This is a genomic window from Hoylesella pleuritidis (genome assembly GCF_963541955.1).
Classification (GTDB): Bacteria; Bacteroidota; Bacteroidia; order Bacteroidales; family Bacteroidaceae; genus Prevotella; species Prevotella pleuritidis.
The window spans coordinates 1-56,358 of sequence record NZ_CAUTUT010000007.1; the positions used below are offsets into that span (position 1 = coordinate 1).

Here is a 56,358-nt window from a genome sequence, read left to right on the forward strand (position 1 = left end):
AAATGGCTAAAGAAGTTGCTGGATTAATCAAATTACAGATTAAAGGTGGCGCTGCGAATCCTTCACCGCCAGTAGGACCTGCACTGGGTTCTAAGGGTATCAATATTATGGGATTCTGCAAGGAGTTCAACGCCAGAACCCAGGATAAAGCGGGGAAAATTATTCCTGTTGTTATCACTTACTATACAGATAAGTCATTCAGCTTTGTTCTCAAAACTCCTCCCGCGGCTGTTCAGTTGAAGGAGGCGGCAAAAGTAAAGACTGGTTCTGCTCAGCCCAACCGCCAGAAAGTAGCATCTGTTACTTGGGATCAGGTTAGGGCCATTGCGGAGGACAAGATGTCCGATCTCAACTGCTTTACTGTCGAGAGTGCTATGAAACTTGTTGCCGGTACGGCGAGAAGTATGGGTATTACTGTAAAAGGGGACTTCCCGGGTTAATAATGAATGATTAGGGATGACTGATAGTGAATGAGAGTTATCTTCGGTATTCAAGAATCGCTAATCCAATTAAACTTCAATTAAGAAAATGAGTAAACTGACAAAAAATCAAAAATCAGTAGCTGAAAAGGTTGAAGCAGGGAAGACTTACACATTGAAAGAAGCGGCAGCATTGGTGAAGGAGATTACCACCACCAAGTTTGATGCGTCGCTGGATATTGATGTGCGTTTAGGTGTAGACCCGCGAAAAGCAAACCAGATGGTGCGTGGTGTCGTATCGCTTCCGAACGGAACCGGTAAGGTGATGCGTGTTCTCTGTCTTTGCACTCCTGATCAGGAAGCTGCTGCTAAGGAAGCAGGTGCTGATTATGTTGGTCTCGACGAGTATATCGAGAAGATCAAAGGTGGTTGGACGGATATTGATGTCATCATTACGATGCCGTCTTGTATGGGTAAAATCGGTCCTTTGGGCCGTGTGCTCGGTCCTCGCGGCTTGATGCCGAATCCTAAGAGCGGAACTGTGACGATGGATGTTGCGAAAGCTGTAAAAGAAGTGAAGCAAGGTAAGATAGACTTTAAGGTCGATAAGGCGGGTATTATCCATACTTCGATCGGTAAGGTTTCTTTTACCCCCGAACAGATTTATCAGAACGCGAAAGAATTTATCGCTACAGTAATTAAGCTGAAACCTGCTGCTGCGAAAGGTACGTATTTGAAGAGTATCTTTATTTCAAGCACGATGAGTAAGGGTATCAAGATTGATCCTAAATCAGTTGAATAACTCTAAAAGTTTTGTACAATGAAGAAAGAAGTAAAAGATACGATAATCGTTGACCTTGGTGAGAAGCTGAAAGAGTATCCTCACTTTTACTTGGTAGATGTTGCTGGGTTAAATGCGGAGGCTACAAGTGCACTTCGCCGCAAGTGTTTCAAGAGCGAAGTTAAAATGATCGTTGTGAAGAATACACTTCTTCACAAAGCATTTGAGGCTTCGGATGTAGATTTCGAACCTTTATACAGCACGTTGAAGGGTAGTACGGCCGTCTTGCTTTCGCATACTGCTAATCTCCCCGCAAAGCTGTTGAAGGACTATGTCAAGGAAGGTACTCCTACTTTGAAAGCCGCTTACGCTGAGGAAAGCATCTATGTAGGAGCTGACAAGCTGAGCGAACTGGCATCTATTAAGAGCAAGAACGAAGTTATTGCAGAGATTGTTACGTTGTTACAATCGCCTGCGAAGAACGTCGTTTCTGCACTCCAATCGGGCGCGAACACTATCCACGGTGTGCTTAAGACTTTGGGCGAGCGTCCTGAATAAATCCAATCAAAAGTCATTCGTAAAATCAATTAAAACAATTAAAACTTAGAATAAAATGGCAGATGTAAAAGCTATTGCTGAAGAATTAGTAAATTTGACAGTTAAGGAAGTAAATGAGTTGGCAACAGTCTTGAAAGACGAGTATGGTATTGAGCCCGCCGCTGCAGCTGTTGCTGTTGCTGCCGGTCCTGTTGCTGGTGGTGCAGAAGGTGGTGCAGAGGAAAAGTCTGATTTCGATGTTGTTCTTGTTGAGGCAGGTTCAACTAAACTCCAGGTGGTTAAAGCCGTTAAGGAAGCTTGCGGTTTGGGCTTGAAAGAGGCTAAGGACTTGGTAGACGGTGCTCCTTCTACCTTGAAAGAGGGCTTGGCTAAGGCTGAGGCAGAAAACCTGAAGAAGGTGATCGAAGAAGCTGGTGCTAAAGTTGAATTGAAGTAAAGTGGTTAGTGGTAGTCTGCTTTTGATGTGAAAGATATCAGGCAGGCGATTTGCACTCTGATAAAAGAAGGTTAGGATTTGCCCAGTCGGTGAGTCCTAACCTTTTTATGTCTATGGATTTATATTTACAGAATGTGAATTTGACAGAAAGCTGTCTATTATACCTTCTATATAAAGTAAAAAATGACGGTGATTATGCTTCGTACCTTTCGGTTGCGTAGGGATGATTGCAAATCTCAAAGAAAAGAAATAGTCAGTCTAATAAATTATAAACTGAATGGCTTCAAAAATTGTTGATAACAGAGTAAACTTTGCTGACGTCTATAATCCGATGCCGTATCCGGATTTTCTTGATGTGCAGCTCAAATCTTTCAAAGACTTTTTACAGTTAGATACTCCCCCGGAGGATCGCAAGAATGACGGTTTATACAAAGTGTTTGCAGAGAATTTCCCGATTACAGATACACGAAACAACTTTGTTCTTGAATTCTTGGATTACTTTATTGATCCGCCGCGCTATACGATTGATGAATGTCTGGAGCGTGGATTGACTTACAGTGTGCCTTTGAAAGCTAAGATGAAACTGTATTGTACCGATCCCGATCACGAGGATTTCGGAACGTTTATCCAAGATGTCTTTTTAGGAACGATTCCGTATATGACTGAAAACGGTACGTTTATTATTAACGGTGCTGAGCGGGTTGTTGTATCACAGTTGCACCGTTCACCCGGTGTTTTCTTTGGGCAGGGTGTGCACGCCAATGGCACTGTGCTCTATTCTGCCCGTATCATTCCGTTCAAAGGCTCGTGGATAGAGTTTGCCACGGATATTAATAACGTGATGTATGCTTATATTGATCGTAAGAAGAAATTGCCGGTAACAACACTGCTCCGTGCTATGGGATTCGAGGCAGATAAGGATATTCTGCAAATCTTTGATTTGGCTGAGGAAGTTAAGGTCAACAAGAAGAATATGAAAGCTGCTATCGGCAAGAAATTAGCCGCGCGTGTATTGAAGAGTTGGAATGAGGATTTTGTGGACGAAGATACCGGAGAGGTTGTTTCTATCGAGCGCAACGAGGTCATTATGGAACGCGAGACAGAACTCACGACTGACAATATCGAAGAAATCTTAGAGAGTGGTGCTTCTTCCGTGCTTTTGCATAAGGATGAAGAAGCAGCCAATAAATACGGAATTATTTTCAATACGTTAGCCAAAGATCCTAGTAATTCTGAGAAAGAAGCTGTACTCTACATCTATCGCCAATTGCGTAATGCAGATCCGGCTGATGATGCAAGTGCTCGTGAGGTGTTCCAGAATTTGTTCTTCTCGGATAAACGATATGATTTGGGCGAGGTAGGGCGCTACCGTATCAATAAGAAATTAGGCTTGAACACTGATATGGATGTGCGCGTGTTGACACGTGACGATATTATCGAGATTATCAAATACCTCATTCAGCTGATCAATTCGAGTGCTACTGTTGATGATATCGACCATTTGAGCAATCGTCGTGTACGTACTGTGGGTGAGCAGTTGAGTAATCAATTCTCTATCGGATTAGCTCGAATGAGTCGTACGATTCGTGAACGTATGAACGTTCGTGACAATGAAGTGTTCACACCGACTGATTTGATTAATGCGAAGACCATTTCGAGCGTTATTAACTCATTTTTCGGAACGAATCCACTGTCGCAGTTTATGGATCAGACTAATCCTTTGGCAGAGGTCACGCACAAGCGTCGGCTCTCGGCATTGGGTCCCGGTGGTCTGTCGCGTGAGCGTGCGGGCTTTGAGGTTCGCGACGTTCACTATACTCACTATGGGCGTCTCTGTCCGATTGAGAGTCCGGAAGGTCCGAATATCGGATTGATTTCGTCACTCTGTGTTTATGCGACTATCAACGAATTGGGCTTTATCGAGACCCCATATCGTAAGGTTACTGATGGTATTGTTGATTTGAAGAACGAAGATGTAGTTTATCTCACCGCAGAAGAAGAGGAAGATCATATCATCGGTCAGGGTAATGCACCGCTGAATGGGGATGGTACTTTCATTCGTAGTTACGTGAAATGTCGCGAGGATGCCGATTTCCCGGTTGTAGAGCCGGCACAAGTAGACCTGATGGATGTGTCTCCGCAGCAGATTGCTTCGGTGTCGGCTGCACTGATTCCATTCTTGGAGCACGATGACGGTCACCGTGCATTGATGGGATGTAATATGATGCGGCAGGCTGTTCCGTTGCTTCATAACGATGCGCCGATTGTAGGTACTGGTCTGGAGAAACAAGTTTGCGAAGATTCTCGTACAATGATTACAGCCGAAGGCCCAGGAGTTATTGACTATGTCGATGCGACAACCATTCGTATTCTCTATGATCGTACAGAAGATGAGGAGTTTGTCAGCTTCGAACCGGCAATGAAAGAGTATCGCATTCCGAAGTTCCGTCGCACTAATCAAAATATGACCATCGACCTTAGGCCTATTTGTAGCAAGGGACAACGCGTGGAAAAGGGCGATATTCTGACTGAAGGTTATGCTACGGAGAATGGCGAACTTGCACTGGGTCGTAATCTTTTGGTGGCTTATATGCCGTGGAAAGGTTATAACTATGAAGATGCTATCGTGCTTTCTGAGCGTTTGGTGCGCGACGATGTGCTCACGTCCGTTCACGTGGACGAGTATTCTTTGGATGTACGCGAAACCAAACGAGGAGTTGAAGAATTTACCAGCGATATCCCCAATGTGAGCGAAGAGGCCACGAAAGATCTCGACGACAATGGTGTTATTCGTGTCGGTGCCCGTGTAGAACCCGGAGATATTCTCATCGGTAAGATTTCGCCGAAGGGCGAAAGCGATCCTTCACCTGAGGAAAAATTGCTTCGTGCCATCTTCGGTGACAAGGCCGGTGATGTCAAAGACTCGTCATTGAAGGCCAATCCGTCGCTGAGCGGTGTCGTGATTGATAAGAAATTGTTCTCCCGTGCCATCAAAACCCGCGAGTCGAAAAAGCAGGATAAGCTGACGCTTGCTAAGATTGATGAAGAGTATGAAGCAAAGAACAACGACTTGAAAGATATTCTCGTGGACAAACTTCTTACCCTGACGGAAGATAAAGTATCGAATGGTGTGAAGGATTACACCGGTGCTGAGATCGTCACTAAGGGCAGCAAGTTTACTGCTACGATATTGAAGAATCTGGAATATGATGGAATTCAGAGCAACGATTGGACCAAGGATGAACACACCAACCATCTGATCCAGCAGCTCATAATGAATTATATTCGTAAATATAAACTGCTTGATGCCGAGATGAAGCGCCGCAAGTTTGCCATTACGATCGGTGACGAACTTCCCTCGGGCATTCTTCGTATGGCGAAAGTCTACATTGCTAAGAAACGTAAGATCGGTGTTGGAGATAAGTTGGCCGGCCGTCACGGTAACAAAGGTATCGTTTCAAAGGTCGTGCGTATGGAAGATATGCCGTTCCTCGAAGACGGACGCCCTGTCGATCTGGTCTTGAATCCGCTCGGTGTGCCGTCACGTATGAACCTTGGGCAGATTTTTGAGGCTATTCTCGGTGCTGCCGGCAAGAAGCTCGGCGTAAAGTTTGCTACCCCAATCTTTGATGGTGCCAAGCTCGATGACCTCTCGGAATGGACTGATAAGGCCGGTCTTCCGCATCTCTGCTCCACCTATTTATATGATGGAGAGACCGGAGAGAAGTTCGATCAGCCTGCAACTGTTGGCATTACTTATTTCTTGAAGCTTGGACATATGGTCGAAGACAAGATGCACGCGCGCTCCATCGGTCCGTACTCGCTCATCACTCAGCAGCCGCTTGGCGGTAAGGCACAATTCGGTGGGCAGCGTTTCGGAGAAATGGAGGTTTGGGCCCTTGAAGCTTTCGGAGCCAGTCACGTACTTCAAGAGATTCTGACCATCAAGAGCGACGATGTCGTAGGCCGATCTAAGGCCTACGAGGCGATCGTCAAAGGAGAGCCGATGCCTACTCCGGGAATCCCTGAGTCGCTCAATGTCTTGTTACACGAGCTCCGCGGTTTGGGTCTCAGTATCAAAATGGATTAATGTGAATTCCTAATCAGAAAGTAAAATGGCTTTTAAAAAAGATACAAAGGTAAAGAATAATTTTACGAAGATAACCATCGGACTTGCTTCTCCCGAAGAGATCCTGGAAAATTCGTATGGCGAGGTAACGAAACCGGAAACCATTAATTATCGTACATATAAGCCGGAACGCGACGGCCTTTTCTGTGAGCGTATCTTTGGTCCGACCAAGGATTATGAGTGTGCCTGCGGTAAGTATAAGCGTATTCGCTATAAAGGAATCGTCTGCGATCGTTGCGGTGTAGAGGTGACCGAGAAGAAGGTTCGTCGTGAACGTTCGGGCCATATTGAGCTTGTCGTACCCGTGGCGCATATCTGGTATTTCCGTTCTCTGCCCAACAAGATGGGCTATCTGTTAGGTATGCCGACCAAAAAGTTGGATTCCGTGATCTATTATGAGAAATATGTGGTGATCCAACCGGGTGTAATGGAAGGTCGAAAAGATGCAGAAGGCGAAGAGATGAATGGTTCTCATAAATTCGATTTGCTCTCAGAAGATGAATACCTCGATATTATTGACCGCCAGATTGATCAAAACAATGCTTATCTGGATGATGCAGATCCCAACAAGTTTATCGCTAAAATGGGTGCCGAGGCTGTCTATGGCCTCTTGGCCGGACTTGATCTCGATGCTATTTCCTATGAGTTACGTGACCGGGCCAATAGCGATTCAAGTCAGCAGCGTAAGACGGAGGCGCTGAAGCGGCTGCAAGTTGTCGAGGCGTTCCGGTCCAGCAAAGACTTCAACCGGCCCGAATGGATGATTATGAAAATCATCCCTGTCATTCCACCCGAGTTGCGTCCGCTGGTTCCTTTGGATGGAGGTAGATTTGCAACATCCGATTTGAATGACCTCTATCGCCGTGTTATTATCCGTAACAATCGCTTGAAGAGATTAGTTGAAATCAAGGCTCCCGAGGTGATTTTGCGTAACGAGAAACGTATGTTGCAAGAAGCGGTCGATAGTTTATTCGACAATTCGCGCAAGAGTTCGGCCGTGAAGAGTGAGTCCAATCGTCCGTTGAAATCGTTATCTGACTCTTTGAAAGGTAAGGCCGGCCGTTTCCGTCAGAATCTCTTGGGTAAACGTGTCGACTATTCCGCACGTTCCGTCATTGTGGTCGGTCCCGAATTGAAAATGGGCGAGTGCGGTCTGCCGAAATTGATGGCTGCCGAACTCTATAAACCGTTCATCATTCGTAAACTCATCGAGCGTGGAATCGTGAAGACGGTCAAGAGTGCCAAGAAGATTGTTGACCGTCGTGAACCAGTTATTTGGGATATTCTCGAAAACGTGATGAAGGGTCATCCCGTACTCCTCAACCGTGCTCCGACACTTCACCGACTCGGAATCCAGGCTTTCCAACCTAAATTAATCGAGGGTAAAGCTATCCAGTTGCATCCGTTGGCTTGTACGGCGTTTAATGCAGACTTTGATGGTGACCAGATGGCTGTGCATCTTCCGTTGAGCAATGAGGCCATTCTCGAAACGCAGATATTAATGCTTCAGAGTCATAATATTCTGAATCCGGCCAACGGAGCGCCTATTACGGTGCCTTCTCAGGATATGGTGCTTGGTCTATATTATATTACCAAGATTCGTCCCGGTGCCAAGGGAGAGGGGCTTACATTCTATGGACCGGAAGAAGCGATTATCGCTCGCAATGAAGGTAAATGTGATCTGCATGCCCTTGTGAAAGTGGTTGTCAACGATTTGGTCGATGGTAAGATTCAGAAACGAATGGTCGAAACATCTGTCGGACGTGTGATTGTCAATGGAATTATTCCCGAAGAGGTAGGTTATTTCAATGATATTATCTCGAAGAAAACTTTACGTGGCATCATCGCAGATGTAATCAAGAATGTAGGTATGGCTCGTGCGTGTGAGTTCCTCGACGGAATCAAGAACTTGGGTTATCGGATGGCTTATGTGGCAGGTCTTTCTTTCAACCTTGATGACATCATTATTCCCGAAGAGAAAAATGCAATCGTAGAGCGGGGAAATGAAGAGGTACATCAGATTACCGAGAATTATAATATGGGATTCATCACTGATACCGAGCGTTACAATCAGGTTATCGATACGTGGACACACGTTAATAACGACCTTGGTAATGTCTTGATGAAACAGATGACCGAAGCCGATCAAGGATTCAATGCCGTTTATATGATGCTCGACTCCGGAGCCCGCGGTTCTAAGGATCAGATCAAACAGCTTTCGGGTATGCGCGGTCTGATGGCTAAACCTCAGAAAGCCGGTGCCGAAGGTCAGCAGATTATTGAAAACCCGATTCTCTCTAACTTTAAAGAGGGTATGTCAGTGCTCGAATACTTTATTTCTTCACACGGAGCGCGTAAAGGTTTGGCTGACACAGCTATGAAGACGGCTGATGCCGGTTATCTGACACGTCGTTTGGTAGATGTTTCTCACGATGTGATTATTACCGAAGAAGACTGCGGAACACTGCGCGGACTGGTTTGTATGGCCTTGAAGAATGGTGACGAAACCATCTCTACGCTTTACGAACGCATTCTGGGACGTGTCTCCGTGCACGATATTATTCATCCCACAACGGGAGAACTCATCGTGGTAGCAGGTGAGGAGATCACCGAAGATAAGGCGCAGATCATCGAAAACTCACCGATTGAGAGTGTTGAAATTCGTTCCGTACTCACCTGTGAAAGCAAACACGGGGTTTGTATGAAATGTTACGGACGTAATCTCGCTACGAGTCGGATGGTTCAGATGGGTGAGGCTGTCGGTGTCATTGCAGCTCAGGCTATCGGAGAGCCTGGTACCCAGCTTACGCTTCGTACGTTCCACGCTGGTGGTGTGGCCGGAAATGCCGCAGCCAATGCGTCTATCGTAGCTAAAAATGACAGCAGAATCGAGTTTGATGAGCTGCGTACCGTTCCGTTCGTAGAGAGTGATGGCGAAAAAGATATCAATTGCCAGATGGTTGTAAGCCGTCTTGCCGAGATCCGTTTCGTTGATGCCAATACTAATATTGTTCTCTCTACATTGAATGTACCCTATGGTTCTTCTCTGTATTGCAAGCACAACGATACAGTGAAAAAGGGTGATTTGATTGCCAAATGGGACCCGTTCAATGCCGTGATCGTGTCTGAATACGCCGGGCGATTGAAATTCAATGATGTCGTAGAAGGTTCGACGTTCCGTGCCGAGACGGATGAGACCACCGGTTTGACCGAGAAAATCATCACTGATTCGAAAGATCGGTCGCGTGTTCCGACCTGCGATATCATCAATTCAAAGGGTGAAGTCGTCGGAACTTACAACTTCCCCGTAGGCGGTCACGTTGTTGTCGATGACGGAGCAACCGTCAAGACCGGTCAGACTTTGGTCAAGATACCGCGTGCTGTGGGTGGTGCCGGCGATATTACGGGTGGTCTTCCGCGTGTTACTGAGCTTTTCGAGGCTCGCAATCCGTCTAATCCTGCCGTTGTTTCCGAGATCGACGGCGAGGTAACAATGGGTAAGGTGAAACGCGGTAACCGTGAGATTGTGGTCACATCGAAGACAGGTGATCAGAAGAAATACCTTGTCAGCTTGTCCAAACAGATTTTGGTTCAGGAGCACGATGCCGTTCGTGCGGGTACGCCGCTGTCTGATGGCGTCATCACTCCGGGTGATATCCTTGCCATTAAAGGTCCAACGGCTGTGCAGGAATACATTGTCAACGAGGTACAAGACGTCTATCGTTTGCAAGGTGTGAAAATCAATGACAAACACTTTGAGATTATCGTTCGTCAGATGATGCGCAAAGTGCAGATCAACGATCCCGGAGACACTACGTTCTTGGAACAAGAACTCGTAGACAAACTCGACTTCTCGGAAGAGAACGATCGCATTTGGGGTAAGAAAGTTGTTACTGATGCCGGTGACAGCGATGTGATGAAGCCCGGCCAAATCGTGACAGCGCGTAAGCTACGCGATGAAAATTCGTCGTTGAAACGCCGCGACCTTCGTCTGGTTCAGGTGCGTGATGCCGTGCCTGCGACGTCAACTCAGATTCTGCAAGGTATTACTCGTGCCGCATTGCAAACCAAGAGCTTTATGAGTGCCGCATCTTTCCAGGAGACAACCAAGGTGTTGAATGAGGCGGCTATCCGTGGCAAGGTAGATCGTTTGGAGGGAATGAAAGAGAATGTGATATGCGGTCACCTCATTCCCGCAGGTACCGGACTTCGTCAGTGGGATAAACTCATTGTCGGATCGCAAGAAGAATACGATCGGATGCAGGCTAACAAGAAGAATGTTCTCGACTTTGAAGAGAAAGAAGAGACTGTTACCGCAGAGTAAGTTTTTGTATTTGATGATAACAAGAGTGGCTGTACCGGAATTGTTCCGGGAACAGCCACTTTTTTTATTGCCCGAATTTGTACGCGCTTTTACATCAATGCCGGCACCAAAAACTTGGCGATGGCATAGCCTCCGGCGATGAGCCACGTATAGAGAAAGAATGCCAAGAGGAACGGTTTGGCACCCGCCTGCTTGAATTTGTCGATACTTGTCTCTGCACCTAAGGCCGTCATTGCCATTGTAAGGAGAAAAGTATCTGTGGTATTGATACCTGATACGACTTCGGTGGGCAGCCAATCGAGAGAGTTGAAACCGATCACTACAAGGAAAAAGATGGCAAACCACGGGATGGAAATCCGTTTTTTGTCGCTTTGTTCTTCGCCGTTTCGGGCCGCGGCACGGGCCACGCGCCAACTGATGAGCAGCAAAACGGGTACGAGCATCATTACTCTGATCATCTTGACAATGATGGCACTGTCGGGGATTCCGTTACCCATAGCGTTTGCGGCACCTACAACGTGAGCCACTTCGTGCACGGTCGATCCTGTCATTATACCCATCTGTTCAGGTGAAAGATCGAAAATCCCATTGCGATAAAGGATGGGATAGAGGAACATCGACAGTGTTCCGAAGATGACGACAGTAGAAACGGCAACAGCAGTCTTATAAGGTTTCGTCCTGATTGCCGATTCGGCACCCAATACTGCGGCTGCTCCGCAGATGCCACTTCCCACAGATGTGAGTAATGCAATGCCCCGATCCATCTTCAACAGTCTGCCGATCAGAATACCACCGCATATCGTTACGACAACGATTATAGCGTCTACGATAATCGCCGAGAGCCCAACGGCTGTGACATCTTGGAATGTCAGGCGAAAGCCATACAAGATAATGCCGATTCGCAGAATGCGTTTGGAACAGAATTTGATGCCTGGAACCCAAGTTTCAGGTAGGTTGTTGCGCAGGCTGTTGGCGTAAAGCATACCCAGAATGATGCCGACGATCATCGGACTGAACGACAGACTCTTCACCCATTTGAAGTCGCCGATATAGAATGCGGCCAATGAAAACAGCGTAATTAACAATACTCCGTGGAGCATACTGCTCCGTTTTTCGCTTAACATATTTTTCTTTTATAAATTAGATGTGATTAATCTGTATCGGCCTCATTGTGCCGTATACACTGAAAACGGTGCAAAGATAAGAAAAATATGGGCAAATGAAAGGGGAAACGGTGAAAAAGTAAAAAGGTGAAAAGGGGCTGCCAGAAGAATGAAAGAACATAAATCCCACGCGGAAACTGATTGTTTTTTATACAACCTATAAGTTTCTGTAAATCAATCAAATATATACTGTATCTCAATTAGCCGTTCATTGTAGGGCAATGAACGGCTGAATGCACGCCGTTTAACCGTTAGTTGAATCTTGTTTAACCGTTAATGATCGTGCGATTAACCGTTAGTTGTACCACCAACTCTATATGGCTGAATACCAATTATATACAGGACGATATCTCACCTCTCTCCAAAAGGAGAGGGGACGGGGATGAGGCCCTCTCTGTTTTGTTATGTTCAGATGGCCGCAAACCCACTGAAGCTGCCGTCTTTGAGGATATCGCGGATACTCAGTTCCTTGTATCCGTTGACTTTCAGCTGCTCTTTCAGATGGTCTTCAACAGCAGTTTCCTCTTCTGTTTTCTCGTAACCGAAAGTCTTGTATTTACATTCTGCGAGCGCCCAACCGATGAATGAGACGGCCATAAGCGCGATAAGTCCATAGATTGCCATCGTATTCGTTTTGTTTCATTGTGAATTGATGAAGCAAATATACGCAATAATTTTGAAAGGGACGACGGCTTGTGCCGAATTTTTCAGGCAAGCAGGAGCATCCTTTTATAAAATGTATGGTGATTTAGTAACTGTTTTATTTTTTTTATTATCTTTGCACGCAGAGCAATAACTAATTACCTGTTAAATCGTATGAAAAGGCAGATATTTTTCATTTTTGCAGCATTTGCTTTCTGCGCCAATGCGTGGGCTCAATACGACTCGGTGGCTTTTGCAAAGACGCCCGATGGGAAGGAATGGAAAGCGCCTTGCCTTGCATTTAAGAAATCGTGTTACGACTTCTCGGTGTCGCCCGATCGTAATTTGGCTGCGGTGAAGTTCGGAGTCATCACCCGAAACGGTTCGTTTAAAATTGACGGCGAGCTATGTATGGTTGATTTACAGAGTGGGCAGCCGTTGTGGAGTCGTTTTATAAAAATATATTACCGACCGTTATCCTCTAAAGCGCCAGTCATTCGCCTTAACCCCCACCGTCTGTTTCTTTTGCGAGGCAGCCGGACAGAGATGTTGGACAGTCGGACACAGACCTTGTTGTGGAAAGAGAAGTTGTTGCCGTTGTTTCGGAATGATTCGCTCGACATTCTGATGGGTTATCAGTCGGCCACTTCGAGCAAGTTGAAAGGTCTGCAACTGAGTACCGGTAGGCAGCTTTGGGAAGGAAAAGTACCCCATAAAAACAACTGGGGATGGAATCGAATGAGGGTGGTTAACGATACAACCGTGGCCGTCGTGGCCGACGATATTCATTTCATCAATCCCTTGACAGGCCGTATTCGCACGCACAAAGCATACACCGGGTACGAAGATGTGAGTGCTTCCGTCTTGTTGGGATTGGCCGGAGCACTCGGCGGAGTGGTGGGAGGAGCTTTCGTTGGGAGTTCTTTCTATTATGTTCCTTATGTCGGTAGTTCTATCGTTTCAGGCCTATCGTCCGACATCTTGTATCGAGACGGGCGCTATTATGTGTCCGATCGAGACAGTCTTCGCTGTCTCGACGCTGATGCCCGCACTTTATGGGCGCGCGGATTGCCGCCTAAAATGGTTGGTCGTGCAGATCTTTTCGGAACCGAGGGGACGTTGTTGATGGTCAATTATGCTTTCGGATTGCGAGGCGGAGCGAATATGAAGACGGTGGGCAAGCCGTTTATCGCATCGTTTGATGCCGCTACGGGCAAGACCGTTTGTTTCAACTATCTGACTGCGAAGAAAAATCGGATCGTGAAAGCGGCCTGTTCCGCTAATGCCGTTTATCTGATGTTCGACGATGCCTTAGGAAGAATGGGACTACGGGATTCGGTAGTCGACGTTCAGCCTTGGAATTCCAAGGCCGATGGGAAACTCGTAGCGATGCTGTCGGATACGATTTACACCTTTCGGGAAAGCGACCAGACGTTGACTCCATTGTGTGTCAGCGATCATCGATGCGTGGTGATGACGGATCAGGAAAAACTGTTTGTGGTAGACGATCGGTTGAAAATCGTGGAAGATTATGCCGCTGATCATATCTATCGGGTGTTATGCCGATGGGGCGATTGCGCGTTAGTGAATTTCAACGGGCGCAAAGGTGACAATTGGATTATTCGTAAATCAGGTGAGCCGTTGGCACATATCACAGTTCCGTTGGTCTCTCTTCGCCTGATGGACGACACGCTTTATCTGCTTTCAGGCACGCGATTATTTTGTATAAACGTCAAGAATTTATAAGTATGAAACGAATTGTTCTCTTGTATGTGATGCTTTTGGTATCGGTGGTCGGTTTGCGTGCACAAATTACTTTCGGACAGACGAATCTGCCGGAAGAGACTCCCTCAAACGTGCCCGATGAACTGTCGCATACTGTGCGGCCGTTTGTGAAAGTGGGTGTGGTAACTTCCGATTATGTTGGTAAATATATCGGCGGTGTCAAGTCAAGGTGGGGATGGATGGCCGAGGCGGGTCTCGGTATTCCGCTTAAAAATCCCTTGGTGAGTTTCCAACCGTCTTTGCGCCTGATTTCTAAGGGTGCCAAGGTGCCGTGGAACGAAAAAGATAAGGCAAATTCCACCGTGGAGCAGGTGTGTGTGGAGGTTCCGCTCAATTTCTTTTACACCTTTCCGCTGCCCCATCACAGTCAGGTCAGCTTTGGAACGGGACTGTTTGTCTCGGTGGGTGTTGCCGGCGACGTGACATATCAAGGTCAGACAGCCGGCACATACGGTTCGGGTGGCTTGGGACTGCGCCGTGCCGATGTGGGGGTAGATATTGAAATGTCGTTCAAGTATCACAAGTTGATCGTATCTATGGGTGCCGAAACAGGTTTCATTCCCATTCATTCGGACACCCGCGAGATATCTCCTTTCCCGCGTAACCGCTCTTTTTATTTGTCGGCGGGCGTCGCACTGTGGTAAGCATTACCTGCAACGAACCCCGTGGTCCAGGCTGCTTGTAAGTTAAAACCGCCCGTAACGGCATCGATGTCGAGTACTTCGCCGGCGAAAAAGAGATTGGGGCATATTTTGCTTTCGAGTGTTTGGAGATGAATGCAGTCGAGACCGACTCCCCCGCAGGTGACGAACTCGTCGCGAAAAACACCTTTCCCCGTGATGAGATAAATGTCATTGGTAAGTGTTTCGACGAGTTTATGGAGTCCTTTTCGCCCCAATTCAGCCCACGGTTTTCCGCTGTCGAGCGATGCTTTCTGCAAAAGATACTGCCAAACTCGGGCTGAGAGGTTGTCGGGACGGATACTGTTGAGTTGTTTCTTCGGGTGAGTTGCAGCAAGGGTCAACAATCGTTCCCGAACCGTTTCGGCATTGGTCTCGTTGAGCCAGTTGACGGCTACATTGAAGCAATAATGTTGCTCGTTGATGTAACGGGCTGCATATGAAGAGAGTTTCAATGTAGCAGGTCCGCTCATTCCCCAATGCGTGATAAGTAAAGCGCCTGTACTGCGATGTTTGGTAGTAGGTATCGACAGGGTGACCGGATCGGTAACAGTGCCCATTAAAGCGCGAAACAAGGGCTCGCGTACTTCGAATGTGAATAGTGAAGGTACTGGTGCAACGATAGTATGCCCCAAATCGGCCAGATAACTAAGCTTCTCTGCACGCGGCGAACCACCTGTTGTAATGATTACTTTGTTGAAAACGGCTATTGTCCCGTTTCTGAAAGTGGCCTTGATTCGGCTGTCGGGTAGGGGAGTAAGCCGTTCTAAGGTGTAGCCGGTACGTATTTTGACACCGGATTGCAATGCTTTTCGTATGAGACAATCGGCTATGCTCGTCGCACGCTGTGATTTCGGAAATATACACTCATCGTCTTGCGTGACGAGCGGAACACCTTGTTCTTCAAACCATCGATATGTATCGTGATGGTCGAAGACTTTAAACAGGCGTTTGATGAGCTTGTCTCCACGTGGATAAACGTGTTTCAAGTCTTTTACTTGGGCGAAAGAGTTGGTCAGATTGCAGCGTCCTCCTCCTGAAATCAATACTTTGGCGAGTACCCTATTCGACTTTTCAAAAATCGTGACAGTGGTTTGCGGATATGTAATCTTGGCATTGACGGCGGCGAAAAAGCCTGCCGCTCCTCCGCCGATAATGGCTATGTTGGGCATATTCTGTTTCGATATGATTTGCAATTGCGAAGATAAACAATTTTTTGTAATAATGAAGTAGAATTTCAAAGGATTTTAGCTACCTTTGCAAACAGGCAGAGGAGGACTGATAAAGACTATTCAGAGCATTTTGCTCATCGGTCTGCCTGATGCATAGTATGATGTATTTCACGTAAAATAGATAGATTATGGCCAATGACAATCTGCAAGAAGAAATGCAGTTTCAACTCGAATTGAGACCGGAAATCGCTTCGGGTGTGTACTCGAATCTTGCACTCATTTCGCATTCGCACAGCGATTTCGTCGTGGATTTTGCCCGAATTCTTCCCGGAATGCCTAAACCGGAGGTGTGCAGTAGGGTGATTCTTGCTCCCGAACACGCCAAACGCTTACTTCAAGCGTTGCAGGACAACTTATATAAATATGAAAAAGAATTTGGGAAAATAGAACTTCCTGATCAGGATTCGCGCACGATAGCACCTTTTGGAACTGGTAATGGAGAAGCAAATTAAGAGTTGGAAATATGAGATTCGGTGTGTTTCGTTCTTAGAATTACGTCGTGTAACTTATTGAAAAATAATATATGGATTGTTATATTATATTAAAATTTTGAGTGTCGACCCCATTGGAGGCATTATATGGTAGGTGGTTCCGATAATTGTTTGTACCTTTGCACGCCGAAATGTTTCATCGAAGCATTTCTTAAAGGTTGATATTAAACAAAATAAATATATAAATTAAAAATTGACATTATGCCTACTATTCAACAATTGGTAAGAAAAGGCAGAACGGTTGTTGCTGATAAGAGCAAGTCACCGGCGTTGGACAACTGTCCACAGCGTCGCGGTGTTTGTGTTCGTGTTTATACAACGACCCCTAAAAAGCCTAATTCGGCAATGCGTAAGGTTGCCCGTGTCCGTCTGACGAATCAAAAAGAGGTGAACTCCTACATTCCGGGAGAGGGACACAACCTGCAAGAGCATAGCATCGTTTTGGTGCGTGGCGGTCGTGTGAAAGATCTCCCTGGTGTGCGTTATCACATCGTTCGTGGTACACTCGATACGGCTGGTGTTGCCAATCGCACACAGCGCCGCTCGAAATATGGTGCTAAACGTCCTAAGGCAGCTAAGAAATAACACTGCCATTAAGTTTTTAAGTTGATGAGTTTGTAAGTTGGTAAGATTGCAGGTGATGTAAAACTTCGGAACTTTTATGCTGGTTTGTCAAGGCGGCGAAGACTCGGAAACTTAGAAACTTAAACTTAAAAAAATGTGAACGTGAGCTTTCGGATTAAGAAACTCACAGACTCACAATCTTAAATAACCCGTTTTGCTGGAGATTTGTTAACGACAGGTTGAGTAAATGCCCGAGAGAGAGCGTTGAAGAACAGTATAGACAGCCCCACGCAGAATTTATTTATTTTCAAAAACAAAATGAGAAAAGCAAAACCCAAGAAGCGTGTGATCCTGCCGGATCCCGTGTTCGGTGACCAGAAGGTCTCCAAATTCGTCAATCATCTGATGTATGATGGTAAGAAAAATACATCTTATGAGATTTTCTACAAAGCTCTTGATACAGTAAAAGAGAAGATGGCGAAAGAAGAAAAGTCGCCTCTTGAAATCTGGAAACAGGCTCTCGACAACATTACTCCGCAAGTGGAAGTGAAGAGTCGGCGTATCGGTGGTGCGACATTTCAGGTTCCTACCGAGATACGTCCGGAACGTAAGGAAAGCGTTTCGATGAAAAACTTAATCGCTTTTGCCCGCAAACGTGGCGGAAAGAGTATGGCTGAGAAGCTCGCAGCAGAGATAATGGATGCCTATAACAACCAAGGCGGTGCCTTTAAACGTAAAGAGGATATGCACCGTATGGCTGAGGCTAACCGTGCATTTGCTCATTTCAGATTCTAATTCAATAGGAAAGGTAAAAAGAAAATGGCAAATCGCGATTTACATTTGACGCGTAACATAGGTATTATGGCGCATATCGATGCCGGTAAAACAACCACATCGGAGCGCATTTTGTTCTATACAGGTAAGACGCACAAGATCGGTGAAGTGCACGACGGTGCTGCAACGATGGACTGGATGGCACAGGAGCAGGAGCGTGGTATTACGATTACGTCTGCTGCAACGACTTGCAATTGGAACTATAAGGGTGCTTCTTATAAGATAAACTTGATTGATACTCCGGGACACGTTGACTTCACGGCAGAGGTTGAGCGCTCATTGCGCGTACTCGACGGTGCCGTTGCGACGTATTCGGCAGCTGACGGCGTTCAGCCGCAGTCTGAAACGGTGTGGCGTCAGGCTGACAAGTATAATGTTCCGCGTATCGGTTACGTAAACAAGATGGACCGTTCGGGCGCTGATTTCTTTGAGACTGTTCAGCAGATGAAAGACATCTTGGGTGCTAATCCGTGTCCCATTCAGATTCCTATCGGTGCAGAGGAAAACTTCAAAGGTCTTGTTGATCTGATTAAAATGAAGGCAATCCTGTGGCACGATGAGACAATGGGTGCTGAATATGATGTCGAAGATATTCCTGCTGATCTCGTTGACGAGGCCAATGAATGGCGGGAGAAGATGATTGAGAGTGCTGCCAACTTCGACGATGCACTGATGGAGAAGTATCTCGAAGGTCAGGAAATCGGCGAAGAAGAACTGATTGCAGCTATCCGTAAAGGTACAATCTCAATGGATTTGACCCCGATGTTATTGGGATCTTCCTATAAGAATAAGGGTGTTCAACCTCTGTTGGATTATGTTTGTGCATTCTTGCCTTCACCGCTTGATACCGAGAATATTGTAGGTGTGAATCCTAATACAGATGAAGAGGAAGATCGTAAACCGTCGGAAACGGAACCTACGGCAGCACTTGCATTCAAAATTGCTACCGATCCGTTTATGGGTCGCTTGGTGTTCTTCCGTGTTTACTCGGGTAAAGTGACTGCCGGCTCTTATGTTTACAATCCGCGTTCGGGCAAAAAAGAGCGTATCAGTCGTCTGTTCCAGATGAACTCGAACAAGGAAATCCCGATGGAGAGCATTGATGCGGGTGATATTGGTGCCGGAGTAGGTTTCAAGGATATCCGTACCGGTGATACGCTTTGTGATGAGGGACATCCGATCGTATTGGAGTCGATGACTTTCCCAGACACGGTGATCTCTATTGCCGTTGAGCCGAAGAGCCAAGCCGATATTACGAAATTGGACAACGGGCTTGCCAAACTTGCCGAAGAGGATCCTACTTTCACCGTACGAACGGACGAGCAGAGTGGTCAGACGATTATTTCGGGTATGGGTGAGTTGCATCTCGACATTATCATCGATCGTCTGAAACGTGAATTCAAGGTTGAATGTAATCAAGGTAAACCGCAAGTTAACTATAAAGAGGCTATCACAAAGCCTGTCACACTGCGCGAAGTTTACAAGAAGCAGAGTGGTGGTCGCGGTAAGTTTGCTGATATTATTGTTACTGTCGGCCCGAAAGACGAGGATTATACCGAGGGAGATTTGCAGTTTATCAATGAAGTTAAGGGGGGTAATGTGCCTAAGGAGTTTATCCCCTCAGTACAGAAAGGATTCCAAGACTCATTGAAGAGCGGTGTACTTGGTGGCTTCCCGATGACTGGTATGAAGGTTACTTTGACTGATGGTAGTTTCCATCCGGTTGACTCGGATCAGCTTTCATTTGAATTGGCTGCCCATAACGCATTCAGAAATGCTTGTCCTAAGGCCGGTCCGGTCTTGATGGAGCCTATTATGAAGGTTGAAGTCGTGACTCCCGAGGAGAATATGGGTGATGTGATCGGCGACTTGAACAAGCGTCGTGGCCAAGTAGAAGGTATGGATGAGGCCCGTAGCGGTGCTCGTATCGTCAAAGCAATGGTTCCGCTGGCAGAGATGTTTGGTTATGTAACTGCTCTGCGTACCATCACTTCGGGGCGTGCAACGAGCTCGATGGAGTATGATCACCACGCTCCGCTTTCAAGTTCGATTGCCAAGACTGTACTCGAAGAAGTGAAAGGCCGTACAGATTTAGTATAAAACAGTGAGATTCGAGGCACCGGATAGCGAATGACTCTTATCCGGTGTACCTCTTTCTTCTAATTTAAAATAACAATAAAACAACTTAATTGACTATGAGTCAGAAAATTAGAATTAAGCTGAAATCTTATGATCACAAGTTGGTTGATAAGTCAGCAGAGAAAATTGTGAAAGCAGTGAAGGCTACGGGTGCCATTGTAAGTGGTCCAATTCCTCTGCCGACGCATAAGCGTATTTATACTGTAAACCGTAGTACGTTCGTTAATAAGAAAGCGCGTGAGCAGTTCCAGCTCTCAGACTTCAAGCGTCTGATAGATATTTACAGCTCGACGGCAAAGACGGTTGATGCGCTGATGAAACTCGAATTGCCCAGCGGTGTTGAGGTAGAAATCAAAGTGTAGAGAGAAGAATCAAATTAACAGTTAATGAGTTGATGAGGTCGTGAGTTTTCTTTGACATTCAAAATCTAATGATTTCGTTTTTAGAAACTGACGAACTCAGAAATTTACAAACTAACATTTAATATTTAATTGAAATGCCAGGATTAATTGGAAGAAAAATCGGAATGACATCCGTTTTCAGTGCCGACGGTAAAAATATACCGTGCACTGTTATCGAAGCTGGTCCTTGTGTTGTTACCCAAGTAAAGACTGTTGAAAAAGACGGTTATAAAGCGGTTCAATTAGGTTTCGCAGAGGCTAAGGAAAAAAGAACGACAAAGCCAATGCTGGGAATCTTTAAGAAAGCAGGTACGACACCGAAGAAGCACTTGGCCGAGTTCAAATTTGATGAAGAGTATAGCCTTGGTGATACGATCACGGTTGAATTATTCAGCGATGCAGAGTTTGTCGATATTATCGGGACTTCTAAGGGTAAAGGTTTCCAAGGGGTAGTAAAACGCCACGGTTTCGGCGGTGTAGGTCAGAGTACGCACGGTCAGGATGACCGCGCTCGCAAACCGGGATCTATCGGTGCTTGTTCTTATCCTGCCAAAGTGTTCAAGGGGATGCGTATGGCTGGACAGATGGGTGGTGACAGGGTGACGACTCAGAACCTTAAAGTGTTAAAAGTGATTCCGGAACAGAATGTCTTGATCGTCAAGGGTTCATTTGCCGGATATAATGGTTCAACTGTATTAATTGAGAAATAATGGAAGTTAGCGTTTTAAATATCAATGGTCAGGAGACCGGAAGAACGGTTACGTTAAACGAATCGATCTTCGGAATTGAGCCTAACGATCATGTTATCTATCTTGATGTGAAGCAGTATCTTGCTAACCAGCGTCAGGGTACGGCCAAGACAAAGGAGAGAAGCGAAGTAAGCGGTTCTACTCGAAAATTGGGACGCCAGAAAGGTGGTGGTGGTGCTCGTCGCGGAGATATCAATTCGCCGGTACTTGTTGGTGGTGGTCGTGTATTCGGTCCTAAACCTCGCGATTACGGTTTCAAGTTGAACAAGAAAGTGAAGAGTTTGGCTCGTCGTTCGGCTTTATCGTATAAGGCGCAAGAGAATGCTATCGTGGTTGTCGAAGATTTTACGATGGATGTACCAAAGACGAAAGATTTTGTAAGTATTGTTAAAAACCTAAAAGTTGATGGTAAGAAAACGCTTCTCATTTTGCCGGAAGTAAATAAAAATGTATATTTGTCAGCTCGTAACTTACAACGTTCTGAGGTTATGACTGCATCTTCACTCAATACTTACAAAGTTTTGAATGCGGATGTTCTTGTTGTGACTGAAAATTCGTTGAAGACAATTGACGGAATCTTAGCAAAATAATTAAGGAGACAGTAGAAATATGGCATTTATCATTAAACCATTGGTCACTGAGAAGATGACCAAGATTACAGACAAGTCTTCTGAAAGCAAAAAGCTGAAAGCTGCAAATGAGAAAGCTGCAAAGGTCAAAAATGCAGTAGAGGAAAAGGTCAGCTATGTTGTCAAAAAGAAAGGAAAGGCTGACGTAATGAAAGAAAAGACCGTTTATACTTATGTCAAACCCGCTTTGCCTAAGTATGGTTTTATTGTTAAGCCGGAGGCTAATAAGCTTGAAATCAAAGCAGAAATTGAAAGCCTGTATAATGTTACGGTTTTGGATGTGAATACGATGCGTTATGCAGGAAAGCGGTCAAGCCGTTATACGAAAGCTGGACTTGTAAAAGGTCAGAAGAGTGCTTTCAAGAAAGCTATCGTTACGTTGAAGGCTGGTGATCAAATAGATTTTTACAGCAATATTTAAATAGAAAATGGCAGTACGTAAATTGAAACCGGTTACACCGGGACAAAGACACAAAGTTATTGGTACGTTCGAGGATATTACTGCATCCGTACCAGAGAAGTCTCTCGTTTTCGGAAAACATTCTACCGGCGGTCGAAACAATACCGGTAAGATGACAGTTCGCTATATAGGTGGAGGTCATAAGAGAAAGTTTCGTCTGATCGACTTTAAACGAGAGAAAGATGGTGTCCCAGCAGTGGTAAAGACAATTGAATACGACCCGAATCGTTCGGCTCGTATTGCTTTGTTGTATTATGCTGATGGTGAAAAACGCTACATTATTGCTCCTAATGGACTGCAAGTAGGCACGAAATTGATGTCGGGGGCAGAGGCTGCACCGGAAATTGGTAATGCTCTTCCCTTGGCAAACATTCCTGTGGGTACGGTGATTCATAATATTGAATTACGTCCGGGACAAGGTGCCCTACTCGTTCGTTCGGCCGGTAACTTTGCTCAGTTGACTTCCCGTGAGGGTAGTTATTGTGTGATTAAGCTTCCTTCCGGTGAGACTCGTAAGATTCTCTCTGCTTGTAAGGCTACAGTTGGTAGTGTGGGTAATTCTGACCATGCATTGGAACAGTCCGGTAAAGCCGGTCGGTCGCGTTGGTTGGGACGTCGTCCTCATAACCGAGGTGTTGTTATGAACCCTGTTGATCACCCGATGGGTGGTGGTGAAGGCCGTCAGAGCGGTGGTCATCCACGTTCACGCAAGGGCTTATATGCTAAGGGGCTCAAAACCCGTGCACCGAAAAAACTTTCAAGCAAGTATATTATTGAAAGGGCAAGTAAATAACATTAAGAAGAGAAAATTATGAGTCGTTCATTAAAAAAAGGTCCATATATCAACGTTTCACTCGAGAAGAAGATTCTCGCGATGAATGAGAGCGGCAAGAAGAGTGTCGTTAAGACTTGGGCCAGAGCATCAATGATTTCCCCGGATTTTGTGGGACATACCGTTGCTGTTCATAACGGAAACAAATTTATCCCTGTTTACATTACGGAGAATATGGTCGGTCACAAATTGGGGGAATTCTCCCTGACGCGTAGATTCGGCGGACACTCCGGTAATAAGAAATAATCGGGAGTAACCATTTAAATGTAAAGATAATAATGGGAGCAAGAAAACATATATCAGCTGAAAAGAGAAAAGAGGCATTGAAGAGTTTGTACTTTGCGAAACTCAACGGTGTTCCTTCTTCTCCACGCAAGATGCGCTACGTTGTAGATATGATTCGTGGCTTGGAAGTAAATCGTGCTTTGGGCGTTTTGCGATTCTCTAAGAAGCAAGCTGCCGCAGATGTTGAGAAACTGTTGCGTTCGGCAATTGCTAACTGGGAGCAGAAAAATGATCGAAAGGCTGAAGACGGAGAACTTTATATAAGTAAAGTTTTTGTTGACGAGGGTGTTACGATGAAACGTATGAGACCGGCACCACAGGGTCGTGGTTATAGAATTCGTAAGCGTAGTAACCACGTTACATTATTTGTAGATGCCAAAACTAATGACGAAAAATAATAAATAGAATGGGACAGAAAGTTAATCCAATAAGCAACCGTCTTGGTATTATCCGTGGTTGGGATTCAAATTGGTTTGGTGGCAAGAGCTTCGGAGAGAATCTCGTTGAGGATCGGAAAATCCGTAAGTACTTAAACGAGCGTTTGGCAAAGGCCAGCGTTGCGCGCATTGTCATTGAACGTACTTTGAAACTCGTCACCATTACTATTTGTACAGCTCGCCCGGGAATCGTCATTGGTAAAGGTGGACAGGACGTTGACCGATTGAAAGAGGAACTGAAACGGCTTTACAAAAAAGATATTCAAATCAATATCTTTGAGATTAAGAAACCGGAACTTGATGCAACTATCGTTGCGAATAACATCGCTCGCCAAGTCGAGGGTAAGATTGCTTATCGTCGCGCTATTAAGATGGCTATTCAGAATACGATGCGTGCAGGTGCGGAAGGCATCAAAGTACAGATTTCTGGGCGCCTGAACGGTGCGGAAATGGCCCGTAAGGAAATGCTGAAAGAGGGACGTACACCCTTGCATACATTCCGTTCCGATATTGATTATTGTCGGGCAGAAGCTCTAACAAAGGTTGGATTGTTGGGTATTAAGGTGTGGATTTGCCGTGGTGAAGTATATGGACAGCGTGATCTCGCACCGAATTTTACTCAGGACAAGCAAAATGCCGGACGTCCCGGTTCTCGTTCAGGCCGTGGCGGTAATCGCAGGAGAAACAATAACCGTTAAAAGAAAAAGTAAGTAATGTTACAGCCAAAAAGAGTTAAATATAGAAGACCTCAAGATGGGCGTGGCAATAAAGGCAATGCTCATAGAGGCACACAGCTGGCTTTCGGTACGTTTGGCATCAAAACACTTGAAGCAAAATGGATAGACAGTCGTCAGATTGAGGCTGCCCGTGTTGCTGTTAATCGTTATATGCAGCGTGAAGGACAGGTTTGGATCCGCATATTCCCAGATAAGCCGATTACGCGTAAGCCCGCCGATGTCCGAATGGGTAAAGGTAAAGGAGATCCCGCAGGTTGGGTTGCCCCAGTAACTCCGGGTCGTATCCTCTTTGAAGTAGAAGGAGTAAGTTTCGATATAGCCAAAGAGGCGCTTCGTCTTGCGGCACAGAAACTACCGGTAAAGACTAAGTTCGTTGTTAGACGTGATTTCGACAAAAACGCTTAAACTATTATGAAGAGTAAAGAAGTAAAAGAACTCGAGACCAAAGATTTGGCCGAGAAGTTAGAGAGTGCAGTGGAGGCTTTGCATAAGATGAAGCTTAATCACGCAACGACTCCTCTTGAAAATCCATCACAGATTAAAGCGACCCGTCGTGATATTGCACGTATGAAAACGGAACTTCGTCAGAGAGAACTTAACAAATAACAATGGTTCAAGATGGAAACGAGAAATTTAAGAAAAACAAGACAGGGGGTAGTCATCAGTAACAAAATGGATAAAACCATTGTTATCGCTGCTAAGTTCAAAGAGATGCACCCTATATATGGTAAGTTTGTACAAAAGACAAAGAAATACCACGTACACGATGAGAAGAATGAGGCGAATATTGGTGATACCGTACTCATTATGGAGACTCGTCCTTTGAGTAAAACAAAGCGATGGAGATTAGTTCAAATAATTGAAAAAGCTAAGTAATTATGATACAAGCAGAATCAAGACTTACAGTATGTGATAACAGCGGTGCGCGCGAGGCACTTTGTATCCGCGTTTTGGGAGGTACCCGCCGCCGTTATGCAAGTGTTGGAGACGTGATTGTCGTTGCAGTCAAGAATGTCATTCCATCAAGTGATTTGAAGAAAGGTGCAGTATCAAAGGCTTTGATTGTTCGTACAAAGAAAGAAATCCGTCGTGCGGATGGTTCTTATATTCGCTTCGATGACAATGCTTGTGTGCTTTTGAACAATGCAGGTGAGCTTCGTGGCAGTCGTATTTTTGGTCCTGTGGCTCGTGAACTCCGTGCTGTGAATATGAAAGTTGTTTCTTTGGCGCCTGAGGTTCTTTAATTATTAAAAAGGAAAAGTATGAGCAAGTTACATATAAAAAAAGGTGATACCGTAATGGTGCTTACCGGTGACAGTCGGGATCGCGGGAAAACCGGTAAGGTTCTTAAAGTCTTAGTTGATGAGAATCGGGCAATTGTTGAGGGGTGTAGGATTATCTCTAAGCACACGAAGCCTTCTGCCAAGAACCCTCAGGGAGGTATTGTCAAGCAGGAAGCTCCGATTCATATCTCTAATTTGAGTCTGATTGATCCGAAAAGCGGTAAACCTACGCGTGTGGGTATTAAGCGAACGGAAGATGGAAATAAGATTCGTATCGCTAAAAAGTCAGGGGAGGAAATCAAGTAATGAATACAGCACAGTTGAAGAAAGAATATGTAGAGCGTATTGCTCCGGCATTGAGAGAACAGTTCAATTACTCTTCTGTAATGCAAATTCCTACACTGAAAAAGATCGTTATTAATCAGGGATTGGGTGATGCAACGCAAGATAAGAAGATTATTGAGGTTGCAGTTAATGAAATTTCTGCTATAACGGGTCAGAAAGCGGTTGCAACTTATTCGAAGAAGGATATTGCAAATTTTAAGTTGCGTAAGAAGATGCCGATTGGTGTAATGGTAACTTTGCGGCGTGAGCGTATGTATGAGTTTCTTGAGAAACTCGTTCGTGTAGCACTTCCGCGTATCCGTGACTTTAAGGGGATTGAAAGTAAATTTGACGGTCGTGGTAATTACACGTTGGGTATCACGGAACAGATCATCTTCCCGGAGATTAATCTCGATTCAATCGACCGTATTCAAGGTATGAATATAACCTTTGTTACATCTGCACAGACAGATGAAGAGGGATATGCTTTGCTGAAAGCATTCGGTCTTCCATTTAAGAACGCTAAAAATGATTAAGCAATATGGCAAAAGAATCAATGAAAGCCCGCGAGGTGAAACGTGCTAAATTGGTAGCCCGTTATGCGGAGAAACGTGCGGCTCTAAAAAAGATTATCGCAACTTCCGGCGACATTACAGAAGCATATGAGGCAGCCCGTAAATTACAAGCTATTCCTAAGAATGCGAATCCGATTCGTTTACATAATCGTTGTAAGATTACAGGTCGTCCCAAAGGATATATTCGTCAGTTCGGCCTTTCCAGAATTCAGTTTCGTGAGATGGCTTCAGCAGGTTTGATTCCGGGTGTGAAGAAAGCGAGCTGGTAACAATTTGGATGGTGTAGCTATATATAATTAAGGTGATGATTAGATATCAATGGATGTTGTATATATTATTAAACCTTTTTAAAAGAAGTTACCGGCTTTCCATAGACAATTATTTTAATATTGTCGGGGTGGTCCCGATTAATTAAACATTTATATTTTATGACAGATCCAATAGCAGATTATCTGACAAGACTCAGAAACGCAATCATGGCTCATCACCGTGTTGTTGAGGTTCCTGCGTCTAACTTGAAGAAGTCTATTACTAAGATTCTCTTCGAGAAGGGTTACATCTTGAACTATAAGTTCATTGAAGATGGTCCCCAAGGTTCAATCAAGGTCGCACTTAAGTACGATCCTGTAACAAAGCAGAGCGCTATCAAGAAGTTGAAGCGTGTTTCTACCCCAGGTCTTCGCCAGTATACTGGTTACAAAGACATGCCGAGAGTAATTAACGGACTTGGAATTGCTATCCTTTCCACGTCTAAAGGTGTAATGACAGACAAGGAAGCTGCTGCAGAGAAAATCGGTGGTGAGGTTCTTTGCTATGTTTATTAATTGGAGGATTGAATATGTCAAGAATAGGAAAATTGCCAATTAGTATTCCCGCAGGAGTTACAGTCGCTCAGAAAGACGATGTTGTTACGGTGAAAGGTCCGAAGGGAGAACTTTCCCAAAACATTGATCCGTCTATCAAAATGAATATTGAGGGAAGTAAGATTACTTTCGAAATCGATGAAAACAGTCTTGTAAGTACAAAACAGAAGCAGGCTTTCCACGGCTTATACCGCTCTTTGGTCAACAATATGATTGTTGGTGTAAGTGAAGGTTACAAAAAGACGATGGAACTTGTCGGTGTCGGTTATCGTGTATCGAATCAAGGAAATTTAGTCGAGTTTTCACTCGGTTACACGCACCCGATATTCATTCAGCTTCCCAATGAGGTGAAAGTTGAGACGAAATCTGAAAGAAATCAGAATCCGATCATAACCATTGAGTCTTGTGACAAGCAGTTATTGGGACTCATCTGTGCTAAAATTCGTTCTTTCCGTATGCCGGAGCCTTATAAAGGAAAGGGAATCCTATTCAAAGGTGAGGTTATTCGCAGAAAGTCTGGTAAGACAGCTGCAGCTAAGTAATGCTAAGTAACTTCAAATTTATTTAGAAATTATGACAACAAAGAAAGTAGAAAGACGAATCAAAATAAAGTTCAGAATTCGTAAAAGCGTAAATGGTACTGCCGAACGTCCTCGTTTGAGTGTTTTCCGCAGTAATAAGCAAATTTATGCACAGGTAATTAATGATGAGACAGGGACGACACTTGCGTCTGCGTCTTCTCTCGGATTGGAGGCTATGCCGAAGATTCAGCAGGCAGAAAAAGTCGGCGAATTGGTTGCAAAAAATGCTCAGGCAGCAGGTGTTACAGCAGTTGTCTTCGATCGTAATGGTTATCTTTATCACGGTCGTGTGAAAGGCTTGGCTGATGCTGCACGTAAGGGAGGTCTTAAATTTTAAACGATTATGGCAATGAATAAAGTAAGAATAAATAGTGACTCAGAATTGAAAGATCGACTGGTTGCTATCAACCGTGTAACAAAGGTTACCAAAGGAGGTCGTACATTCACATTCGCTGCTATTGTCGTTGTCGGTGACGGTAATGGTGTTGTTGGCTATGGTTTGGGAAAAGCAGGTGAAGTTACGGCTGCTATCGCCAAAGGTGTTGAGGCTGCTAAGAAGAATTTGGTCAAGGTCCCAGTTCTTAAAGGTACCATTCCTCACGAAATTGAAGCAACGTTCAGCGGTGCTCACGTGTTGTTGAAGCCTGCTGCTGCCGGTACTGGATTGAAAGCCGGTGGTGCTATGCGAGCTGTTTTGGAAACTGTTGGCGTAAATGATGTGATTGCGAAATCTAAGGGATCATCCAATCCTCATAACTTGGTAAAAGCTACGATTGAGGCTTTGGATCAGTTACGAGACGCCTATACGATAGCAGGTGTTCGTGGTATCAGTATGGAAAAAGTATTCAACGGTTAATGGGAAAAGATACAATGGCAACAATTAAGATTAAACAGATTAAGAGTAGAATTGGTGCTCCGATTGATCAGAAGCGTACGCTCTTGGCTTTGGGACTTCGTAAGATTTCTCAGGTTGTTGAGGTTGAAGATTCTCCCAGCATCCGCGGTATGGTACGAAAGGTTCACCATTTGGTAAATGTAATTGAATAATTAATCTTTTAAACAGGCAATGATGAAATTAAATAATTTGAAACCGGCTACGGGCTCAACACATTCACGCCGTCGTGTTGGTCGTGGTACTGGCTCAGGACTCGGTGGAACTTCTACCCGTGGACACAAAGGAGCCAAGGCTCGGTCCGGTTATAAGAGAAAAATAGGCTTCGAAGGTGGTCAGATGCCTCTCCAGCGTCGTGTTCCGAAAGCTGGATTTAAGAATATCAACCATAAAGAATATTTCGCCGTAAACTTGTCTACCCTTCAAAATTTGGCTGAGAAGAAGAATCTTACGAAGATTGGAATTGCTGAATTGAAAGAGGCCGGACTTACCAATGGCAAAGAACTCGTTAAGATTTTGGGCAATGGTGAGTTGAAAGCAAAGCTTGAGGTTGAAGCAAATGCATTCTCTAAGACTGCCGAAGAAGCAATTAAGGCAGTAGGTGGTAACACAACAATAATCTAAGTAATGAGAAAATTTATCGAGACACTGAAGAACTGTTGGAAGATAGAGGACCTGCGTCAGCGGCTCCTCATCACTCTTCTGTTCACGGCAATATACCGATTTGGTTCATTTGTCGTGCTTCCCGGAATCAACCCGAGTATGTTGGAGAAATTGCAGTCGCAAACCTCCGGCGGTCTTATGTCGCTTCTGGATATGTTCTCCGGTGGTGCATTTTCTAATGCATCTATCTTTGCATTAGGAATTATGCCTTACATCTCGGCTTCCATCGTTATGCAACTCCTTGCAATGGCTGTACCTTACTTTCAAAAGATGCAGCGTGAAGGAGAGAGCGGACGCAAGAAGATTAATTGGTATACACGTATTCTGACAGTATTCATTTTACTGTTTCAGGCTCCGTCTTATCTCTTGAATCTTAAAATGCAGGCTGGTCAGGCTTTGGCCTCTGGCATTTCTTGGTCGGTTTTTATTGTTCCTGCAACGATTATTCTTGCGGCAGGCAGTATGTTCATCTTGTGGTTAGGTGAACGCATAACGGATAAAGGAATCGGAAATGGAATCTCTTTAATCATTATGATTGGTATCATCGCTCGACTTCCCCAAGCATTCGTGCAAGAAATGGGATCGAGATTCACAGCCATTTCGGGTGGTGGACTCGTGATGTTTATCGTTGAGATTCTCATTCTTTATGCCGTTGTATGTGCATCGATTCTTTTGGTACAAGGAACGCGTAAGGTGCCTGTACAGTATGCTAAACGTTTGGTTGGAAACAAGCAATATGGTGGTGCCCGTCAGTATATTCCGCTGAAGCTCTTCGCAGCCAATGTGATGCCGATCATCTTTGCTCAGGCATTGATGTTCATTCCGTTAGCAGTTGTTCGCTATCAGTCGGAGAATGCCAGTTGGGTTGTGCAGTCTTTGATGGATAACAGAAGTTTGCTTTACAATATCGTATATGTAACTCTGGTTATTGCTTTTACATATTTCTATACGGCTATCACATTGAATCCAACACAGATGGCAGAAGATATGAAACGCAACAACGGTTTTATTCCCGGTGTCAAACCAGGAAAGGACACTGCCGAGTATATCGATACTGTGATGTCTCGTATAACTTTCCCAGGTTCTTTGTTCATCGCATTTATTGCAATAATGCCAGCTTTGGCAGGACTGTTGAATGTGCAGCAGGCTTTCTCTCAATTCTTTGGAGGTACATCTCTGTTGATTCTTGTCGGCGTAGTGATTGATACCCTCCAGCAGATTGAGAGTCATTTGCTGATGCGTCATTACGACGGATTGCTTAATTCCGGTCATACGCGCGGAGGAGCGGTTTCTGCTTATTAAGCTAATTTGTTGGATGGAGATATTTCTGAAAACAGAAGATGAAATTGAACTAATGTTTAAGGCTAATCAGCTGGTGGGTAAGACACTGGCTGAGTTAGCTAAGAACATAAAACCTGGTGTTACGACACTGCAATTGGATCGGATTGCCGAGGAATTTATCCGTGATCACGGTGCGACTCCTACATTTAAGAACTTTCCGAATCCTTTTGGTCCTCCGTTTCCTGCCAGCATTTGTACATCAGTAAATGATGTCGTTGTCCACGGAATCCCCGATGATAAGACTGTTTTAAGGGATGGAGATATCGTTTCAATTGATTGTGGAACGTTTCTTGATGGGTATAACGGAGACAGTTGTTACACATTTTGTGTCGGTGAAGTTGCCCCTGCTATAAAGCAGTTGTTGAAGACGACTAAGGAATCACTATATATCGGTATCCGAAATGCCATTAGCGGGCGTTCGATTAACGGTATAGGACAGGCCATTCAACGGCATTGTGAAAAGCAAGGCTACGGTGTAGTTCGCGAGCTTACTGGTCACGGAATTGGAAAAGAGATGCACGAGGCACCGCAGATTCCGAATTATGATACGAATGACAGTAGGGTAGTGCTGAAAGCTGGGATGTGTGTTGCAATAGAACCGATGATTACATTGGGCGATCGGCACATTGTGTTGATGCCTGACCGTTGGACGATTCGGACACGTGACGGCAAACCGGCAGCACATTTTGAGCATACCATTGCTATCCGTAAGGGTACAGCAGAGATTTTATCAACGTTTGAAGAAATAGAACAGTTAGAAGGAACACTATATTAAATTATGGCAAAGCAATCCGCGATAGAGCAGGACGGAACCATCGTCGAATCACTTTCAAATGCGATGTTTCGTGTAGAACTTGAAAATGGAGTTCAGATCATAGCGCACATCTCAGGCAAGATGAGAATGCACTATATTAAGATCTTGCCCGGAGACAAGGTGAAAGTAGAGATGAGTCCGTATGATTTGACTAAGGGAAGAATCGTTTTCCGATATAAATAATCAAGTAAAGATATGAAGACAAGAGCATCATTAAAAAAACGAACCCCCGACTGCAAGATCGTTCGTCGCAAAGGTCGGTTGTTCGTGATTAACAAGAAGAACCCTAAGTATAAATTGCGCCAGGGCTAAGTGATGGAATGTCAGACTTGTGGTCTGACGCACCCATCGGACAAAAGGAATTTAATCGATTTAATTAATTTATTTTATTAACAATGGCAATAAGAATTGTTGGAGTAGATTTGCCCCAAAATAAGCGTGGCGAAATCGCATTGACTTATATCTATGGTATAGGTCGAAGTAGTTCAGCAAAGATATTGGATAAGGCCGGCGTAAGCCGCGACTTGAAGGTCAGTGAGTGGACTGACGATCAGGCAGCCAAAATCCGTGAAATTATCGGCGCTGGATTCAAAGTGGAAGGTGATCTCCGTTCAGAGGTCCAAATGAATATCAAGCGACTGATGGATATTGGATGCTATCGTGGAATCCGCCATCGTAACGGTCTTCCCGTTCGCGGTCAGAGTACAAAGAATAATGCTCGCACCCGTAAAGGTAAGAAGAAGACTGTTGCTAATAAGAAGAAAGCTACTAAGTAAAATTTAGTTGAGAGTTGAAAGTTGAGAGTTACGGAGCATTGGCTCCATTACTTAAAACTTGCAGACTTAAAACTTTTAAACTAAAAAGTTATGGCAAAGAAACAAGCAACATCTAAGAAAAGAGTAGTAAAAGTTGACGCTATCGGACAGCTTCACGTTCATAGTTCATTCAACAATATTATCGTATCTCTGACAAATGCAGAGGGGCAGGTTATTTCTTGGTCTTCGGCAGGTAAGATGGGATTCCGTGGCTCAAAGAAGAATACGCCTTATGCAGCTCAGACAGCAGCAGAGGATTGTGCAAAGGTAGCTTTCGACCTCGGTCTTCGCAAGGTAAAGGCTTATGTAAAAGGTCCGGGTAACGGTCGTGAGAGCGCTATTCGTGCCGTACACGGTGCAGGTATTGAGGTGACTGAAATCGTTGACGTAACTCCATTACCCCACAACGGTTGTCGTCCTCCTAAGCGTCGTCGTGTATAATTATCAATATCAATCAATAAGCACATTTAAATATTATGGCAAGATATATAGGTCCGAAATCTAAAATTGCACGTCGTTTTGGTGAACCCATCTTCGGCGCTGACAAAGTTTTGTCCAAGAGAAACTTCCCTCCTGGACAGCATGGCAATAACCGTCGCAGAAAGCAGTCTGAGTACGGAGTTATGTTGGCAGAGAAGCAGAAAGCCAAGTACACGTATGGTGTGCTTGAGCGTCAATTCCGTAATATGTTTATCAAGGCTGCCAAGGCTGATGGCATTACAGGTGAGATCCTTCTTCAAAATCTGGAATGCCGTCTTGACAACGTTGTCTTCCGTCTCGGAATTGCACCTACGCGTGCTGCTGCACGTCAGTTAGTGGGGCATAAGCACATTATTGTCGACGGTCGGGTAGTCAACATTCCTTCTTATGCTGTTAAACCCGGTCAAATCGTTGGTGTGCGTGAGAAGGCTAAGTCACTTGAAGTTATCGAAGCTGCATTAGCCGGCTTTAACCACAGCAAATATCCTTGGATAGAATGGGATGAGAATACAAAGAGCGGCAAATTCCTGCACAAGCCCGAGCGTGCCGATATTCCCGAGAATATTAAGGAGCAGTTAATCGTTGAGTTGTACTCTAAATAAATCATTGAATTAATGGCGATATTAGCATTTCAAAAACCTGATAAAGTTGTAATGTTGGAGGCCAATGACCGGTTTGGTAAGTTCGAATTCCGTCCTCTTGAGCCGGGCTTCGGCGTTACTATCGGTAACTCTTTGCGCCGCATTCTTCTTTCATCGCTCGAAGGTTATGCCATCAATACAATTCGTATTGTAGGTGTTGAGCATGAGTTCTCCTCTGTACCGGGCGTCAAGGAAGATGTTACCAACATTATCTTGAATTTGAAACAAGTAAGATTCAAGCAAGTAGTAGAAGAATTCGAGAATGAGAAAGTTAGTATCATCGTGGAAGGACTTACAGAGTTCAAAGCCGGTGATATTGCTAAGTATCTGACTGGATTTGAAGTGTTAAACCCTGATTTGGTGATTTGCCATTTAGATGCCAAATCCTCAATGCAGATCGATCTCACTATCAATAAAGGTCGTGGATATGTTCCTGCTGACGAAAATCGTGAGTTCTGCACTGACGTCAACGTCATTCCAATTGATTCTATCTACACTCCGATCCGTAATGTCAAGTATTCTGTGGAACCGTACCGTGTCGAGCAAAAGACCGACTACGATAAGCTGATTCTTGAAGTATCTACGGATGGTTCCATCAGCCCGAAAGATGCATTGAAAGAGGCTGCCAAGATTCTCATCTATCACTTTATGTTGTTCTCTGACGAAAAGATTGCAATGGAAAATCCTGACCAAGAGAGTAACCAAGAGTTTGATGAGGAGGTTTTGCATATGCGCCAGTTGCTTAAGACCAAACTCGTGGATATGAACCTTAGTGTTCGTGCCCTCAATTGCCTCAAAGCAGCTGATGTCGAGACACTCGGCGACTTGGTGCAATATAACAAGACCGACCTCTTGAAGTTCCGTAACTTCGGTAAGAAATCGCTCTCAGAGCTTGATGATTTGCTCGAGGGTCTGAATCTGTCTTTTGGAACCGATATTTCAAAGTATAAACTGGACAAAGAATAGTTGACGAGTTTACAAGTAAATGAGTTGACAAGTTTGTCCATAATTAAGTTAAAGACAAAATGAGACATAATAAGAAATTCAACCATTTGGGTCGTACTGCATCTCATCGTGACGCTATGTTGGCAAATATGGCAATCTCGTTGATTATGCACAAAAGAATCACTACGACCCTTGCTAAGGCAAAGGCCTTGAAGAAGTATGTGGAGCCCCTGATTACGCGCTCTAAGGAAGATACAACCAATTCACGCCGTGTTGTTTTCCGTTATTTGCAGAATAAATATGCAGTGACGGAGTTGTTCAAGGAAGTTGCTGCCAAAGTGGCTGACCGCCCTGGAGGTTACACTCGTGTTATTAAGCTCGGTACTCGTCAGGGTGACGCAGCTCAGATTGCTTTTATTGAGCTGGTAGACTTCGATGAGAATATGGCTAAGGCTCCTAAGGCTGAGGCAAAGAAGACTCGTCGTAGCCGTCGTTCAGCTGTCAAGACTGCTGCTCCTGTTGCAGACGAAGCTCCCAAGGCAGAACAGACTGCTGAGGAGGCTCCCAAAGTAGAAGAAACGGCTAAGACAGCAGAAACTCCTAAGGCGACAGAATCGGCAGAAGAGTCTAAGGCTGAATAAACCGTTGAAATATACTATTTCTAATATTGCCCCCGGAGGAGTATCATCTTCTTCGGGGGTAATTTATCTTATTAGGCCTTAATGTGAGTGGTTTCTCAATACTGATTTAGTGTGAGTTTGGATGGAATTTCTCTTCTGAATAACTGTCAAAATCGCAACGGAGTTGCGACAGATGTAGTAACGGAGTTACGATGATTTATTGTAACGGGGTTACGACATAAGACGCTACGACGCAGCGATAACGGCTGCTGCCCTGATACTGCGAACATTGATATTTTTGACATTTGGAGAACGATGCCGATGCCACTGATCAATTCATCGAACTTACATTGATTTAGGCGCATATCTTCGCAGGAATTTTCGGACATTGTCTATTAATTGCCTGTTCACTACGGTATCTTCTAAATAGTTGGATTTGTTGATGAATTTCCGGTAATAGAACAACACTTGATCGGCGTTTTTGAGTCCATTGTACATTTGAGCGATGTTATAGTAAGTAAGTGTGTGATTGGGGCGGTATTGCGCACATTTCTCAAAGGCTGATAATGCTCGGTCGTATTGTTTGAGATAGAAATGAGCTTCGCCCAGCTCATTATAGATGAAGAATATTCTATCGCTGTCGGGGAGCAATACCCGGGCAGCTTTTTCCAAAGCCTCGATGGCTTCATTTCTCAGAAAGAGCTTGTTAGCAACTCGTCCTAATTGAAACAGACTGGGGTAGTCGCTGAGTTGTTTCAATTCGGCTGCTTTTTGTAAGGCGTGATAAGCTTTGTCCAGTCGAGCTTTCTCCTGATAACTGATACCGAGAACGAAATTGGATTCGTAATTATCAAGGCCTTGTTGCCGGAGGTTGTTATAAATAGTTATCGTTTCGTCATAATTGCCGGCGAGATAGCAGGCATGGCTATATTGTCGTTTGACGAATACATTGATGGAGTCGTGTTGCAGATAAGATCGAGTCAGGCGCATAGCCCGCTCTGCACGGTTGGTGGAGTTGAGATGCGAAGCGTAAGAGGCGATAATTTCCCCGTCCGAAGGATATTCCTCGATGATTTTATCAGCCCAGACTCTGAGAGAATCTTCTTTGTCTAAGTTAAGATAGGCGTAATAGAGGATGCGCATATCGGATTGATTTAATTGGTCGGAAGCAATGCCGTTAAAAACGGATACACAGGCAGCATAGTCACCCACTTTTCTGTAACACGCTGCAAGTTTTCTACTGATGTCAATGTCTGTTTGATGGCATAGGTATCCCCGATAACAGCCTTAATGAATATAACTTCTGAATCTGAGAGGCAACTCTCACGATGATTTTATGTTTGTTATGTGATGAAATAATATATTTATTCATCATTTGATTAAAAAACTTGTTGAAGTTATCGAGCATACAGAATATTTCAGGACTCCCTTTGAACGAAGTGAGAAACATTGTCCTTGGTAAACATAGCAGAATTTATTGGTTTTAATTGATGGTTTTGCAACTATAAATTCACAACGTTTTCTGCTAATCTGCAAAGAGTCGGACAATTAGAATTCTTCAGACTCACGTTATATTAAGTAGTTATTTTTTTTATTAATATTATGGTGTTATTTCAACTAATTGTGTATATTTTCGGCGAACTAATGATACTGACATCGTTGCTGGAATACTGAATACAAAATGAAATATTACAGTTTGCAGTTTATAGCAGGTGCTTTGATGACATTGTTCTGCGGGAGGGTATGCACTTTCTCCCATACTAGTGAAGAGTTGATAACCTTAGGTCAGGTGATTGATACTTTATCGTTATGCTCTAATGCTGTTAAGACAGAAGAGCTGAAGTTTCGAAATGAGTTACTGGAATATGAAAATTACCGGAAAGGTTTCTTTCCTGCTATTTCGCTGAATGTCAGTCCAATGAATTTTAATCGGTCCTTACGGCTGTTGCAACAAGCAGCAGATGGTAGCACTCTTATGTTGAAGACTATTCTAATAGTAGTGGTTTAGGGGGTATTATACGTCAGAAAATCGGTTTTACGGGCGGTGAGCTCAATGTCGGAAGCAACTTGAATGATCTGCACGAGTATTCTCGACATAGAAAGAGTTTTGGGACAGCTCCTTTTACCATAGGTTATTCGCAGCAGTTGTGGGGTGGGAGAAGGCTTAATTGGTTAGAGTATAGAATTGTATATGAGAAGAGACTGTCTGCAGTTAAACAATACTGTACGAGTGTTACAGGAATACAGCATGTATATGGTGGCGTTGTCAGACAGAATGTCTCAACACCCAACTAAGTTATGAAGATGCGGCGAAGAATTATGAAGTATCACTTCGTCGCCTATCTACTTATTTAGGAATATCCCGTCGTTTTGATATCTCAGTACCATCTTTTAATCTTTAGATATCGATTTTGTAGCATACTATGTCAAGAAGAATAACCCTTTTTATAAAAAACAGGAGATTCATAAATTAGAAGCAGAAAAGACACTCTTCTCAACAAAGTTGAATAATCGTTTTAATGCAAACGTCAGTTTTAACTATGGTGTTAATCAATATGCTGAGACATTGGCTAATGCTTATCAGCATTTGAATGTACGACAATCTATCAGTGTAGGATTACAAATCCCAGTTTTTCAATGGGGTATCAATAAGAATAAAATTCGTATTGCCCAAAACACTTATCAGGTAGCTTGTCTCGATATAGATAAGAAGGTACTGGAATTTGAAAATGAATTAACAGAAAAAATCAATCTCTATAACTTTTCCGTCAAGCAATGGTTCACGGCGGAAAGAGTTTACTATCTTTCAAAGGTACAGTATCGAATGGCCATCCAAAAGTTTATCTTAGGAAAAGTCTCTGCTTACGAACTCAATACTGCCTTGAGTAATCAGAATATGGCAATGAATAAATATTATACAGCAATCAAAAATGTTTATATCAATTATTATGTTTTAAGGAGTTTAGCTTTGTACGGTTTCAAGAGAATGTTGAACTTAGAGAAAGTACTTATTTCGAAATCATCTTGACTTTCCCCTTTTTCTTATCTTTTTCAGAAGAATTAGAATAAATGCGATATAGTTTCATCCCTCCCAACTGGCCAGTGTGGTGTCGAACCTGTTCAGTACGTTTCTGTACGAATCCATCCACGCATTGGTCCTTTCAATGCTATATCTTTCCTTATAAAGTAGCTCGTCAAGGAACTCTTCCTCCCTTTGCGCTTCTCTGCGCTTATTGAAGGCGACGTTTGGAAAGCCCCATGTCCTTGATACACACGCCTGAACTGTTCTACGTCAAAACCAGCATCTGCGTTGAGAAAGAGTCCCGATACGGAAAGGCCTGAAGCCTTAAGCCCCTAGAACAGTCCCCGAAGTACCTCGGAGATGTTGTAGAGGTCGTTGTGCGAACCCGAAACGGGGGTGGACATGGCAAGCGATATTCCCTGTCGGTCCGTGACATATATGGCATTGGTAGTATTTCTTTTCTTGCGGCCTTGATAGCCACAGCACTCCTCACCACGAAGGGTAGTGGTGTGGCTGTCGTCCAAATCCACACTGGATATGTCCAAGGAATACTTGTGGCGTTCCAGGATTATGCCCCACACCTTTTTCTACTCGCCGTTCACGCATCACTTGCGAAAGTGCCCATACACGGTCTTGTAGTGCAACACCGTCCCAGTGAAGACGGATGATATGGGAAGCATATGCCATTGGCAGCCCGTCTTTAGTTTGTAGAGGATGGACAGAATGACTTCCAACAAGTCACTTTTCGAGACGTAACCGCGTTTTGCCACCGACAAATGGGGAAGGATTTCAAATTTTATTGTATCTTTGTCCAGTACTTCGTATATGAGAGGAGTGTTTATCTTGGTTTTGCATCACGAAGATAATAAACTCCTCTCTTTATAGAAATATTAAAAGTCAAGACGACTTCGTTAAAATGTATAAGGTATCCAAAATCTTGAAACAAAAATCCCTGCAATCCCGAAAGATTACAGGGATACACCCCTAAGTGGGCGTTGAGGGATTCGAACCCCCGACCCTCTGCTTGTAAGGCAGATGCTCTAAACCAACTGAGCTAAACGCCCTTACTTGTTGTAAGCAGTTGCAAAGGTATGCTATTTCAATTAATTGACCAAATTTTTCACGACTTTTTTCTACGGGTTATTAGAAAAATTCGTTGCTTTGAGAGATTACAATATTATAATTAAGGTGTTTGTCCCATAGGGCAAACACCTTAATTGATATTTATCTGTGATAATTATTCAGTTACCTGAACAGTTGCACGACGGTTGAAAGAGATCGGAGACAGATCATCTACACCACCCTTACCGACAGTTTTGATATTATCACGGCTTATACCCATTTTAACCAGCTCATCAGCAAGTGTGTTAGCACGACGCTCTGACAGACCTTGGTTGTGTTTCGGTGTACCCGTAGCACTGTCTGCGTAACCTGTAACAAGAAGATTAGAGTTGTTCTCCTTGGCATACTGGGCTAATGCACGAACATTCACAAGGTCTTTCTGAGAAGCGATGACAGACTTATCTAAATTGAAGAAGACTGAGATAGGCGTTGTTACAAATTCTTTTACGGTCCTGTCTTCTGCGGGCTTCTGGTTAGCCAGCATCTCTTTCAGACGTGCATTCTCTGCATTAGCATCATTAAGCTGTGCATTGAGAGCGTCAATTTGAGACTGAGATAGAGCCTTAATTGCATCTACATCAGGAGTCTTCTCCCAAGTAGCCTTACCGAGATTGAATGTCAAACCAACTTCTGCATAAAGATTATTATCGTGAGAATCCCAACCTCTATGAGCATTAGTTTTTTCAATACCATCAATGTCACTTTCAAGACGATTCCATCCTAATTCAAAATTGATAGCAACTTTTTTGCAGACACGGAATTCATTCAAAATACCTGCACTCAGATCCGTAGCGTAGAGATTGTGAGTCATCGTACGACCAATACCACCACCGATGAACGGAATGAAATTCCAAACACGGTTTGGGTTATAGCCACAAAGCATATTGCTTACATTGAACAGAACGTGTTCATTCAAAACCCAATAAGAGTTGTGATTACCATAATTGTTAGCATCGGTTACTGTCTTGCCCCAAATACCTTGTAACTTTGTGCGAAGACCGATTCCCGGTGTGAACCATTTACCAAGTGCTACTGAAACACCAGGATTAGAACGGAATTTTTTGAATGGACTTCTGTTCAGATTAAGGCCGTGCTCCTCACTTGAATACCAAGCATTCCAATCTGCACCGACCTGAATAAACCAGTTACTCCAAAAAGAATTGGTAGCAACACTGTACTTTTGTACAGGGTCTGCATCCTGAGCCATTGTCGACATTGAGATGCCAGCGAATGCTAATACAATCAATAATTTTCTCATAAACGATGTATTTAATTAATTAAAATGAATTCTTATAACTCACAGTTACGTCTAAGACGCGTTGCAAAAGTAGTAATAAAATTTAGATCTGCTCACATTGAGAGCAAAAAATGTATTTTTTTTCGCTTAAAAGATGGTCTTTTCTGTATTTTTAACATAAGTTCAATGTTTTATCCCAGCAAATGCTCTATCTCTTGTTGCTTCAAAATGCATAGGATATTTTTACCGTCAGGAGTGTAATTAACATTTGCGCACGCGAACAGTCCATTGACTAAATTCTCCATTTCGTCATTGCTCAAAACCTGTCCTTGTGGAATTGCAGCATTACGAGCCATACTCAGGGATAGCGAGCTGTAAATGTCATCTACGGCATTGGTATTTTTTTCAGTTGTCGATGTGATCATATCGTGTATTAACACAACAGCATCAATGCCATCAAGATCGGCCGGAATAGCATTGATAGCATAACTGTTATTGCCCAAGTCGGTCAACTCGAACCCCATATCAGTCATTTCTGGCAATACTTTATGAAATATAACGGTCTCCGAGACAGATATTTGGATTACTTGAGGAAATAGCATTTTCTGTGCAGAACTGCGCTGTTCTTTTACCTGTTGCATATAACGCTCATAAAGAATACGTACGTGCGCGCGATGCTGATCAATGATCATTAATCCCGATTTCACCGCAGTCATTATGTATTTGCCTTTATATTGATAATGTGAGGGTGACTTTTCTGCAAGTATATGATGGGGAGTCTCTTGCTGTTGGTTATCATCTCCGAGCACATCGAAGATATATGTTTCATTGTCTTGTTCTTTTTTCAATCCGTCATAAAGTTCTTCCCATTTTGCAGAAAGCTGTTTTTTCGGGGGCTTGTCAGTGTTTTCAAAAGGATTATACTGTGGATTGTAATTCACTTTCGGCATTTGGACATCATTCGGATGTGAGCTGAATACGGGGATATCGGGTTTACCTTGCGTGTCGAAATCAATGGTTGGAACATCATTAAACATACCAATCGTTTCGCGAACACTTGCCAAAAGAATTTGCCAAATGGCCTGTTCGTTTTCAAATTTGATTTCAGTCTTTGTAGGGTGAATATTGACATCGATATCTTCCGGATTTACTTCGAAATAAATGAAATAAGGAACCTGTTCGCCGACAGGCACTAATCGGTCGTAAGCCATTGTTACCGCCTTGTTGAAATAGGGGTGTTTCATATACCGATTGTTTACAAAGAAGAATTGCTGTACACCTCGTTTGTGTGCAGATTCAGGTTTTCCGACAAAGCCGTTGATCTTACACATTGTCGTGTCTACCTGGATCGGCAAGAGATCTTGATTGAGTCGCTTGCCGAAAATGTCTAAAATACGTTGTCGTAGTCCGCCTGCTTTTAGATGAAAAAGTTCGCTCCCATTGCTGTGTAGTGTAAAAGTGATGTGAGGATTTACCAAAGCAATGCGGTCAAAAGCGGTCAGGATATTAGAGAGTTCGGTTGAATTAGATTTTAAGAACTTCCTACGTGCAGGGACATTAAAGAACAGATTCTCAATCAGGAAGTTGCTCCCGATCGGGCAAGAACAGGGTTCCTGATGTTGGAATTTAGAACCGGTGATGCACAAATGTGTTCCTAATTCTTCTGTTTGCATACGTGTGTGCAAATCAACTTGTGCTACCGCAGCGATAGAAGCTAATGCCTCACCGCGGAATCCCATCGTATGGAGATTGAACAAGTCGTCAGCTTGCCGAATTTTTGAGGTGGCGTGTCGTTCGAAAGACAGTCTGGCATCGGTTTCCGACATTCCTTTTCCATCGTCGATCACTTGTATCGATGTACGACCGGCGTCTACGACTAAAATGTTAATCGTCTTTGCATCGGCATCAATGGCGTTTTCTACAAGTTCCTTGATGACACTTGCAGGACGCTGAATCACCTCTCCGGCTGCAATCTGATTTGCCACTGAGTCAGGTAAAAGCTGTATAATATCACTCATTGTTACAATTCCGCTAAATAAAACCAAATAAACAGCAGTACGATAAGTAACAAAAACAAAGCCTTAGTACTCATTCTCATTTTTCCACCGGCCTCTTTTTGTTTGCGTTTGCGCAGGTGTTGCGTTGCTGCAATAAATGTCCCGCCCAATCGTTCTCGCCCGTCGCGCTCTCCATCTGTCATTCCCATTTCTCGTCGTGCGCGCTGTTCGATTTTCTGCAAATGCTCTTTCCGCTCATCTATATAGATATAGGTATGGCGGAATTTACGCGGTTTACGTATGCCGAAAAGGTTCATCGCTGTGTCCCTTTGGGCTTTTGAGGTAGTTTGGGTACTACAATCTTACCCGCGGGTATATCGACAACGGTTTTTCTTTCAATTGTTTGAAGCGGTGCTTGTTGTCGTTTTACGGTCTGCAAATTAGCTCCGAGCCCTTTCCCACGCCAAACGAAGATGTCTTCTTTATTTTTTGGGCGTATATTATTAAACCAAGCAAAGCTGGTCAATTTGGTCTTATCTGGCGGAATCTGTGTCATCGGATAGAGTGTGGCCTCGAATTTGCACGTCCAAATCTTTTCTAATTTCCGTGTTTCATTGAGGAACATTCGCATCGTATCCGTTTCTAAGTAGTTGAGTCCGATCAAAGAACTGTCTTTGTCATCAACAGTATAGTAGATGCTTTGCACATTTCCGATGGCGTCATTGCGTCGCAGAGCCCCTGCTTTGAAATAAGCAAACATATCACGAGAGGCTATCTGGTTGTAATGGATACTATCCGGCATTTGTTCGATTGACAAAGCCTGCCCCAAAACGTGTGCTTCGCGGATCGTAGAGTCGGCCATATAGGCTTTGATGACTTCACCGAGCAACTGTCGACCGGCATTCCATACGATCGGATCTTTATACATTGTCATACACGAATCTTGTGAGTTGAACACCATCGAGTCGCAAACGGCTTGTACATCTGTGCGATAAGCGCGCACGTGAGGATAGTAGTGTACTTTCCGGTAGACCGAATCTGTGTTGATATGAAAGGTGAAGAGCTTCATCGTATCAGCGTGGGCGTAAAGCGTGTCACCACGAGAATACTCTTTACTAACAGCTCTTTTCGTCGCGAGACCGTACCCTGTCTTCTCGTTATAATACAACTTGCCGCACGTCAGTGACGTCTTGTTTTTCTGATCGACGAAGACCACGTTTCCGAAACCGCGACTGATACCAGTCTTGTCGTCGTAATAGAGACTGTCGCCGGTAATCGTTTTCTCTTTGTCTACAACTGTCGAGCGCCCGAAAAGCTGCGCTTTGTCACTTTGGGTATCGAAATATCCCTGTTCGGTATGGATTACACTCGTGCCCGAAGTGATCTTAGAAGGCCCTACGATATGAGCCAACGACTTGCGGGTATCATAATAGAGCGTGTCGGTTGTGATGAGACGCTTGCCGCTGCGCAGCTTTACATTATAATAAAAGGTAGCTTCACGTGTTTTCGTATTATATTCGCCCCAGTCTGAGACCAACTTATCCTTACCGTCGATCAGTGTTCCACCCTCGCGGAAATAGGCATACTCGTACAGCCGGTCATAGTCGAGACTATCGGTGTAGAGCGTCTGTCGCTGGTGTTTCAGCACCACATTGCGCCGCGCTTCCATCAATTGCTGCTGACCGTCATAGAATCCGTAGTCACAGGTTAACGATAAAGTATCGCCCTGACGGAATCGAACGTGTCCGAAAGCTTTGAATGAATTGGATTCTTGATAATAATAAGCACTGTCGCAAAATAGTTGAGCGCCGGCGTGATTGAAATGTACTCGCCCTTTCACGATCTGTGCTTCGGGGTTGGGTCCATATATATCGTAACTTAACTGGTCTGAATGCACCAGATGGACTCGGTCGTCTTGTACTTTGCGCGACCGCTTTCGGGCCGTCTGGTGAGACGCTGCCACACCAAGCCCAAAAAGGCATAGCATCGCGATCATCGCGATTCTATGCCCATTTATATATTGACTTATCTTTTGTTTCAGCGTCATTTAATCCATCCTTCATATTCAAACTGGCAGCTTTTATAGCGATCGTTCATCCACACATACGTGTGTTTGATCTTGTTTACCACCCAATCGTGCAAACATTTCTCACGTTCTTTGATCAGTACGACATTCTTCATCACTTGGAAGTCTTCTGTAATCGTAGCCTTATGACCATCTATACGGCTTTTCAATTTTACGATAGCGCAAGCTGTTTTTCCTTTATCCGTAATCATCTGGAATGGGGCCGAAATCTCACCCACTTTTAACGTTTCTACGATTCGGGCTATATCAGTGGGTAAGTCTTTCATTTTGAATTTGGAAGTGCGGGTTCCCGTCTCTCTGTCTGTATTTGCCATCAGTCCGTGGTTGTTCTTCGTTTCTTTGTCATCTGAGATATAAGCCGTTGCGTCTTCAAAAGTAAACTTGCCTGAACGAATGTCATTCGCAATGGAGTCGAGTCTCAATTTGGTCTTCTCAATGGCTTCCGAACCAACACGAGGCTTGCGAAGGATGTGGCGGACATTGACTTTGTCGCCGCGTTTATCAACTAATTGGATGATGTGATAGCCAAATTCGGTCTCGACAATCTTTGAAATCTTCTTCGGATCAGTTAAGTTGAAAGCCACAGCAGCGAATGCCGGGTCGAGCATTCCACGTCCGGTATAGCCCAATTCACCGCCTTGCCGGGCCGAATTGGTGTCTTCCGAGTAGAGACGAGCGATTGTTGCAAAGGTTGTTTCACCCTTGTTAACACGGTTGGTATATTCACGCAGCTCATCTTTTACGCGGTTAATCTCTTCTTGTGATATGCGGGGATGGTTCATCAGGATTTCTACCTCTACCTCAGTAGGTACAAATGGTATACTGTCTGAGGGTAGATCTTTGAAATAATTGCGCACATCAGCAGGTGAAACCGTGATGTTTTCCACAATCTTTTTCTTCATTTCCTGAATCAGCATACGATTTTTGTAGTCGTCGTGCATATCTTGACGAATCTGAGTAAGCGATTTTTTATAGTATTCTTCTAATTTTTCGCGTGACCCGATACCTGAAATCAGATAGTTAATCTGGTCGTCTATGCCTTGTGCAATCTGCGATTCAGACACCGTTATACTGTCGATTGCGGCTTGATGGAGATAGAGTTTTTGCACGGCCAACTGTTCGGGAATAGCGCAGTCGGGGTCGCCATTCCACTTAAATCCTTCTCCTTCGCCTTGCAATCGCATCACTTCGACATCTGATTTCAAAATGGGTTCGTCGCCGATAACCCATATAACCTCATCCACTACACTCGTTTCAGGAATCTTCGGGTCATCTTTTGACACACGTGTTGTGTCTTTTTCTGTCTTGGGAGTTGCCTTATGGGCATTGGCACTTGTTCCTGCCACGAGCAGAAAAGCTATAAATCCTACCAGTATTTTGTTTCTTGTCTTCATCTGTTTGTTATTTTGCGTACGCGAATACGTTTCGTTTTTATTTTAGTAAGTCTTATTCGTCACTGTAACAGCGGTTTGATCGTAGCGAGAACAGTCTTGTCAATTTCCACAGAATAGCGTTTTCGAAGTGCCGAAAGCCACTCGTTTTCAAGCGATTCACGATAATCGGCCACCACTTGCAGACGTACATCGCTCCACGTTTTCGGTCTTTTCAACTTCTTTCCATAGGCTTCTGTGATGGGAAATTCTGTTACCGGTACAACGGCGGAGAGCTTTTTGAAGACCTTTCTGTCTACCAATGCGTTATCGCCGACTTTGAAATAGCCCACAGCGAATGGTCTTTGGTTTTCCGATTGTCGGTTAGATGCCGTTCGAATAAGTATTTCCCACTCGCCGAAAGGTCGCTTTTTGAGCAGTGCCTTGATTCGCTTGGCATCAGCTTTATCTTTTGCATAGAAAACAATCCCTTGAAAACGGGGTTGTTCCCAGCGATATTTCTTCTTGTGTTTCTTGAAATAAGCTGCGATAGCCTGGTCGTTTTCGACTACAGACCGACTGCTGATACGGTTGGAAATAGCGCATACCAGTAGACCCTCTTCATATTCGCGGAGCTGATTACGTCGGTACGAATCTGCTCTTTCAGCCCATTTCTGTTTCTCCGCCAATGCTTGTTCGTGGGCCGGAATCTGTGCTTTGACTTTGTCGGTAAGGCTCCGCCCATCTATCGATAACTGCTTTCGCAAATTCTGTTGGTCGACAAACCGAAGAAGGTTGGTTCTCAACGAGTCATAAGCAAGCGTAGGTTGCTTGTCGTCAAGCCGCAGAATGTGCCAGCCGAGCGGTGAGATGAAAGGTCGACTGATGTCTCCTGGTTGCATCGAAAAGGCCTGATCTTCAAACTCTTTCAATGTTTCGCCCCGGCGAATCCAGGTCATTCGTCCGCCATTTGGTGCTGATTCGCGATCGTCCGAATATTGACGGGCCAGTGTATAGAAGTCTTCGCCACGTTGCAGTGCACTGTAAATGGTTTCGATACGTCGCTGAGCATCAGTCTCCTGAGCCTTGGTAGCCCGCTGACTGAGCCTGATCAAGATCTGGGCAGGTCTGATCCATCCGCCCGATTGCGCTGTCTTGCGCTGTATCTTGGCATAGATCCTGCGCGCTTCGGCTTCCATCTGGGTGTCGCCGACGTTTGTCGGCACGCTCATCAGCCGTTGATCGGCGCTGTGTATGTGCTTCACAGTGGCCAAAGTATCTAAATGTGCTTCGCGGGCAGCCATCACCTTCAACTTATAATCGATGAACTTACGGAGAAAATCATCGAGACTTGTCTTCTGAATGACGCCCGGAGCGTTGTTTTTATTGTACAAATACACGAACTCCGAACGGCTTACGGGATGTCCGCTGATGGTCATCAGCGTCGGATCCGACTGTGCGAAGCCGCTGATTCCACACAACATGCAGACTGCCAACAGCACTTTGATGCGCATACTGGTTTATTCCGGGCGTGAGTAATTGGGTGCTTCGCTCGTGATGGTGATGTCGTGCGGATGGCTTTCCATTACGCCTGCGTTGGTGATTCGCACAAAACGGGCCTCGTGCAAACGGTCAATCGTTTCGGCGCCACAATATCCCATTCCTGAGCGTAGCCCTCCGATGAGTTGGTAAATCACCTCTTGCACTGTGCCTTTATACGGAACCCGACCGGCGATTCCCTCCGGAACGAGCTTCTTTACATCGCTTGTTTCGCCCTGGAAATAGCGGTCTTTCGAGCCGTTCTTTTGTTCCATTGCTTCTAACGAACCCATACCGCGATAGCTCTTAAACTTTCGCCCGTTGAAGATAATCGTTTCGCCGGGACTTTCTTCAGTACCAGCCACGAGCGAACCAATCATTACACTGCTGCCACCGGCGGCCAATGCTTTGACGATATCACCCGAGTAACGCAGTCCGCCATCTGCAATCAGAGGCACATCGGTGCCTTTCAGCGCACAATAAACATCGTATACGGCGCTCAACTGAGGTACGCCAACACCCGCAACAACACGTGTCGTGCAGATAGAACCGGGTCCGATACCCACTTTCACGGCATCGGCGCCATTGTCGACGAGCATTTTTGCGGCCGCACCTGTGGCCACATTGCCCACTACAATGTCTACTTTCGGGAACGATAGTTTGGCTTCTCTTAATTTTTCTATCACTGATTTGGAGTGTCCGTGAGCCGTATCGATGACCACGGCATCGGCTCCTGCCTCTACTAAAGCCTGCATTCGGGCCAGCGTGTCAGCTGTAACGCCTACACCGGCAGCCACGCGCAGTCGGCCTTTCTCATCTTTGCAGGCCATTGGTTTGTCCTTGGCTTTGGTAATATCTTTATAAGTAATGAGGCCCACCAAGTGATTTTGGGCGTCCACCACAGGGAGTTTCTCTATCTTATATTCCTGCAAGATCTGTGCAGCTGCGGCCAAATCGGTCTGCTGATGTGTCGTAATCAGATTCTCGCTTGTCATCACTTCGTCGATGCTTTTATCCAAACGACGCTCGAAACGCAGGTCTCTGTTGGTGACAATGCCCACCAAATGGTTCTCGTCATCAATCACCGGAATGCCTCCGATGTGGTAATCCTGCATAATCGCAAGGGCATCTTGCACCGTGCATCCGCGTCGGATGGTCACCGGGTCATAGATCATCCCATTCTCGGCACGTTTTACTGTGGCTACGTTATGCGCTTGTTCATCGATGCTCATATTCTTATGGATGACGCCGATACCGCCTTCGCGGGCGATGGCAATAGCCATCGACGATTCGGTGACGGTGTCCATTGCGGCTGTTACAAACGGAACTTTCAACGAAATACTGCGAGAGAATTTCGTTTCTAATGTTACCGACTTCGGCAAAACCTCTGAATAAGCAGGAATTAACAGGACGTCGTCGAACGTCAGGCCGTCCATCTCAATTTTATCTGCAACAAATGATGACATAGGGCATTAAAATTTATTGCGTGCAAATTTACTAATAAAATTCCGAATGTGCATTACTCGCCGCCTAAAAAACTGCGAATTAATGCTATTTAACGGCCTTCTGAGTTTCCAACCGGTCCATAGACACCAGGCAATAGCGAGTCCGATGAGGAAGATGTAGAGTATACCCGCACGACCGAAGAAAGTATATATTCGTCCTGTATGTATCTCCAAGCATACATTACGCAATGACATCGGCAATGTTTTCATTGTCGGTGGCATCGGCAGAATCGGTGTTCCTTGTCTATAATTTACGACGCACGCCCCGCCGCAAAGTTCATTGCTGAAACCCGAAACGGGATGATTGCTGATCGGCGGACCGTATTGGGATATGCTGCTGTCTTCTCCGAACCAATCGTTTACTTGTCCTGTATTTCGATTCCAACGGTAAAGTCCGCTGAAAGAACCGATCAGCCACGTGCCGTCTGCCTGTTGTTGCTGCACGTTCAGTCCCATCACGCTCACGGGAGGAGTGCCGGTAAGCTTGCGGGGGGTGGCTGTGAGTGTTGTCATCCGATAGAATCCGTCTGACGAATAGAGCAGCCAATCACCTGATTGGGTATCGAATCGCAGCGAGCGCAACTTGTCGTACCACGCGTTCGGGCTGTCCATCACGCTGAAAGGAACGGCAGGTACGCGTCCGGTGATAATTGCCAGCATTGCCGGTGGGCGCAATAGCCACCCTGTAAAACAAAGAAATAGGGTGAGGACAATGGTCAGGCGTCCCACTTTGTTGTGCCAAACGAATAGCCATTTCATCAAGGCAGCGTATCTGTGGCGCGTCATTCGTGGCACGATCCAATACATTATGCCCGTCAAACTTAAAAAGATCAGCACCAAAGCGATGCCATCCACGATGAGTTTACCGGTCAATCCGAAAAGCTCTCCACTGTGAAGCCACCATACGGTGCGGAAAAGTGAAACGTGTCCGTCGTTGTCTGGCGAAGCGGGTAAGGTAAGGCGGTGAAATGTACGATAAGGAGGCAAGGAATAAAATATATGCGAACGGCCAGTGATTAATAATGTGTCTCTTTGATTCGCAATGTCGCTTAGTCGCTCATCGATATCAATTGGCAAAGGGATTACAGTCCATCCTTGGTGCGGTCGATAACGGAATAGGTCGTAACTGCCGGCTGCAAAGAGTGTGCCTTGTGGCATAACGACTATTCTGCGGATACTACGACGGTCGACACCGATGGGCATTCCTTGGTTAAAGTCGCTGATTTTGTGCCCCGAACTGTCTGTTTTCCATACACCGTTATAACCATACAACAGCACCTTTTGATGCCACGCCACCGTGCCTCGCAGCAATCCGCCGTTCCATTGGCGATATTCGTAATTGCGTGGTAGTGCCTTACGACTCACGTCCAAAGATGAAAAGAGTTTCGGATGATTTAGAACAATCCCCGAAACACAGAACATCAGGAGAAAGAAGCACAATACCAACCCGAATATTTTATGATGTTTGATCCACGTCTTTCGTTTCATTTCACACGTTTTGATTGCAAAGATAATATTTTCAAGCCATACCTGCAATACTCATTTCTTAGGAACTAAGATGTGCGCCATAATGCATTGAGAATCAATTAGTTTGTAATGGTATTCCGAAAGGCCATTAATTGCATTGTGGAAGGCTGTTAAATGCACGGCGATTAACGGCTTTTCGCAATGCGTTTAACAGCTAATTGCAATGCGTTTAATCGTTAATTAGAATATGCTTGTAATATGTTGATTATGAAAGTATTATGTCTTGTGCTGACAAAGGATTTCATAGAAGTGGATGTAAAGTTGTTATAGCTTTGAATCGGACCATCTTTGTTTTCTCGGTTTTATTTTATTAATAATTATTCGAGGGTTTATTATCAATCGAATAGTTGTTTATATCGTCGTAAATCATTAATTTTGTTGCGTCACTTTTATGTCTTAAACCGTTGATGTCAAATAATTACGTTTGTGAATACGTATCCCCCATAGGTCTTCTTCATCTTGTGAGCGATGGAGAAGCATTGACCGAGTTGTGGATCGAGGGACAAAGATATGCTGAGAAATCAGGTATTAAAGGGGAGAAGAGGGATAATTTATCCATTTTTAATACTACGCGACAATGGTTGGATGTGTATTTCAGCGGTCGAAATCCGGGTAATTCACCGGCTGTTAACCTAATAGGTTCTCCTTTTCAACTGTCAGTTTGGTGTATTTTACAACAAATTCCTTATGGTGAAACTATTACTTATGCAGACATTGCCCGTCAGATTGCGATACAACGAGGCGTTCTTACAATGTCAGCGCAAGCAGTCGGAGGTGCTGTCGGGCACAATCCTGTGGGTATCATTGTGCCTTGTCACCGTGTGATCGGCACAAACGGCAGTCTTACAGGTTATGCCGGCGGTATCGATAAGAAACTTGCACTCTTGCGATTGGAGCACGCAGCAGTGGCAAATACGTTTCTTCCTTATACCGAGGAAGAACTTTTTAAGGGTGAAAAAGGGAAAAGGTGAAAGGGTGAGAAGGACTTTTAACGTGCAGAAAAGTCGGAAAATGCGGTATAAGTGTTCTATAACAAGCACTTTATCGTTCGTTAACGATGAGTTCGAGGCCCTGACTTCGATAGAACGGGAAACGCGTATCGCTAGATATTAAAGGCAATCCCTCGGTGATAGCGTGTGCTATAATCACGTGATCCGATGGGTCTTTATGCCCTTGTGCATCGTTAAGCGTCATTCGGGCATAAGTCATTATGTGTTCTTTTCGCACTGGAAGGATCGTGATATAATACTCATTTTCGATGGCATTCACCATCTCTTCAGCCGTCTTCCATCTTTTGGAAAAGAGGCCTTTATTATTAAAGCCCACGACAAGTTCTTTTACCGACTCTGTACTTATATATAATTGAGAGTCGTAGTCTTCAAGTAATGCGAGTACATCTCGACTTAGTGAATCAGGATCCAAAGATAAAAAGACGAATATATTCGTGTCAATCAAATACCGCATTATTATAACAGAAATGTTGGGTCATTGACAATCAAGCTTCCTTTTAATCTCCTGGCAGCTTCCAAAGTTTTGCCTATCTTTTTCTTCTCGACCTTTTTCTCGGTCTTTTTTGTTTTTTCTTCCATCGTTATATGTATCTAATGATACTGCAAAGATAGGATAAATATCGCTGGCTTCCAAACTTTTAGGAGGAGAATTTAGTGTTTGAGTGGTAGTATTTTTGTACTTTTCGGAGGATAGAAGGGGGTAAAAGCGTATCAACAGGGGTGCCGGTGCGGATACGACGGCGTATTTCCGTGCTGCTGATATTGTAAAGAGGTGTGTCGACAAGGCGTACGTTGGGAGGGAGTGTTGCGGTATCGATGGGTGCACCTTGCCGCGGATAAATGACAATGGGGTAGTGAGCAATGATGTCGTCGGCGTGATACCAATGAGAGAAACGCATCCAATTATCAGCCCCGATGAGTAAGGTGAAAGTGCGATTGGGATAGTCATAACTCATCGCTTGCAGCGTATGCCACATATAAGAGGGCTTGGGCAGGTGGAACTCGTAGTCGTTCGCAACGAGATGAGGTTCATCAACGAGAGCCAAACGGGTCAGTTCGAGTCGAAAATGGTCGGCTAACAGGTCGGAATCGGTACTTTTAAAGGGATTCTGCGGTGACACGACAAACCATATTTCATCAAGACCTGCAAGCGAAAGAATGTGCTTCGCCAGGGCGATATGCCCGTTGTGGACGGGGTTGAAAGAACCTCCGAAGATCCCCGTCTTAATCATTGAGAAAAGATTTGACGGCAAGATATACATCCTGTTCGGCCCGTTCGAGATTGTCGTTGATGATGGTTCGATCGAACTTAGAAGCAAAAGTCAGTTCATAAGTTGCTCTCGCGATACGATCTTCGATCACTTCGGGAGCGTCGGTAGCCCGCTTGTTGAGTCGGTTTCGCAATTCGTCGACCGATGGCGGTTGGATAAACAGACTCAGGGCACGGTCTCCATAGAACTTCTTGATATTGCATCCGCCTTTCACATCAACGTCGAATACAACGTTCTGGCCAGCTTCCAACTGACGATCTACTTGTGATTTCAGTGTCCCATAAAAGCGATCGGCATATACTTCTTCATATTCCAAGAACTCGTTTTGTGCTATTCTGCGTCGGAATTCATCAGGAGTAAGAAAGAAATATTCCACTCCGTGTCGCTCTGTTCCACGCGGAGCACGACTGGTACAGGATATAGAGAATGCGAGATTAAGTTCGGGATGCTCCGTTATCAACCAATTGATAATCGTGCTTTTACCTGAACCAGAGGGAGCAGAGAAGATGAGTAATCTCCCCAATGACTGTCCTCCCCTGTCTCTTTTGAGAGGGGAGAGACTCTGATTAGACATATTTACCGATACATTTTCCATATAACGAGATTGCTGATCCATTGCTTCTTTAATTTAATGAATGATATTTCCAGGGTTCGTTGTGATTTCTTCATTGATGAAACGAATAACTCTATAATCCTTTGTTGCTAAATATCGTGTTTGTTCTTCATCTAAAATAAATTGTTTCTCGGTAAAATGGTAATTACCATCGACTTCGACAACTCATTTCAGAGGAAGACAGATGAAATCCGGGATATAACCGAACAAAATGTGTTGATGCTTGAATCGCTTGCCCAATTGCTTGCAGTAAAGATATTCTTACAAGATAGATTCAGCTTCAGTGGCCATTATGTTGGTATTCTTTGTAATACCATCTGGAGTAGAGGATAGGCCGTTACAGCGCATTCAACACCTGTTCTTTGATCTGTTCCAGTTCATCTTTCATCTTCACCACGATGTTTTGCATCTCAGCTTGATTGCTTTTCGACCCCGTGGTATTGATTTCCCGACCCATTTCCTGGGCTATAAAGCCGAGCTTCTTGCCCTGTCCGTAGCCCTCGTTCATCGTTTCCCGGAAGTACTTTAAATGGTTGGCAAGACGCTGTTTCTCCTCACTGATGTCGAGTTTCTCGATATAGTAAATCAGTTCTTGCTCCAAACGATTCTGGTCATAGTCGATTTCGGGAATTGTGTTGAGCCCTTCGATGATACGCGCACGAATCTTTTCGACACGTGACTTCTCATAAGGCTCGATGCTGGTGAGTAGCGCCGAGATGTTGTCTATCTTCTCGATGAATTTCTTCTGCAATGCAATGCCTTCCTGTTTGCGAAACTCTACGAGTGCGTTCAGCGCCTGTTCAATTGCTTGGCGAGCCGTTTCCCACTCTTCATCGGTTAATATTTCTACCTCGTTGGTAGTTGTTACGTCAGGCATTCGTAGTAAAGTCTGGAACCAATCTTGCGGTTCGGGAATGCCGACGCGGTTTTGTATCTCTCGGAGTTGATGATAGTAGTTCTCTACCAAAGCTGCATTGATAGGCGTGGCATCTGCTATTTCGTCTTTCTCTATCCATATAGCGAAGTCTACTTTGCCCCGAATTAGTGCAGCAGCAATCATCTGTCGCATCTCCATTTCCTTCTCCCGATAGAGCGGGGCGATACGAGCGGATAGATCAAGAGCCTTGCTATTGAGTGATTTAATTTCTACATTAATTTTCTTTTCATTGTAGGTAACGATCGATTTGCCGTAACCTGTCATTGATAATATCATTGTTTGATGCGCGTTAAATTTCTGCAAAAGTACTAATTTTGATGGGAAAAAGCGTAAATTTGCATCTTATTTAAGAATATATTAGAGTTATGTCGTGCATCTTAAACATCGAAACGAGTACTGATGTGTGTTCCGTCGCCGTGAGTAATGCGGGTGAATGCATCTTCAATAAAGAAGATCACGATGGTCCGAATCACGCAGTGAGCTTGGGAGTCTTTGTCGATGAGGCGCTTTCTTTTATCGATAGTCACGCCATCCCGCTTGATGCCGTGGCCGTAAGTTGTGGTCCTGGCTCTTACACCGGGTTGCGAATAGGCGTCTCTATGGCAAAAGGCGTTTGCTACGGACGCGCTGTTAAGCTCGTTGCTGTGCCCACTTTGGAGTTGCTTTGTGTGCCGGTGCTGTTGCAAGAGTTGGTGAAAGAGACTGGCGATTTGCTCTGTCCGATGCTTGATGCACGCCGAATGGAGGTTTATGCAAAGGTTGTCGATCGTTCGTTGAACGAAATTCGGCCTATCCAAGCAGATGTAGTCGACGGCGAAACTTATCGGGAATATCTTGCGAAAGGTCCTGTTTATTTCTTCGGAAATGGTGCAGAGAAGTGTATGGAAACGATTAACAACACTAATGCTCGCTTGATTTCGGGCATCGAACCGCTTGCAAAGAATATGTTCCCATTGGCTGAAAAGCGGTTGGCTAACGGCCAATCGGAAGATGTTGCCTACTTTGTCCCGTTCTATTTGAAGGATTTTGTGGCTAAGAAAGCCAAAGAGTTATTACACTAACACCCCGCTTCCTTCATCCAAATGAGTGAGGACGAGACTGCGATTGCAAATGGTTGACAACCTGACAGATATAGAAACGAATTAGAAAATGAATCAAAAGTGTTTGGATTTAACCTCTCCACAATTCGCCAAGCACACCCCTCTTTTGGAGGGAAAAGGGAGGATACTATATAAATGAACATCAATGGATTAGACTATAATACGCAACGAGAGCATTTAGTGTTGCCAGAGTATGGCCGGGAAATACAGAATATGGTTGATTTTGCTGTGTCTTTGCCCGACAAAGCAGAGCGACAACACTGTGCTGAAGCCATTATCGGGATTATGGATAGGATGTTTCCGCAAAACCGAAGCAGTGAAGATTATGAGCAAAAGTTATGGGATCACCTCGCATTGATGAGTGGTTTCAAGCTCGATATCGATTATCCGTTTGATGTTTCGCAGGCTAAACAGATGGCGCGTAAGCCCGAGCCGTTGGCTTATCCGATGTCGCCCATCCCCGTAAGACATTACGGCA

General features: G+C 44.6%; 63 protein-coding genes, 1 tRNA gene and 2 pseudogenes (1 of these 66 only partly in view). 46 read left to right on the plus strand and 20 right to left on the minus strand.

The genetic code is table 11. The features are described from left to right. Positions 1-2: 2 nt before the first annotated feature. The 6 genes from rplK to rpoC all read left to right on the plus strand — a co-directional run bounded on the left by rplK (position 3) and on the right by rpoC (position 10,647). Positions 3-440 carry a 50S ribosomal protein L11 gene (gene rplK, locus RWY97_RS04040; RefSeq protein ID WP_021582873.1) on the plus strand — a complete coding sequence of 146 codons (438 nt, stop codon included), beginning with the start codon at positions 3-5 and terminating at the stop codon, positions 438-440. A gap of 88 nt (positions 441-528) precedes the next feature. After that, on the plus strand, positions 529-1,221 hold the full coding sequence (rplA, locus tag RWY97_RS04045) for a 50S ribosomal protein L1 (protein WP_314740424.1): 693 nt from the start codon (positions 529-531) through the stop codon (positions 1,219-1,221). 18 nt (positions 1,222-1,239) lie between these two features. Then, positions 1,240-1,758 (plus strand): 50S ribosomal protein L10, encoded by a 519-nt coding sequence (rplJ, locus tag RWY97_RS04050; RefSeq protein WP_021582833.1) that lies wholly within the window; start codon positions 1,240-1,242, stop codon positions 1,756-1,758. 55 nt (positions 1,759-1,813) lie between these two features. Continuing rightward, complete coding sequence (rplL, locus tag RWY97_RS04055) at positions 1,814-2,194, plus strand: 50S ribosomal protein L7/L12 (protein WP_021582842.1); 381 nt, start codon at positions 1,814-1,816, stop codon at positions 2,192-2,194. Between the two features lie 277 nt (positions 2,195-2,471). Next, positions 2,472-6,284 carry a DNA-directed RNA polymerase subunit beta gene (gene rpoB, locus RWY97_RS04060; protein ID WP_315565675.1) on the plus strand — a complete coding sequence of 1,271 codons (3,813 nt, stop codon included), beginning with the start codon at positions 2,472-2,474 and terminating at the stop codon, positions 6,282-6,284. A 25-nt stretch (positions 6,285-6,309) separates the two neighbouring features. Then, complete coding sequence (gene rpoC / locus RWY97_RS04065; RefSeq protein WP_314079142.1) at positions 6,310-10,647, plus strand: DNA-directed RNA polymerase subunit beta'; 4,338 nt, start codon at positions 6,310-6,312, stop codon at positions 10,645-10,647. An 89-nt stretch (positions 10,648-10,736) separates the two neighbouring features. On the opposite strand, the gene RWY97_RS04070 is transcribed toward rpoC, so the two are convergent. Then, positions 10,737-11,771, minus strand: coding sequence for a YeiH family protein (locus RWY97_RS04070; protein ID WP_315565678.1), 1,035 nt, complete (start codon positions 11,769-11,771; stop codon positions 10,737-10,739). 447 nt (positions 11,772-12,218) lie between these two features. After that, entirely contained in the window at positions 12,219-12,434 is a 216-nt protein-coding gene (locus RWY97_RS04075) for a hypothetical protein (RefSeq protein WP_021582844.1), read from the minus strand. A gap of 192 nt (positions 12,435-12,626) precedes the next feature. Here RWY97_RS04075 and RWY97_RS04080 point away from each other — a divergent pair, with 192 nt between their 5' ends. Continuing rightward, a complete protein-coding gene (locus RWY97_RS04080) occupies positions 12,627-14,198 on the plus strand; it encodes a hypothetical protein (RefSeq protein WP_315565680.1) in 1,572 nt (523 codons plus the stop codon). 2 nt (positions 14,199-14,200) lie between these two features. After that, a complete protein-coding gene (locus tag RWY97_RS04085; protein ID WP_315565682.1) occupies positions 14,201-14,881 on the plus strand; it encodes an outer membrane beta-barrel protein in 681 nt (226 codons plus the stop codon). Here the strand turns inward: RWY97_RS04085 and RWY97_RS04090 are convergent. Beyond that, positions 14,851-16,089, minus strand: a complete 1,239-nt coding sequence (locus tag RWY97_RS04090) for a BaiN/RdsA family NAD(P)/FAD-dependent oxidoreductase (RefSeq protein ID WP_315565683.1) — start codon at positions 16,087-16,089, stop codon at positions 14,851-14,853. The genes RWY97_RS04085 and RWY97_RS04090 overlap by 31 nt on opposite strands. 188 nt (positions 16,090-16,277) lie before the next feature. Here RWY97_RS04090 and RWY97_RS04095 point away from each other — a divergent pair, with 188 nt between their 5' ends. From RWY97_RS04095 to rplQ, 34 genes are all read left to right on the plus strand, one after another. Then, positions 16,278-16,601 carry a DUF3467 domain-containing protein gene (locus RWY97_RS04095; RefSeq protein WP_021582845.1) on the plus strand — a complete coding sequence of 108 codons (324 nt, stop codon included), beginning with the start codon at positions 16,278-16,280 and terminating at the stop codon, positions 16,599-16,601. A gap of 240 nt (positions 16,602-16,841) precedes the next feature. Continuing rightward, complete coding sequence (gene rpsL, locus RWY97_RS04100; protein WP_021582876.1) at positions 16,842-17,225, plus strand: 30S ribosomal protein S12; 384 nt, start codon at positions 16,842-16,844, stop codon at positions 17,223-17,225. A gap of 297 nt (positions 17,226-17,522) precedes the next feature. Further along, positions 17,523-17,999, plus strand: coding sequence for a 30S ribosomal protein S7 (gene rpsG / locus RWY97_RS04105; protein ID WP_021582896.1), 477 nt, complete (start codon positions 17,523-17,525; stop codon positions 17,997-17,999). Between the two features lie 24 nt (positions 18,000-18,023). Further along, on the plus strand, positions 18,024-20,138 hold the full coding sequence (gene fusA / locus RWY97_RS04110) for an elongation factor G (RefSeq protein WP_021582846.1): 2,115 nt from the start codon (positions 18,024-18,026) through the stop codon (positions 20,136-20,138). A 95-nt stretch (positions 20,139-20,233) separates the two neighbouring features. Next, complete coding sequence (gene rpsJ / locus RWY97_RS04115) at positions 20,234-20,539, plus strand: 30S ribosomal protein S10 (protein ID WP_021582852.1); 306 nt, start codon at positions 20,234-20,236, stop codon at positions 20,537-20,539. 134 nt (positions 20,540-20,673) lie between these two features. Then, positions 20,674-21,288 carry a 50S ribosomal protein L3 gene (rplC, locus tag RWY97_RS04120; RefSeq protein ID WP_314740414.1) on the plus strand — a complete coding sequence of 205 codons (615 nt, stop codon included), beginning with the start codon at positions 20,674-20,676 and terminating at the stop codon, positions 21,286-21,288. Then, positions 21,288-21,917 (plus strand): 50S ribosomal protein L4, encoded by a 630-nt coding sequence (gene rplD, locus RWY97_RS04125; protein ID WP_315565686.1) that lies wholly within the window; start codon positions 21,288-21,290, stop codon positions 21,915-21,917. The genes rplC and rplD overlap by 1 nt, the downstream gene beginning before the upstream one ends. 19 nt (positions 21,918-21,936) lie before the next feature. Beyond that, positions 21,937-22,377 (plus strand): 50S ribosomal protein L23, encoded by a 441-nt coding sequence (gene rplW, locus RWY97_RS04130; RefSeq protein WP_021582884.1) that lies wholly within the window; start codon positions 21,937-21,939, stop codon positions 22,375-22,377. A gap of 7 nt (positions 22,378-22,384) precedes the next feature. Beyond that, positions 22,385-23,209: a 50S ribosomal protein L2 gene (rplB, locus tag RWY97_RS04135; protein ID WP_021582821.1), complete on the plus strand. Its 825-nt coding sequence runs from the start codon at positions 22,385-22,387 to the stop codon at positions 23,207-23,209. Between the two features lie 18 nt (positions 23,210-23,227). After that, complete coding sequence (rpsS, locus tag RWY97_RS04140) at positions 23,228-23,494, plus strand: 30S ribosomal protein S19 (protein ID WP_021582854.1); 267 nt, start codon at positions 23,228-23,230, stop codon at positions 23,492-23,494. Positions 23,495-23,526: 32 nt separating this feature from the next. Further along, positions 23,527-23,931 carry a 50S ribosomal protein L22 gene (rplV, locus tag RWY97_RS04145; RefSeq protein ID WP_021582810.1) on the plus strand — a complete coding sequence of 135 codons (405 nt, stop codon included), beginning with the start codon at positions 23,527-23,529 and terminating at the stop codon, positions 23,929-23,931. A gap of 8 nt (positions 23,932-23,939) precedes the next feature. Further along, complete coding sequence (gene rpsC / locus RWY97_RS04150; RefSeq protein WP_021582828.1) at positions 23,940-24,668, plus strand: 30S ribosomal protein S3; 729 nt, start codon at positions 23,940-23,942, stop codon at positions 24,666-24,668. A gap of 15 nt (positions 24,669-24,683) precedes the next feature. Then, positions 24,684-25,112, plus strand: coding sequence for a 50S ribosomal protein L16 (gene rplP / locus RWY97_RS04155; protein ID WP_021582865.1), 429 nt, complete (start codon positions 24,684-24,686; stop codon positions 25,110-25,112). Positions 25,113-25,118: 6 nt separating this feature from the next. Beyond that, positions 25,119-25,313, plus strand: coding sequence for a 50S ribosomal protein L29 (rpmC, locus tag RWY97_RS04160; protein WP_021582894.1), 195 nt, complete (start codon positions 25,119-25,121; stop codon positions 25,311-25,313). 12 nt (positions 25,314-25,325) lie between these two features. After that, on the plus strand, positions 25,326-25,583 hold the full coding sequence (rpsQ, locus tag RWY97_RS04165) for a 30S ribosomal protein S17 (RefSeq protein ID WP_021582813.1): 258 nt from the start codon (positions 25,326-25,328) through the stop codon (positions 25,581-25,583). A gap of 2 nt (positions 25,584-25,585) precedes the next feature. Further along, positions 25,586-25,951 (plus strand): 50S ribosomal protein L14, encoded by a 366-nt coding sequence (rplN, locus tag RWY97_RS04170; RefSeq protein ID WP_007899763.1) that lies wholly within the window; start codon positions 25,586-25,588, stop codon positions 25,949-25,951. Between the two features lie 18 nt (positions 25,952-25,969). Next, positions 25,970-26,296 (plus strand): 50S ribosomal protein L24, encoded by a 327-nt coding sequence (gene rplX, locus RWY97_RS04175; RefSeq protein ID WP_024991650.1) that lies wholly within the window; start codon positions 25,970-25,972, stop codon positions 26,294-26,296. Beyond that, positions 26,296-26,850, plus strand: a complete 555-nt coding sequence (rplE, locus tag RWY97_RS04180; protein ID WP_021582817.1) for a 50S ribosomal protein L5 — start codon at positions 26,296-26,298, stop codon at positions 26,848-26,850. The genes rplX and rplE overlap by 1 nt, the downstream gene beginning before the upstream one ends. 5 nt (positions 26,851-26,855) lie before the next feature. After that, the gene (gene rpsN / locus RWY97_RS04185; protein ID WP_021582880.1) at positions 26,856-27,158 is read left to right on the plus strand and encodes a 30S ribosomal protein S14; all 303 of its coding nucleotides are present in this window, start codon (positions 26,856-26,858) and stop codon (positions 27,156-27,158) included. 159 nt (positions 27,159-27,317) lie between these two features. Beyond that, positions 27,318-27,713: a 30S ribosomal protein S8 gene (gene rpsH / locus RWY97_RS04190; protein ID WP_004361620.1), complete on the plus strand. Its 396-nt coding sequence runs from the start codon at positions 27,318-27,320 to the stop codon at positions 27,711-27,713. Positions 27,714-27,727: 14 nt separating this feature from the next. Further along, the gene (rplF, locus tag RWY97_RS04195; RefSeq protein ID WP_024991652.1) at positions 27,728-28,294 is read left to right on the plus strand and encodes a 50S ribosomal protein L6; all 567 of its coding nucleotides are present in this window, start codon (positions 27,728-27,730) and stop codon (positions 28,292-28,294) included. Between the two features lie 31 nt (positions 28,295-28,325). Further along, positions 28,326-28,670 carry a 50S ribosomal protein L18 gene (gene rplR / locus RWY97_RS04200; RefSeq protein ID WP_021582816.1) on the plus strand — a complete coding sequence of 115 codons (345 nt, stop codon included), beginning with the start codon at positions 28,326-28,328 and terminating at the stop codon, positions 28,668-28,670. A 6-nt stretch (positions 28,671-28,676) separates the two neighbouring features. Continuing rightward, positions 28,677-29,189: a 30S ribosomal protein S5 gene (gene rpsE, locus RWY97_RS04205; RefSeq protein ID WP_021582893.1), complete on the plus strand. Its 513-nt coding sequence runs from the start codon at positions 28,677-28,679 to the stop codon at positions 29,187-29,189. 14 nt (positions 29,190-29,203) lie between these two features. Next, positions 29,204-29,380, plus strand: coding sequence for a 50S ribosomal protein L30 (gene rpmD / locus RWY97_RS04210; RefSeq protein ID WP_024991655.1), 177 nt, complete (start codon positions 29,204-29,206; stop codon positions 29,378-29,380). Positions 29,381-29,402: 22 nt separating this feature from the next. Beyond that, positions 29,403-29,849: a 50S ribosomal protein L15 gene (gene rplO, locus RWY97_RS04215; RefSeq protein WP_039875416.1), complete on the plus strand. Its 447-nt coding sequence runs from the start codon at positions 29,403-29,405 to the stop codon at positions 29,847-29,849. A gap of 3 nt (positions 29,850-29,852) precedes the next feature. After that, positions 29,853-31,190, plus strand: a complete 1,338-nt coding sequence (secY, locus tag RWY97_RS04220) for a preprotein translocase subunit SecY (RefSeq protein ID WP_021582887.1) — start codon at positions 29,853-29,855, stop codon at positions 31,188-31,190. A 13-nt stretch (positions 31,191-31,203) separates the two neighbouring features. Continuing rightward, the gene (map, locus tag RWY97_RS04225) at positions 31,204-32,004 is read left to right on the plus strand and encodes a type I methionyl aminopeptidase (protein ID WP_021582908.1); all 801 of its coding nucleotides are present in this window, start codon (positions 31,204-31,206) and stop codon (positions 32,002-32,004) included. 3 nt (positions 32,005-32,007) lie between these two features. Further along, the gene (infA, locus tag RWY97_RS04230) at positions 32,008-32,226 is read left to right on the plus strand and encodes a translation initiation factor IF-1 (RefSeq protein WP_004341775.1); all 219 of its coding nucleotides are present in this window, start codon (positions 32,008-32,010) and stop codon (positions 32,224-32,226) included. Positions 32,227-32,238: 12 nt separating this feature from the next. Beyond that, positions 32,239-32,355 (plus strand): 50S ribosomal protein L36, encoded by a 117-nt coding sequence (rpmJ, locus tag RWY97_RS04235; protein WP_006950529.1) that lies wholly within the window; start codon positions 32,239-32,241, stop codon positions 32,353-32,355. Positions 32,356-32,438: 83 nt separating this feature from the next. Then, the gene (gene rpsM, locus RWY97_RS04240; protein ID WP_021582885.1) at positions 32,439-32,819 is read left to right on the plus strand and encodes a 30S ribosomal protein S13; all 381 of its coding nucleotides are present in this window, start codon (positions 32,439-32,441) and stop codon (positions 32,817-32,819) included. Between the two features lie 90 nt (positions 32,820-32,909). Beyond that, on the plus strand, positions 32,910-33,299 hold the full coding sequence (rpsK, locus tag RWY97_RS04245) for a 30S ribosomal protein S11 (RefSeq protein ID WP_024991657.1): 390 nt from the start codon (positions 32,910-32,912) through the stop codon (positions 33,297-33,299). A gap of 35 nt (positions 33,300-33,334) precedes the next feature. After that, a complete protein-coding gene (rpsD, locus tag RWY97_RS04250) occupies positions 33,335-33,940 on the plus strand; it encodes a 30S ribosomal protein S4 (RefSeq protein WP_021582837.1) in 606 nt (201 codons plus the stop codon). A gap of 12 nt (positions 33,941-33,952) precedes the next feature. Further along, the gene (locus RWY97_RS04255) at positions 33,953-34,945 is read left to right on the plus strand and encodes a DNA-directed RNA polymerase subunit alpha (protein ID WP_021582847.1); all 993 of its coding nucleotides are present in this window, start codon (positions 33,953-33,955) and stop codon (positions 34,943-34,945) included. A 59-nt stretch (positions 34,946-35,004) separates the two neighbouring features. After that, a complete protein-coding gene (rplQ, locus tag RWY97_RS04260; protein WP_315565694.1) occupies positions 35,005-35,565 on the plus strand; it encodes a 50S ribosomal protein L17 in 561 nt (186 codons plus the stop codon). 324 nt (positions 35,566-35,889) lie between these two features. On the opposite strand, the gene RWY97_RS04265 is transcribed toward rplQ, so the two are convergent. Next, entirely contained in the window at positions 35,890-36,756 is an 867-nt protein-coding gene (locus RWY97_RS04265; RefSeq protein WP_315565695.1) for a tetratricopeptide repeat protein, read from the minus strand. Positions 36,757-37,948: 1,192 nt separating this feature from the next. On the opposite strand from RWY97_RS04265, the gene RWY97_RS04270 reads away from it, so the two are divergent. Continuing rightward, positions 37,949-38,572: a TolC family protein gene (locus RWY97_RS04270; RefSeq protein WP_315565762.1), complete on the plus strand. Its 624-nt coding sequence runs from the start codon at positions 37,949-37,951 to the stop codon at positions 38,570-38,572. Positions 38,573-38,626: 54 nt separating this feature from the next. Here RWY97_RS04270 and RWY97_RS04275 read toward each other — a convergent pair. The 10 genes and pseudogenes from RWY97_RS04275 to RWY97_RS04320 form a co-directional block, all read right to left on the minus strand. Further along, a pseudogene (locus tag RWY97_RS04275) lies at positions 38,627-39,408 on the minus strand (transposase family protein). A 147-nt stretch (positions 39,409-39,555) separates the two neighbouring features. Further along, positions 39,556-39,630: transfer RNA gene (locus RWY97_RS04280), tRNA-Val, on the minus strand. A 173-nt stretch (positions 39,631-39,803) separates the two neighbouring features. After that, on the minus strand, positions 39,804-40,946 hold the full coding sequence (locus RWY97_RS04285; RefSeq protein WP_021582836.1) for an OmpA family protein: 1,143 nt from the start codon (positions 40,944-40,946) through the stop codon (positions 39,804-39,806). A 170-nt stretch (positions 40,947-41,116) separates the two neighbouring features. Continuing rightward, positions 41,117-42,943, minus strand: a complete 1,827-nt coding sequence (mutL, locus tag RWY97_RS04290; protein ID WP_315565696.1) for a DNA mismatch repair endonuclease MutL — start codon at positions 42,941-42,943, stop codon at positions 41,117-41,119. Between the two features lie 2 nt (positions 42,944-42,945). Further along, complete coding sequence (locus RWY97_RS04295) at positions 42,946-43,239, minus strand: hypothetical protein (RefSeq protein WP_273174881.1); 294 nt, start codon at positions 43,237-43,239, stop codon at positions 42,946-42,948. Beyond that, positions 43,236-44,969, minus strand: a complete 1,734-nt coding sequence (locus RWY97_RS04300) for an OstA-like protein (protein WP_021582888.1) — start codon at positions 44,967-44,969, stop codon at positions 43,236-43,238. The genes RWY97_RS04295 and RWY97_RS04300 overlap by 4 nt, the downstream gene beginning before the upstream one ends. After that, positions 44,966-46,402 carry a peptidylprolyl isomerase gene (locus RWY97_RS04305; protein ID WP_021582795.1) on the minus strand — a complete coding sequence of 479 codons (1,437 nt, stop codon included), beginning with the start codon at positions 46,400-46,402 and terminating at the stop codon, positions 44,966-44,968. Before RWY97_RS04305 ends, RWY97_RS04300 begins: the two co-directional genes overlap by 4 nt. 59 nt (positions 46,403-46,461) lie before the next feature. Continuing rightward, the gene (locus RWY97_RS04310) at positions 46,462-47,892 is read right to left on the minus strand and encodes a peptidylprolyl isomerase (protein ID WP_315565699.1); all 1,431 of its coding nucleotides are present in this window, start codon (positions 47,890-47,892) and stop codon (positions 46,462-46,464) included. Positions 47,893-47,898: 6 nt separating this feature from the next. Further along, complete coding sequence (guaB, locus tag RWY97_RS04315; protein WP_315565701.1) at positions 47,899-49,383, minus strand: IMP dehydrogenase; 1,485 nt, start codon at positions 49,381-49,383, stop codon at positions 47,899-47,901. A gap of 6 nt (positions 49,384-49,389) precedes the next feature. Further along, entirely contained in the window at positions 49,390-50,910 is a 1,521-nt protein-coding gene (locus RWY97_RS04320; RefSeq protein WP_390883255.1) for a PepSY domain-containing protein, read from the minus strand. A gap of 446 nt (positions 50,911-51,356) precedes the next feature. On the opposite strand from RWY97_RS04320, the gene RWY97_RS04325 reads away from it, so the two are divergent. Beyond that, positions 51,357-51,920 carry a methylated-DNA--[protein]-cysteine S-methyltransferase gene (locus RWY97_RS04325; RefSeq protein WP_315565702.1) on the plus strand — a complete coding sequence of 188 codons (564 nt, stop codon included), beginning with the start codon at positions 51,357-51,359 and terminating at the stop codon, positions 51,918-51,920. Positions 51,921-51,990: 70 nt separating this feature from the next. On the opposite strand, the gene RWY97_RS04330 is transcribed toward RWY97_RS04325, so the two are convergent. The 6 genes and pseudogenes from RWY97_RS04330 to RWY97_RS04355 form a co-directional block, all read right to left on the minus strand. Then, a complete protein-coding gene (locus RWY97_RS04330; RefSeq protein WP_315565703.1) occupies positions 51,991-52,413 on the minus strand; it encodes a type II toxin-antitoxin system VapC family toxin in 423 nt (140 codons plus the stop codon). 2 nt (positions 52,414-52,415) lie between these two features. After that, entirely contained in the window at positions 52,416-52,538 is a 123-nt protein-coding gene (locus RWY97_RS04335; protein ID WP_021582819.1) for a hypothetical protein, read from the minus strand. Positions 52,539-52,597: 59 nt separating this feature from the next. After that, a complete protein-coding gene (gene nadD / locus RWY97_RS04340; RefSeq protein WP_315565704.1) occupies positions 52,598-53,191 on the minus strand; it encodes a nicotinate (nicotinamide) nucleotide adenylyltransferase in 594 nt (197 codons plus the stop codon). Next, entirely contained in the window at positions 53,184-53,846 is a 663-nt protein-coding gene (gene gmk, locus RWY97_RS04345) for a guanylate kinase (RefSeq protein WP_315565706.1), read from the minus strand. Before gmk ends, nadD begins: the two co-directional genes overlap by 8 nt. A gap of 12 nt (positions 53,847-53,858) precedes the next feature. After that, a pseudogene (locus RWY97_RS04350) lies at positions 53,859-53,996 on the minus strand (DUF559 domain-containing protein); the annotation flags it as partial. A 184-nt stretch (positions 53,997-54,180) separates the two neighbouring features. Further along, complete coding sequence (locus RWY97_RS04355; protein ID WP_273174867.1) at positions 54,181-55,056, minus strand: YicC/YloC family endoribonuclease; 876 nt, start codon at positions 55,054-55,056, stop codon at positions 54,181-54,183. 89 nt (positions 55,057-55,145) lie between these two features. On the opposite strand from RWY97_RS04355, the gene tsaB reads away from it, so the two are divergent. Both tsaB and RWY97_RS04365 read left to right on the plus strand, forming a co-directional pair. Next, positions 55,146-55,841, plus strand: coding sequence for a tRNA (adenosine(37)-N6)-threonylcarbamoyltransferase complex dimerization subunit type 1 TsaB (tsaB, locus tag RWY97_RS04360; protein ID WP_024991671.1), 696 nt, complete (start codon positions 55,146-55,148; stop codon positions 55,839-55,841). Between the two features lie 174 nt (positions 55,842-56,015). Further along, positions 56,016-56,358, plus strand: the 5' portion of a protein-coding gene (locus RWY97_RS04365) for a DUF4290 domain-containing protein (protein ID WP_315565710.1). It continues 254 nt past the right edge of the window; 343 of the gene's 597 nt are visible here — the first part of the coding sequence; it begins with the start codon at positions 56,016-56,018; its stop codon lies off the right edge, out of view.

Bases quoted from the DNA above. Each gene is read 5' to 3' on its own strand.
- map (WP_021582908.1), top strand. From the start codon at position 31,204: ATGGAGATATTTCTGAAAACAGAAGATGAAATTGAACTAATGTTTAAG.
- rplO (WP_039875416.1), top strand. From the start codon at position 29,403: ATGAAATTAAATAATTTGAAACCGGCTACGGGCTCAACACATTCACGC.
- rpsL (WP_021582876.1), top strand. From the start codon at position 16,842: ATGCCTACTATTCAACAATTGGTAAGAAAAGGCAGAACGGTTGTTGCT.
- rpmJ (WP_006950529.1), top strand. From the start codon at position 32,239: ATGAAGACAAGAGCATCATTAAAAAAACGAACCCCCGACTGCAAGATC.
- rplA (WP_314740424.1), top strand. From the start codon at position 529: ATGAGTAAACTGACAAAAAATCAAAAATCAGTAGCTGAAAAGGTTGAA.
- rpmC (WP_021582894.1), top strand. From the start codon at position 25,119: ATGAAGAGTAAAGAAGTAAAAGAACTCGAGACCAAAGATTTGGCCGAG.
- rpsH (WP_004361620.1), top strand. From the start codon at position 27,318: ATGACAGATCCAATAGCAGATTATCTGACAAGACTCAGAAACGCAATC.
- rpoC (WP_314079142.1), top strand. From the start codon at position 6,310: ATGGCTTTTAAAAAAGATACAAAGGTAAAGAATAATTTTACGAAGATA.
- rpoB (WP_315565675.1), top strand. From the start codon at position 2,472: ATGGCTTCAAAAATTGTTGATAACAGAGTAAACTTTGCTGACGTCTAT.
- rplP (WP_021582865.1), top strand. From the start codon at position 24,684: ATGTTACAGCCAAAAAGAGTTAAATATAGAAGACCTCAAGATGGGCGT.
- rpsD (WP_021582837.1), top strand. From the start codon at position 33,335: ATGGCAAGATATATAGGTCCGAAATCTAAAATTGCACGTCGTTTTGGT.
- rplR (WP_021582816.1), top strand. From the start codon at position 28,326: ATGACAACAAAGAAAGTAGAAAGACGAATCAAAATAAAGTTCAGAATT.
- rplV (WP_021582810.1), top strand. From the start codon at position 23,527: ATGGGAGCAAGAAAACATATATCAGCTGAAAAGAGAAAAGAGGCATTG.
- rplC (WP_314740414.1), top strand. From the start codon at position 20,674: ATGCCAGGATTAATTGGAAGAAAAATCGGAATGACATCCGTTTTCAGT.
- RWY97_RS04355 (WP_273174867.1), bottom strand. From the start codon at position 55,056: ATGATATTATCAATGACAGGTTACGGCAAATCGATCGTTACCTACAAT.
- RWY97_RS04330 (WP_315565703.1), bottom strand. From the start codon at position 52,413: ATGCGGTATTTGATTGACACGAATATATTCGTCTTTTTATCTTTGGAT.
- RWY97_RS04325 (WP_315565702.1), top strand. From the start codon at position 51,357: ATGTCAAATAATTACGTTTGTGAATACGTATCCCCCATAGGTCTTCTT.
- RWY97_RS04085 (WP_315565682.1), top strand. From the start codon at position 14,201: ATGAAACGAATTGTTCTCTTGTATGTGATGCTTTTGGTATCGGTGGTC.
- RWY97_RS04300 (WP_021582888.1), bottom strand. From the start codon at position 44,969: ATGACGCTGAAACAAAAGATAAGTCAATATATAAATGGGCATAGAATC.
- RWY97_RS04095 (WP_021582845.1), top strand. From the start codon at position 16,278: ATGGCCAATGACAATCTGCAAGAAGAAATGCAGTTTCAACTCGAATTG.
- rpsJ (WP_021582852.1), top strand. From the start codon at position 20,234: ATGAGTCAGAAAATTAGAATTAAGCTGAAATCTTATGATCACAAGTTG.
- rplW (WP_021582884.1), top strand. From the start codon at position 21,937: ATGGCATTTATCATTAAACCATTGGTCACTGAGAAGATGACCAAGATT.
- tsaB (WP_024991671.1), top strand. From the start codon at position 55,146: ATGTCGTGCATCTTAAACATCGAAACGAGTACTGATGTGTGTTCCGTC.
- RWY97_RS04305 (WP_021582795.1), bottom strand. From the start codon at position 46,402: ATGAAGACAAGAAACAAAATACTGGTAGGATTTATAGCTTTTCTGCTC.
- rplN (WP_007899763.1), top strand. From the start codon at position 25,586: ATGATACAAGCAGAATCAAGACTTACAGTATGTGATAACAGCGGTGCG.
- RWY97_RS04080 (WP_315565680.1), top strand. From the start codon at position 12,627: ATGAAAAGGCAGATATTTTTCATTTTTGCAGCATTTGCTTTCTGCGCC.
- RWY97_RS04335 (WP_021582819.1), bottom strand. From the start codon at position 52,538: ATGGAAGAAAAAACAAAAAAGACCGAGAAAAAGGTCGAGAAGAAAAAG.
- RWY97_RS04255 (WP_021582847.1), top strand. From the start codon at position 33,953: ATGGCGATATTAGCATTTCAAAAACCTGATAAAGTTGTAATGTTGGAG.
- gmk (WP_315565706.1), bottom strand. From the start codon at position 53,846: ATGGATCAGCAATCTCGTTATATGGAAAATGTATCGGTAAATATGTCT.
- rpsE (WP_021582893.1), top strand. From the start codon at position 28,677: ATGGCAATGAATAAAGTAAGAATAAATAGTGACTCAGAATTGAAAGAT.
- rpsQ (WP_021582813.1), top strand. From the start codon at position 25,326: ATGGAAACGAGAAATTTAAGAAAAACAAGACAGGGGGTAGTCATCAGT.
- RWY97_RS04070 (WP_315565678.1), bottom strand. From the start codon at position 11,771: ATGTTAAGCGAAAAACGGAGCAGTATGCTCCACGGAGTATTGTTAATT.
- RWY97_RS04295 (WP_273174881.1), bottom strand. From the start codon at position 43,239: ATGAACCTTTTCGGCATACGTAAACCGCGTAAATTCCGCCATACCTAT.
- RWY97_RS04320 (WP_390883255.1), bottom strand. From the start codon at position 50,910: ATGAAACGAAAGACGTGGATCAAACATCATAAAATATTCGGGTTGGTA.
- RWY97_RS04090 (WP_315565683.1), bottom strand. From the start codon at position 16,089: ATGCCCAACATAGCCATTATCGGCGGAGGAGCGGCAGGCTTTTTCGCC.
- rplK (WP_021582873.1), top strand. From the start codon at position 3: ATGGCTAAAGAAGTTGCTGGATTAATCAAATTACAGATTAAAGGTGGC.
- rplL (WP_021582842.1), top strand. From the start codon at position 1,814: ATGGCAGATGTAAAAGCTATTGCTGAAGAATTAGTAAATTTGACAGTT.
- nadD (WP_315565704.1), bottom strand. From the start codon at position 53,191: ATGATTAAGACGGGGATCTTCGGAGGTTCTTTCAACCCCGTCCACAAC.
- RWY97_RS04285 (WP_021582836.1), bottom strand. From the start codon at position 40,946: ATGAGAAAATTATTGATTGTATTAGCATTCGCTGGCATCTCAATGTCG.
- rpsM (WP_021582885.1), top strand. From the start codon at position 32,439: ATGGCAATAAGAATTGTTGGAGTAGATTTGCCCCAAAATAAGCGTGGC.
- guaB (WP_315565701.1), bottom strand. From the start codon at position 49,383: ATGTCATCATTTGTTGCAGATAAAATTGAGATGGACGGCCTGACGTTC.
- rplE (WP_021582817.1), top strand. From the start codon at position 26,296: ATGAATACAGCACAGTTGAAGAAAGAATATGTAGAGCGTATTGCTCCG.
- rpsS (WP_021582854.1), top strand. From the start codon at position 23,228: ATGAGTCGTTCATTAAAAAAAGGTCCATATATCAACGTTTCACTCGAG.
- rpsK (WP_024991657.1), top strand. From the start codon at position 32,910: ATGGCAAAGAAACAAGCAACATCTAAGAAAAGAGTAGTAAAAGTTGAC.
- RWY97_RS04075 (WP_021582844.1), bottom strand. From the start codon at position 12,434: ATGGCAATCTATGGACTTATCGCGCTTATGGCCGTCTCATTCATCGGT.
- rplX (WP_024991650.1), top strand. From the start codon at position 25,970: ATGAGCAAGTTACATATAAAAAAAGGTGATACCGTAATGGTGCTTACC.
- rplB (WP_021582821.1), top strand. From the start codon at position 22,385: ATGGCAGTACGTAAATTGAAACCGGTTACACCGGGACAAAGACACAAA.
- rpsG (WP_021582896.1), top strand. From the start codon at position 17,523: ATGAGAAAAGCAAAACCCAAGAAGCGTGTGATCCTGCCGGATCCCGTG.
- rplD (WP_315565686.1), top strand. From the start codon at position 21,288: ATGGAAGTTAGCGTTTTAAATATCAATGGTCAGGAGACCGGAAGAACG.
- RWY97_RS04310 (WP_315565699.1), bottom strand. From the start codon at position 47,892: ATGCGCATCAAAGTGCTGTTGGCAGTCTGCATGTTGTGTGGAATCAGC.
- rplF (WP_024991652.1), top strand. From the start codon at position 27,728: ATGTCAAGAATAGGAAAATTGCCAATTAGTATTCCCGCAGGAGTTACA.
- rpsC (WP_021582828.1), top strand. From the start codon at position 23,940: ATGGGACAGAAAGTTAATCCAATAAGCAACCGTCTTGGTATTATCCGT.
- rplQ (WP_315565694.1), top strand. From the start codon at position 35,005: ATGAGACATAATAAGAAATTCAACCATTTGGGTCGTACTGCATCTCAT.
- fusA (WP_021582846.1), top strand. From the start codon at position 18,024: ATGGCAAATCGCGATTTACATTTGACGCGTAACATAGGTATTATGGCG.
- secY (WP_021582887.1), top strand. From the start codon at position 29,853: ATGAGAAAATTTATCGAGACACTGAAGAACTGTTGGAAGATAGAGGAC.
- rplJ (WP_021582833.1), top strand. From the start codon at position 1,240: ATGAAGAAAGAAGTAAAAGATACGATAATCGTTGACCTTGGTGAGAAG.
- rpmD (WP_024991655.1), top strand. From the start codon at position 29,204: ATGGCAACAATTAAGATTAAACAGATTAAGAGTAGAATTGGTGCTCCG.
- mutL (WP_315565696.1), bottom strand. From the start codon at position 42,943: ATGAGTGATATTATACAGCTTTTACCTGACTCAGTGGCAAATCAGATT.
- infA (WP_004341775.1), top strand. From the start codon at position 32,008: ATGGCAAAGCAATCCGCGATAGAGCAGGACGGAACCATCGTCGAATCA.
- rpsN (WP_021582880.1), top strand. From the start codon at position 26,856: ATGGCAAAAGAATCAATGAAAGCCCGCGAGGTGAAACGTGCTAAATTG.